This is a genomic window from Cobetia sp. 4B, assembly GCF_018831605.1.
Taxonomy (GTDB): Bacteria; Pseudomonadota; Gammaproteobacteria; order Pseudomonadales; family Halomonadaceae; genus Cobetia; species Cobetia amphilecti.
Genome location: NZ_CP059843.1, coordinates 1320502 through 1377176, shown reverse-complemented (window position 1 = coordinate 1377176; position 56675 = coordinate 1320502). Strand labels below are relative to the sequence as shown.

Sequence of the window (56675 nt, the reverse complement as noted above, 5' to 3'; positions counted from 1 at the left end):
TAGCAATCCCGAGACCACCTTGAGGAGAGACGGCGCGGGAAATGCGATTTCTCTGCGCACTGCCCGCCTGCCGTGCCTTTTCGCGACTCACCGAAATAGGCTATTTTCGTTCATTCGCACTCTCGCAAGCTCACGACACAAGCTCATGACACAAGCTCATCACAACAGTCACGAGCGTGCGACAGCCAGCAACGCTCAGCCCCATGCCGCGCTGACTGACATAACCATAACGATCGACGCTGAACACCAAGGACACGATAGCCATGCACGCCACATCCCCTGCACGCCATCCCTTCTCACGCAGAAAGCAATCTCGACAGCGCACTGGCGCCCTGCCCGCTGCCCTGCTGCTCAGCCTTGGCCTGCTGGCACCCTTGAGCGCCAACGCCGCCCAAGACGCTCAAAACAATAAGACCGACTTCGCCCCGCAGGGCAAGACGGAGTGCATCGCACCCGCCAAGCCCGGCGGTGGCTGGGATTTCACCTGTCGCAGCGTAGCCCGCCTGCTGGATGAGCAGAACTTGATTCCCGCCGGCATGCAGACCCTCAACGTGCCCGGCGCCAGCGGTGGCGTCGCCTTCGCGCATGTGAAGTCCAAGCGCCACGACGATGAGCAGGTCATCGTCGCCGCCTCGAGCGCGACCACCACCCGCCTGGGCCAGCATGCCTATCAGGACGGCAAGGTCGACGACGTACGCTGGCTGATGACTCTCGGCGCTGACTACGGTGTGATTGCCGTGGCCGAGGATTCGCCCTATCAATCGCTGAACGAGCTGCTGGCCGCCATGCAGGCAGACCCCAAGGCGGTGCGCTTCGCCGGTGGCGATGTCGCGGGCGGCTTCGATCACCTCAAGGTGCTGATGGCGGCGCGTGAGGCGGGCATCGACAATCTGCGCGCCCTGCCATATCTCGCCTACGACTCAGGCTCCGTCGCCATCACCCAGGTGATGGGCGGCCACCTGGAAGCCTTCACCGGCGACATGACCGAAGCCCGCGGCTTCGTCGAATCCGGCCACCTGCGCCTGCTGGCAGTGTTCAGTGAGGAGCGTCTGCCCGGTCAGTACAGCGACATCCCCACCGCGCGTGAGCAGGGGATCGATGTGGTCGCACCCAACTGGCGCGGCTTCTACCTGCCGGGTGGCGCGTCGGATGCCGCCTTCGACTGGTGGGAGCAGACCCTCAACCGCATGGCCGAAACGCCCGAGTGGCAGCAGGTGATGCAGGACAACGGCCTGATGCCGTTCCACAAGTCCGGCCAGGCGCTGGATCGCTTCATCACCCAGCAGGTCAGCGATGTCGAGCAGATGTCGCAGGAGCTGGGCCTGCAGTGATCAACTGAAGCCCTGAGGTACTGACTCCCTGAGGCCCTTGAGCCCTGAGCGCTGCGCTCGCCCGGCAAACGCTCGGGACTGGCAAACCTCAAGGCTGCCGAAAGCAAGACGCCACCCCGTTAGCCGGGGTGGCGTCTTTTGGCGACTGACTGGCTTGCCCCAGCGACCTCAGGGCATGGAGGGCCACGGCCCCTTGGGCGGCTGATGTTCGGAGTCAAACTGATAGGGCGATTGCGGGTCGCTCTCTTCGGGCGGCTCAGAATCTCTCTCTGACTCTGTCTGTGAGCGAGGCTCTGTTTCTGTTTCCTGCTCTGCTTCTGTCTCAGTTGTCAGCTCCGCTCCCGGCAACAGCTCGGACAACAGTTCGGTCTCGAACGCGATTTCCATGTCTGCATCAGCCTCGAGCAGCGGCTCTGCCACGTACTCGTGATCCGGCTCCACCAGCTCCGCCTCCTCCAGTGGCGCGACGTTGGCCTCGAACGCCTCATCCAGCGCCTCTTCCAATGCCTCCTCGAAGGCTTCTTCCAGTGCGACCTCAAAGGCCTCTTCCTGCGCCGCTGCCTCGGCTGCCTCGGCGGCCAGCTGCTCATCCTCGGCGTGTTCATGCGCCCACTCCACCGCCACCTCGACCGCCATCGGTGACGCCGTCGGCAGGATGTTGAGGTAACTGTCGGTCTCCTCGACCGGCACCATCTCGCGCTGGGTGATCTGATAGAGCGCATACAGCGAGATGGCCACGAAGGTGGTCGCCAGCACCAGCCAGAAGGCGTAGGGATCCATCACCTCCATCGCGCCACCTGCCGCCAGCGGCCCGACGATGGCGCCCAGCCCGAAGGCGAACACCAGCCCGCCGGAGGCGCCCGGCATCTCCTCGGCCGTCAGCGAATCATTGGTGAAGGCCAGCAGCAGCGCGTAAAGCGGTGTGGTCACGCCACCGGCAAAGAAGGCCGAGGCGATCAACGGCCACAGCGCATCGCCCGCCATCCAGCCGAACAGACATGAGCCGGCCCCGGCGGCGGACAGACCGCAGATGAGCACGCGGCGGTCCATGCGGTCCGACAGCCAGCCGATCGGGGTCTGCAACACCAGCGCACCGGTGAACAGCATGGCGATGAACAGAGCGATATGTGAGCCCGACAGGCCCACCTGGGTGCCAAAGACCGCGCCCATCCCCGACTGGGTCGCATAGACACTGCCGAGCAAAAAGATGCCGATGGCGCCCAGCGGTGACGCCTTGAACAGTTTCGCGAACGACATGGCGCGCGATACCTCGACCACCGGGGCCACGGCTGCCGACAGCAGAATCGGCCCGAAGGAGATCGACACCAGGATGGAGGCACAGATGAACAGCACCGAGGTCGCGGCGTCGCCCAGCGTCAATAGGCCCTGCGCGCCGATGATGCCCAGTGTCTGCGCCATCATGTAGGCCGACAGCACCTTGCCGCGCGTCTCGTTGCTGGCAGCCGCATTCAGCCAGCTTTCCGCCGTGACATAGATGCCCGACATGCAGAAGCCGATCAGCAGGCGCAGCAGCGTCCAGGCCCAGGGTTCGGTCAGCAGTGGCAAGGCGATCAAGGCCGCCGAGATGAAGCTGCCGAGCGCCGCGAACACCCGCACATGCCCGACCCGCTGGATCAGCACCGGCGTATAGCGCGCACCGGAGAGAAAGCCCACGAAGTAGCCCGAGGTAACGATCGCCAGCTCCGCCGAGGAGAAGCCCTCGATGCCGCCACGCAGACCGATCAGCGTGAAGTGCATGCCATTGCCGAGCATGATCAGCACGATACCCAGCAACAACGCCCACACACTGCCCAACACCTTGGCCATGAGTCTTCTCCCCTCCCCTGTCCCCTTGCACGATTGCCGATGGCACCCGGTCAGCACGCAGTCTGGCCACCGGCTACACGCTAGACCAAAGCCCAAGGACCACGCTTCTGCTGCAACGCCGCATAACGTTTCAAACACGACAAGCAAGCCATGACGCCCGTGAACGCACAGCTCACGCAGGCGACGCAAGCGCCCCGCTCAGGCGTGCTGGGCGAGGTGCGAGAGAGGCATGCAAGAGCAGCCAGAGAGCAGCGATAGAGAAGCGAGAGAGGAGTGAGAGAGGAACAAGAGAGAAGCAAGAGAGAAGCAAGAGAGAAGCAAGAGAAGAGCAAGAGAGCGCCAGATTCCGACACGACACTCAGCCGGATCATTCACAAAAATGCACCGCAAAGGTGCGCAAATACGCCTTTCGACCAAGGTCGGTGCGACGAATGGGTATCTTGCGAGCCATCGGGCGGCAGTCTAATTTCACCATACAGAATAAAGTTCCGCCTTACAGAATTGTAAGGTTGCTGTCAGGTTCGCGGCTGCAGGGCGAGTTTCTCGCTCGACCGCTGCCAGCGCCTGACTCACGACATGTGCCGCTACCACAATCCAATAACACCAGAGGTCGCCATGACACGTCATATGACACTCAAACTCCTGACAGCTGCGGTGGTCACCGCCATGTCCGCCCAGGCCTTCGCCTTCGAACCGAAAGGCAAGGTTGACTGCATCGCGCCGGCTGACCCGGGCGGCGGCTGGGACTTCACCTGCCGCAGCGTCGGCAAGATCCTGTCTGAGCTCGATTTCGTGCCGGGCAACGTGCAGACCATCAACATGGCCGGTGCCGGTGGCGGCGTCGCCTTCGCGCATACCGTCTCCAAGCGTGCCGGTGACGAGCAGCTGCTGGTGGCCGCCTCCACCGCGACCACCACCCGTCTGGCCCAGGGCCAGTTCCCGGGCATGAATCAGGACCAGGTCGAGTGGATCGGTGCACTGGGCGCGGACTACGGCGCCATCGCCGTCTCCAAGGATTCGCCGTACAACACCCTGAGTGAGGTGATGGACGCGCTGAAGAAAGACCCGAAATCCGTCAAGTTCGCCGGTGGCAGTGCCGCAGGTGGCTGGGATCACCTCAAGGTGCTGATCGCCGCCCAGGCTGCTGATGTCGAGAACCTGCCCAAGGTCTCCTACCTGTCCTACAACAACGGCGGCGAAGCCATCACCCAGGTCGTCGGCGGCCACGTGCAGGCCTTCACCGGTGATATCTCCGAGATTCAGGGCTTCATGGAATCCGGCGACCTGAAAGTGCTGGCCGTGCTCTCCGAAGAGCGCCTGCCGGGCAAGCTGGCTGAGGTGCCGACCGCTCGCGAACAGGGCATCGATGCCGTCGCCCCCAACTGGCGCGGTTTCTACATCCCGGCCGGTGTCAGCGACGATGCCGAGCAGTACTGGACCACCACGCTGGACAGCGTCTATGAAAGCGAAGAATGGAAAGACGTGATGACCAAGAGCGGCCTGATGCCGTTCCACAAATCGGGTGCCGAGTTTGATGCCTTCGTGAAGGCACAGATCCAGGACATCCAGACCCTTTCCAAGGACATTGGGCTGATTCGCTGATGAATGACCGCATCTTTGGTCTGCTGATGCTCACCCTGGCCGTCGCGTACGGCTGGGGTGCCCAGCAGTTCCCGGAACCCTTCGGCGGGGCCGAGTCCATCGGGCCCGAAACCTTCCCCACGGTGCTCTCGATCGTGCTGGCGCTGAGCAGCCTGTATCTGATCGTGCGCCCCGACCCGGACCAGCAATGGCCGTGGAGCCGCACCGGCGCCGAGATGGTGCTGGCCATCGTCATCCTGTGCCTGTACACCGCACTGCTTGAGCCGCTGGGCTTCATCGTCACGACCACCGCTGCGGTCGGCACCCTGTGCTGGCGCATGGGCTCCAAGCCGGTTCGCGCCTACGTGACAGGCCTGCTCGGCGGCATCGTCGTCTTCGCCCTGTTCAACTTCGTGCTTGAGCTACCACTGCCGCTGGGCATCCTGGAGGTGGCGTAATGGAAAGTCTTGGCTTCTTGATGCAGGGCTTCGGCATCGCCCTGCAGCCAGAGAATCTGATGTTCGCCGTGCTGGGGGCCTTCCTGGGCACCCTGATCGGCGCACTGCCGGGCCTGGGCCCGGCCAACGGCGTGGCCATCCTGATTCCGCTGGCCTTCACCCTGGGCCTGAGCCCGGAAACCTCGCTGATCCTGCTGACCTCGGTCTACGCCGGTGCCATGTACGGCGGGCGCATCTCCTCGATCCTGCTCAACATCCCGGGCGATGAGCCGGCGATGATGACCTGTCTCGATGGCTATCCGATGGCCCAGAAAGGCAAGGCCGCCGAAGCGATGGCCATCTCGGCGATCGCCTCCTTCATCGGCAGCCTGATCGCCACCATCGGCCTGATCGTGATGGCGCCGTGGCTGGCCAGCTTCGCGCTGACCTTCGGCCCGGCGGAATACTTCGCGCTGTTCGTGCTGGCCTTCGCCACCCTGGGCGGCATCACCGGCAAGAACCCGGTCAAGACGCTGATGGCCGCCGCCATCGGCCTGATGATCGCCACCGTCGGCATCGATGGCTCCACCGGCACCCAGCGCTACACCTTCGATGTGCTGGAGCTGTTCGAGGGCATCGACTTCATCATCGCCATCGTCGGTCTGTTCGCCATCTCGGAACTGCTGTTCTTCATCGAACAGCACGCCGGTGAAGGCAAGCCGATGATCGCCATGAACAAGATGACCCTGAAGCTGAAGGATATCGTCGCCATCCTGCCGACATCCTTCCGCGGCGGTGTGCTGGGCTTCATTTCCGGCGTGTTGCCGGGTGCCGGTGCGTCGCTGGGCAGCTTCATCAGCTACACGCTGGAGAAGAAGATCCTCGGCAAGAGAGGCAACTTCGGTGAAGGTGATCCGCGCGGCGTGGCCGCCCCGGAAGCCGGCAACAACGGTGCCGCCTCTGGTGCCCTGGTGCCGATGCTGACGCTGGGCGTGCCGGGCTCCGGCACCACCGCGGTGCTGCTGGCGATGCTGATCTCGCTCAACATCACCCCGGGGCCGCTGATGTTCACCCAGCACGGCGACATCGTGTGGGGCGTGATCGCGGCGCTGCTGATCGGTAACGTCATCCTGCTGCTGATGAACATCCCGATGGTCGGCATCTTCGTCAAGCTGCTGTCCGTGCCGCCCAAGTACCTGCTGCCGGTGGTGACCATGGTCGCCTTCGTGGGCATCTACTCCATCAGCCACTCGACCTTCGATCTGTACTTCATGGTCGCCTTCGGGGTCGCCGGCTACTTCCTGCGCAAGCTGGATATCCCGCTGGTGCCGGTCATTCTCGGCATGCTGCTGGGGCCAGAGATGGAAAAGAACCTGCGTCACGCCATGCAGCTGTCTGACGGCGACTGGACCATCCTGATCGGTAGCCCCTTGGCCGTGACCCTGTGGTGCATCGCCATCGCCGGTCTGCTGCTGCCGGTGATCGTCGGCCCCATCCTGCGTCGCCGCATGAGCGCCGCCAAGGCCGCCACCGACGCCTGATCCAGGCCAGGGTCCGCGCCTCTCATGAGGTGCCACGCCCTGAATGACAGCGCTCTGAAATGACATCGCCCCCGCCGGTCTTGCCGGCGGGGGCGATGTCATTTCAGCACTTCAAGACTCCTGTCACTGGTGAGCGCGCATCAGTCGCCCTGCTGCCACTGCGCGAGCAGGCGGTGGGCCTGGGCAGGCGTCAGGCGCGCCGTCGGGCCACTGAGCACGATGACTTCCGCCGGTGCCAGCCCCTCGTCGTGATGCTGGGCGACGCTGACCGCCAACGCCGCCACCGACAGGCCGGCGGCTTCACCGGTCTCGATCTCGCCACTGTCGACACACTGCTGCAGCAAGGCGGACAGCGCCTCATCGACCAGCTCGCCCTCCTCCAGCTGATGACGCAGCGGCCACTGGCTGACATGCGCGTACTGGCACATCGCCTGACGCGGGCGTGTCACGCCCTCCACCGGGCGCGCCTCGGCCAGCGGGCCATGCTCGACCAGCATCAGGCTGGCCGTCTCGCCACTGGCGTCATTCAGCGCCGCCAACCAGCCGCGCAGCTGAGCCTCGCGGGCCGGCAGCGCCGGTGCCAGCTGGGCAAAACGCCCCAGCGCCGCGCCGATGGAGTAGATGCCGTGGCTGTCACGCGCCACATAGCCGAAGTGCTCAAGCGAGCCCATCAGCCGCAGAATCGTGCTCTTGTAAAAACCACTGGCCTGCGCCAGCTCGTTGAGCGTCAGGCGAGGGGTCGCGGGGGTAAAGGCTTCCAGCAGCGTCAAGGCACGCTCGACCGCTTCCACACGTTGATTGGCCATGCGGCGGGACTCCCACGGCAGGTGAATAACGAGGCTGACAGGCAACGTGCGCCATGCCGTCTCAATGGACTTGAATCATGCCATAACGTTCTGACAGACAGAACATGACGCGCCTGTCGCACTGACGATACTGGCCGTGCAGCGTGGTAGAATGGTGAGCTACGACACTATTTCCGGTTACGTCCGCACAAGGTTCGCTCATGTCCATCTTCATCATCACCTTCGTGGTCTGCCTGATCGTCACCGTCGGCACCGTGGCCATGCTGATGATGTCGCGTACGCCGCGCTTTCGTACCGACTACAGCGATATCGCCCGCGTGCTGGACCAGGCGATCAGCGGCGAGATCAACGAGAACGAGTGGCACAGCGTGATCGGCTACCCGATTCGCCATGATGAGTATCTGGAGAGTCTGCGGCGCCGCTGCCAGGGCATCTTCGACAACCATGCCCGGCCGTGGCAGCTGGCCCAGGGCGGTGCGCTGTTCTCGCGCGCCGGTCGTGAAGAGCTCAACGTGCTGCTGGGCCATCTGCGTGCCCGCACCGGTGTCGCGGAGACTCGCGCCTGATGGCCGCCAGCGAGATGCGCCTGATCCCGCTCTCCAATTTGCGTGAGCACCACGATCACAGCTACCACCAGCTGGTGATCGGCCTCGATGGCCTGGCCGAGTTCGAGATCGAGGGCCAGGGCGGCGAGATTCGCCCGCTGACCGGCTGCATCGTGCCGGCCGATCATGTTCACTACTACGCGGGCATCGGCGAGAATCGCCAGCTGATTCTCGACCTGCCCGATGATGCGCCCTATCTGACCGGCCATCATCGCGAGCTCAAGCGTCTCTTCGAGCGCCCACGCTTCTTCACGCTGGACACCCGCCTGCGTGGCTATCTCGAATTCATGCTCGCGGAAGTCAACGACTACCAGCAGGCGCCGGGTGACCTGCTCGCCGCCACTTTCCTCGCCTGCCTGAACACGCGCATCGAAGAGCCGATGAGTGCGCTGAGCACCAGCGGTCGTCAACTGGATCTGGTCGCGCTCAACCGCTTCATCGACGCCAATCTCGGCCAGCGCCTCAGCGTGGCGGATCTCGCCCGCCAGTCGCATCTCTCCGAGCAGCATTTCAGCGAGCGCTTCCGCGTCCTGACCGGCCTCTCACCCTATCAGTATCTGCTGCGCCGTCGGCTGGAAGAGGCACGCCAGCTACTGGGCACCAGCGAGCTTTCCCTGTCCCAGATCGCGGATCGCTGCGGCTTTGCCAACCAGAGCGCCCTGTCCCACGCCTTCCGCAAGCATCTCGGTTTCCCGCCTTCGGCACTGCGCAAGTCCTGATCGAGTTAGCAGGAGCCGGTGAGGCGTGCGTGTCAGATCCGCCCGTGTGTCTGACACGCCGCTCTTAAATACGCCCCTCAAGCCTCTACCACCTTGGTATAACAAGATCGCGTCATTTCGCTGCACATCCTTCGACAAAGGTCGGAGAAGCGTGTCACTTTTCTGACATGCCCGTGAATTTGACATGCGCAGCCGAGAAATTGGAAAGACCCGCCCCCCTGCGCCACCCTACATTCTCAGTCATACATCCAGACGTGCCGCTGTCGCGCTTTCTGATGCGTTCTGCATCACTCCCGGCGCTGTGACTCGGCAATCCCATTCGGCGCTTCGACGCCCAGCAGCAAGGGGTTCGCACCATGACCACCTCCACTCCCTCCGATCAGTCCAGTGCAGTGAATGCCGCGATCGCCTCGGCCACGTCCACAGCCACGTCCCCGCAGTCCTCGACAAACGACAAGCAAGGGGTGCTCAAGGGCAATGTGCTCAAGGACAACATCCTGCACAGTGACCAGATGCTGGCCGCCAGCACCTGGCAGCAGTCTCCGGAGGCGCTGTTCGCGCGCGTCAGCGACCACTACCTGGTCGATGAAAGCGCCTACGTCAGCGAGCTGGTCGGGCTGCTGAACGCCGAAGACAAGGATGCCAAGCGCATCGGCGACAAGACGGCCGAGCTGGTTCGCGAGATCCGCACCATGGACACCGCCGTCGATTCCATCGACGAGCTGCTGCAGCAGTACAGCCTCGACACCCAGGAAGGCGTGCTGCTGATGTGCCTGGCCGAGGCGCTGCTGCGCATTCCGGACAAGGAAACCGCCGATGCGCTGATCGAGGACAAGCTCGGCGTGGCCGACTGGAAGTCCCACCTGGGCCAGAGCGAGTCCTGGTTCGTCAACGCCTCCACCTGGGGCCTTCTGATGACCGGCAACGTCATCAAGATGGATCTGCCCAAGGGTGACGGCAAGCCGGCCACCTTCATCAACCGCATGGTCAATCGTCTCGGCGAGCCGGTCATCCGCCGCGCCATGTACCAGGCGATGAAGGTGATGGGCAAGCAGTTCGTGCTGGGCCGCGACATCAAGGAAGCGCTCAAGCGCTCCCAGCCGCTGTTCGACAAGGGCTACACCTATTCCTACGACATGCTGGGTGAAGCGGCCTGTACCCGCGACGACGCCAAGGGCTACTTCGACGACTACGCGCGTGCCATCCGCACCGTCGGCGAAACCTCGCGCAAGCTGAAGGAAGGCACCCCGTCGCCGTCCGTGTCCATCAAGCTGTCCGCCCTGCATCCGCGCTATGAATTCGGCCGTCGTGAGCAGGTGCTGGAAGAGCTGGTGGCAAGCGTGCGTGAACTGGCCGGCATCGCCCGCGAGCTGAACGTCGCCATCACCATCGATGCCGAGGAAGTCGATCGCCTCGAGATCTCGCTGGAAGTGTTCCGCGCCGTCTACGAGAGCGACACCTGCCGCGGCTGGGGCAAGTTCGGCCTCGTCGTGCAGGCCTACTCGACGCGTGCCCTGCCGACCCTGCAGTACCTGAACCGCATCGCCGACCTGCAAGGCGACGAGATCCCGCTGCGTCTGGTCAAGGGCGCCTACTGGGACAGCGAGATCAAGGAATCCCAGGAGCTGGGTGTCGAAGGCTATCCGGTGTTCACCCGCAAGGCCTCCACCGACGTCAGCTACCTGGTCTGCGTGCGCTTCCTGCTGTCCGAGAACACTCGCGGACGCATCTACCCGCAGTTCGCCACCCACAATGCCCACACCATCAGCACCATTCTGGATGTGGCCAACGCCGGCGAGACACGTCAGTTCGAATTCCAGCGTCTGCACGGCATGGGCGAAGCCTTGTATGAAGCCGCGCTCAAGCGTGCCCCCAAGGGGACCTGGTGCCGTATCTATGCGCCGGTCGGCGCGCACAAGGACCTGCTCCCGTACCTGGTGCGTCGTCTGCTGGAGAACGGGGCCAACTCCTCGTTCGTTCACCAGCTGGTCGACCCGCGCGTGCCGGTCGAGAGCCTGTGCACCCACCCGGTGGTCACGCTCAATCAGTACAAGACCTACCACAACCCACGCATCGCGCTGCCGCCGAATATCTATGGCGCAGACCGCCTGAATTCACGGGGCATCAATCTGAACATCAATAGCCAGTACCAGCCGCTGATCGACGAGATGGCCACGCACATGGACACCACCTACGACGTGCGTCCGCAGCTGGCCTTCGATGTCGAGGTCAATGCCGAGCGTCGTCAGGCCGTCACCTGCCCGTTCGACCGTCGTGACACCCTGGGCCACGTGCAGTGGACCAGCGCCGAGGAAGCCTCCAAGGCCATCGACGCCGCCTGGGCTGCCTTCCCGCGCTGGGAGCAGACACCGGTCGAGGAACGCGCCGCGATTCTCGAGCGCTTCGGTGACCTGATGGAAACCCACACCGCCGAGCTGATGACCCTGTGCTCCCGCGAGGGTGGCAAGCTGCTCACCGACGGCATCGCCGAGATCCGTGAAGCGGTCGACTTCTGCCGCTACTACGCCAACCGTGCGCGTGCCGACTTCGCCGAGCCGACCGAGCTGCAGGGCCCGACCGGCGAGCACAACCAGATCATGCTCGGCGGCAAGGGCGTCTTCGCCTGCATCAGCCCGTGGAACTTCCCGGTCGCGATCTTCTGCGGCCAGATGGTCGCCGCCGCCGTCACCGGCAACACCGTGGTCGCCAAGCCCGCCGAGCAGACCTCGCTGGTCGCTCACCGCGTGGTCGAGCTGCTGCGCGAAGCCGGCATGCCGCACGATGTCGTCCAGCTGCTGCCGGGCGATGGCCCGACCGTGGGTAGCGTGCTGTCCAGCGACCCGCGCATCACTGGCGTGTGCTTCACCGGCTCCACCCAGACCGCGCAGATCATCAACCGCTCGCTGGCCGCGCGTGAGAACGCTCCGCTGCCGACGCTGATCGCCGAGACCGGTGGCCTCAACGCCATGATCGTCGACTCCACCGCCCTGCCGGAGCAGGTCGTCAATGACGTGGTGCAGTCCGCCTTCCAGAGTGCCGGTCAGCGCTGTTCCGCCCTGCGTGTGCTCTACGTGCAGGAAGACGTCGCCGAGCGCGTCATCGGCCTGCTCAAGGGCGCGATGGACGAGCTGAAGATCGGTGACCCGCGCGATCTGGGCACCGACGTCGGCCCGGTCATCGACGAGGAAGCGCGTGCCGGTCTGCTCAAGCACATCGAGGAATATCGCAGCCAGGACCGCGTGATCGCCGAAGCCGCCGTCGACAAGACCATCACCGAGCACGGCACCTTCGTTGCGCCGGTCGCCCTGCGCATCGATGGCATCGATAGCCTGGAAAGCGAGCAGTTCGGTCCGGTACTGCACATCGCGACCTGGAAAGGCGGCGAAGTGGACAAGGTCATCGATACCATCAATGGCCTCGGCTACGGCCTGACCTTCGGTGTGCATTCGCGAAACGAAAGTTTTGCTAATGCCGTTGCACAGAAAATTCGTGTTGGTAATGTCTACGTCAACAGGAATATCATCGGTGCTGTGGTAGGTGTACAGCCGTTTGGTGGTCAGGGCTTCTCTGGTACTGGCCCGAAAGCCGGCGGCCCGCACTACCTGCACCGCTTCGCTACCGAGAAGACCCGTACCGTCAACACCACGGCTCTCGGCGGCAACGCGTCTCTTCTCGCCATGGGCGACGAATGACCGACGCTGCCTGCTCTCGCGGCAGCAGCAGAGGTCATGCCTGGCGGAAGACTGCATGCTGGACGTGCATGAGGTAGCCAGGTGACAGGGCATCAGGACGATGCCCAGTGGATGACGGCGAGCACGCCAGGCCGTCATCTGCCCCGGACACCGACAGGGACGCCCACGGACATGAATCGCCAGCGACTGGCCCCTCATGCTCGTGCCCTGCGGTGTCCGTTGCCGTTTCCCCTTTTGACTCGACGGCAATATGCGGGGACGGACGAACGTCAGAAGATTCGTTTATGCGCTAGTCTGAACGTACAAGATTGGCAGGAACTTGCGAGAGCCGCCGCGACATGGCCCTCGAAGGACGTTCGATGCATGACGCAGGACTCCCGGCGACGGTCTGACAGGAACCGTCACTGGCAGTGAATCATCACGACGCTCGCCGTCCGACAACAATAAATGCAAAGGATTTACTCCACGATGGTCGATAACAGCCCCACCATACTCATCACGTTCGCTATCTATCTGGCGGTGATGCTCGGCATAGGCCTGCTGGCCTACAAGCGCACCTCCAACATGTCGGATTACATCCTGGGTGGCCGCTCATTGGGCCCCTGGACATCCGCCATTTCCGCCGGTGCGTCTGACATGTCCGGCTGGCTGCTGCTGGGCCTGCCCGGCGCTGCCTACCTCAGCGGCCTGTCCGCTGCCTGGATCGGCATCGGTCTGCTGGCCGGTACCTGGCTCAACTGGCTGATCGTCGCCAAGCGCCTGCGTATCTACAGCTTCGTCGCCAGCGACTCGCTGACCCTGCCGGATTACTTCGAGAAGCGCTTCCGCGACAACTCCAAGATGTTGCGCGTCATCTCGGCCGTCTTCATCCTGCTGTTCTTCCTCTTCTACACCAGCTCCGGTCTGGTGGCAGGTGGCAAGCTGTTCGAGACCGTCTTCGGCCTCGACTACACCATCGCCGTGACCGTCGGTACCATCGCCATCGTGTCCTACACCTTCTTCGGCGGCTTCCTCGCCGTGTCGTGGACTGACCTCATCCAGGGTCTGATGATGGCTGTTGCCCTGATCGTGGTGCCCATCGTGGCACTCACCGACATGGGTGGCGTGGCAGAAGCGACCTCGCGCATCACTGCCGAGAACCCGCTGCTGCTGGAATGGTTCCGTGACGCCTCCACCGGCGAAGCGCTGACCCTGGTCGGCATCGTCTCCTCACTGGCGTGGGGCCTGGGCTACTTTGGTCAGCCGCATATCCTGGCGCGTTTCGCGGCCATCCGCAGCGAGAAGGACATCGGCGCGGCCCGTACCATCGCCGTCGTCTGGTCTGCACTGGGTCTGTTCGCGGCCATCTGTATCGGCCTGCTGGGTCTCGTCTACGTGCCGAAGGACCTGGCCGACAGCGAGAAGATCTTCATGGTCATGGTCAACTTCATCTTCCACCCGGCGGTTGCCGGCGTGCTGCTGGCCGCCATCCTGGCTGCCGTGATGTCCACCGCTGACTCCCAGCTGCTGGTATCGTCCTCTGCTCTGGCCGATGACTTCTACAAGGCGCTGTTCAAGAAGGATGCGACCCAGTCCGAGCTGGTGTGGGTCGGTCGCTTCGCGGTGGTCGGTATCGCCATCATCGCCTGGATCCTGGCGCTGGACCCGAACTCCAGCGTGCTGGGTCTGGTGTCCTACGCCTGGGCCGGCTTCGGTGCCGCCTTCGGCCCGGCGCTGATCATGTCGCTGTACTGGCGCCGCATGAACCGCTTCGGCGCGCTGGCCGGCATCATCGTCGGTGGCGTGACCGTGGTGGTCTGGAAGCAGCTTTCCGGTGGCATCTTCGATCTCTACGAGATCGTGCCGGGCGTCATCTTCGCCTACATCGCCATCTACGTGGCCAGCATCATGAGCGCAGCACCGGCTGATGAGATCACCACGGAATTCGACAAGGTCGAGAACCACGCCTGATCGAGGTGTGACAACACATTGTTGAAGCCTGTACCTATTGCCGCTCATATCGGCAATACGACAACGCCGCCCCTCGGGGCGGCGTTGTCGTTCCTGGCAACTTGTCCTCACTGACTCTGGCTGTCATGGCTCTCTCATATGTCCTAATCACATTGGCGAGGCTTGCGGAAATCGATTACCCAGACTCCTTCTTGCAGTGACAGCGCTGGCGACGGCACTTGCGACAGAACTGATAAAGGAGCTGAGGGCTGGCTGGTGGGCTGATCGGAGGCCTGACTGACAGCATCGCCCGGCGCACAGGGCGATCGCGCTTGCAGGCGTGCCTTGAGCGCCTCATCGCGCAGCAAGGTCACCGCGCTGGCGCCCGCCAGGCGCAGCCGCACCACGGCCCAGTAGTTGTCAGGCGTGAAGGCGGCAACCAGATTCTGGCCCACGGCCGCCGCCTGCTGGCGAGCGACCCGCGCCAGCGGCGCCACTGGCGCCTCGCCCAGCACCAGTACCGGCAAGGCATCGCGCGGCTGGTAGCGCTCGGCGTCACGGGGCGAGTCCAGCGGCAGGCCCTGCTCCCGCGCCTGAGCCACCAGAGTGCGCGCCAGCTGTGTCTCATGGGCCTGTTGGGCGCCCAGCGCATTGCTCCAGGCGGCGAAGATCACCCCATGGCGCACCAGCAACAGGCCGGCGACGATCAACAGACACGGCTTCAAAGGGCACTGCGTCAGACCCCGCCAGCCAGGTGACTTGCGCTGCGTGTTGGCCGTTTCTGTCATGCTCGGCGTTGCGCTTGCCTCCGCGCTCGCGCCCTCTCTCACACTCACACTCACACTCAGTGCCAGCATCAGGGCACCGCCCAACAGCGGTCCCCAGGCGATCAGGGTGCGCGAATGAAATACCGGCTCGGCCAGCAACAGCATCGGCCCCCACAGGGCGGGAACCAGCAGCAGCGCCCACAGGGCCCAGCTCATGCGCTGCAGCGATAGCTGGCGCGCCGAGCGAGACCTGCCCTCGGGCGCGCCAGCGGCTTCTGCATGACATAAAGGCACGCTTCGAGGCAGGAGTCGCAACAGCGCTGCCCCGGCCAGCAGCGCCAGACTGAGCAACAACGTGACCTGCCCCAGCCCCTCACGCAGCGCGCCCAGCGCCACGCTCAGGTTGTGCTCGATCCCTGCCAGCAAGGCCTGAGGGTCGGCGAAGGGCAGCATCTGGCCATGCTGCTGACTGTACTCCCCCGCCACCAGCAGCCGCGTGATGGGCAGATAGAGCAGCAAGGCGACGGCGGCCAGCGCCCCACGCTGCAACAGCATCCGCCAGCGCGACCACAGTGACGTGCTGACGGCGCCCGCGAACAGGGCTTCGAGCAGGCTCAGCACCAGAAAGGCATTCAGGGCCGGTTGATAGCAGCACAGCGCCAGCAACAACAGCAGCAAGGCGCTCAGCGGTGGCTGCCAGACTTGCCATGGGCCTCGCCCTTCGCTTATCCCTCCGCCTTGCTCTCCCTCTGCCCCGCTTTTCCCGCCAGCACGCAGCACCAGACTGGCCAGTGTGGCACTGGCCAGCGCCACGCTCATCGGCAGGCTGTCGAAGGCGTAACTGAAATTCTGCAGGGTGAAGGGCGTCAGCCAGATCAGCGCATTGCCCACTACGCAGCCCGCCAGCGAGAGCCCCGGCAGCCATCGCCACCAGGCCAGCGCCATGCTCGCCGCCAACCCCCAGGCCGCCATTTGCGGCAAGGGCGCGACATTGACCAGCACATCGCCAAAGCCCAGCAGGCGCATGATGCCCTCGGCGGCCGGGCGCGCATTGAGCATCCAGCCGTAATAGCCATCCAGGGCACGGCTCATGTCATCCAGATACAGCGCGCGCGTGGCGATCAGTGGCACAAGCCCGAGCCCGATCACCACGAGACTGGCAAGCAGAATGCGCCATGCCTGACGCCGCCTGGCATCAGCGGCATCACACGCTTGGGACAACGGCTGCGAGCTTGTCATGCACTGGACTCCCGATCAGAACGATACCCAGGACGGATGACGTCGAGAGTACCTGACTCGGGGCGCGATGGAATGCCCCGACGAAAGCCCATCAAAAACGCCACCCGAGGGTGGCGTTGTCGACATGCCTACGTGATGCAAAAGTTACTCGGCCGGCGTGCTGGCCTGATGGAAGTGCACATCGCGCTGCGGATAGGGAATGCTGATGCCGCGCTCATCGAAGGTCAGCTTGATGCGTTCGGTCATGTCCCACTTCAGCGCCCAGTAATCGGAGGCCTGACACCACATGCGGAAGTTGAAGTTGACCGAGCTGTCGGCCAGCTCTGACACGGCGATCAGGTAGGACGGCTCCTTCATGATGCGCTCGTCACCGGCGACCAGCTCCTCGAGCACCGCCTTGACCTGACGGATGTCGTCGTCATAGCTGACACCGACCACCAGGTCCAGACGCCGCGTCGGCAGCGCCGAGTAGTTGGTGATGGTGTTGGACATGACGCTGGAGTTCGGCACGGTGACCTTGCGGTTGTCCGGCGTCACCAGGCGGGTCTGCAGCATGGTGATCTGATCGACGCTACCGGAGGTGCCGGCGGCTTCGACGTAATCGCCCTTCTTGAACGGACGCAGCGTGACCAGCAGGAAGCCGGAGGCCAGATTGGACAGCGAGCTCTGCAGCGCCAGACCGATCGCCAGACCCGCCGCACCCAGCGCGGCGATCATGGAGGTGGTATCGACACCGATCTGGTCCAGAGCGGTCAGCAGCACCATGACCACCAGGATGGCGTAGGCGATCTGGCCGACGAAACCGGCCGCCGCCTCGTCCATGCTCTTGCGGTGCAGCAGCGAGGTCGCCCACTGGGTCAGGCGCTTGGCGACCCACATGCCGAAGACCAGCACGGCCAGCGCCGACAGCAGGGTTCCGCCCCATTGCAGCCCTATCTCGAACAGCTGACTGGTATCCATGGGGATGGCATTCAAAAATTCCACGACAACTCCTTGAGCATCCCTTGCGTGGCGGTCAGCAGACCACCGGGTGCTTTATCGTTATAGGGCACGAGGCGCGCGCCGGGGACGCACTGACACTCGGCCGAACGGATCATTGGGTATTCACGCGCACACAATTTACCTGACTATCGGCGTCACGTCAGTGCTCTTGCGCTCGGGGCCGCGTGCCCTGCTCTGCGCTCATCACGCCATTCATCACGGTATCCATCACGCAATTCCTCAATTCAGGGCGCACTTCAATTCAAGGCACCCTTCAATCCAGGGCGTAGGTCAGGGCTGCGCCCGAGCGGGCGTCAGTCCCAGCGGTGAGCGCAGCGTCAGTGCGTCCAGACGCAGGCCCACGGGAAACTTGTTGGCATCCAGGCCCGCATCACGCGGCGCGATGGGCGGCGGCCCCTTGAGGGTCAGGCTGAAGCTGCCATCGCTCGCGATCAGCGCGGCGGGCACCTCGACCTCGAAGCGCTCATAATTACCGCCCACCGGCCAGCGCGTGACGGTCTGCTCTCCGATCATGACTTCCACCGGCAGCGCGGTGGCCGAATCCGGGAAACGTGACAGCTCAAGCGCCACGACCACGGCCTGCGAGCCTGCCGGCGAGACCTCGGGCGCGACCCGCAGGCGCAAGGTGACCTCCGCCAGCCGCGCACTGACCGGCACGTCTGGCTGGGGCGAGTAGAAACCGGCCCACAGCACGCCGCAATTGCCCAGCGGCTCGCCCTTGCGGACGGGGTAGCGCTCACCGGGCGTCAGTACCGGCACCTCGCCCATCGGTCGATAGCAGGTGGTGGCATGCTCGATGAAGTAGCGCCGATAGTGATCATCGACCCTGGGCGTGCGCGCCAGCCACAGCAGGGTGAGTTCGAAGGCCAGCACCACCACGGTGGCCAGCAGCCACCAGATCCGCTGGCTGCGCCGTGGCCGTGGCGCGCCATACAGGGCATCAGACGAGCCAGAAGACGGTGTCATACCAGTTCTCCACCAGCCAGAGATTAGCGAGCGCACCCAGCATGACCAGGCCCCAGGCCAGCGTGCGTGGCAGACGAGTGAGCAGGTCATGCAGGGCCAGCACGAACACCGGCATGCCGATCATGTAGCGCGGAATGGCGTCCAGCCCGGTCGCCAGCGGTACGAACAGCGTGAAGCCCGCCAGCCCCATCTCCAGCCAGCGCCGCTGCACGCCCAGCCAGCCGATCAGACCGACACCGACCAGCGCCATGCTCGCCTGCCACGCCGGGCGCAGCGTCTCCGGCGCGCTCTGCCAGTAGCTCAGCCCTTCAATGAGGTTGGTGAGGGGATTGCCCATCTCACGGCCCCAGGAAATCTGCACATGACTGAAGGCCAGCGCGTCACCCGTCCGGTGATAGAGCAGCGCCATGAACAGGAACAGCCCCAAGGGCCCCACCACGCCGATCAGCAGCCAATCGGGCCGCCGCCACAGCTCGGCGAAGGCGCGCAGGCGCAGGCGCGCCACAAGCTCGATTCCCATCGCGATGACCCAGAACACCCCGGTGGCGCGGGTCATCGACAACAGCAGTGTCCAGAGCATCACGCGGCCAGTGCGCTGACAGCGCCAGTCGATCAATGACGCCAGACACAGCAGCCAGAACAGTGACTCGGAATAGAGTGCGCTGAAATAGAAGCTGTACGGCATGCTGGCCGCCAGCCACACGAACAGCAGCAACGGCGCGCCGGGACGCGTGATGGCCAGATAGCGACAGCCCAGCCCCAGCGCCACGGCCAGCAAGGCATTGCTCAGGAGCACGCCCATCAGTTCGGGGTCCAGCTGGCCGCCCAGTGTCACCAGCCACAGCAGCGCCGGATAGAGCGGGAAGAAGGCCCAATTGGCGGCGTCACCATCGCTCATGCCGCGCGCCTCGACATCGTAGCCGCGCGTCATGATGCCCTTGAACCAGCTGCCGTCGAACTGCGCCATGGCGTGCAGATAGCTGTGATCGCCCCACAACGCGATGGCGAGCCAGACGGCGCGTGTCACCAACAATGCCAGCAGGATATGCCCCCAGGGAATGCGCACGGCCTGCGCCCGCGCGAGTGCCTCAAAGGGGGGCGGCGTCTCGGCTGCCAATGTCTTGAGGCGCTCCCCCAGCGTCGAGCGCGGCCCTGCGGTGACGCTGTCATTCATGCATGGTCTTCCTTGAAGGCCCACAGCCGTGAGGCCAGATAGGTCACGATCGGCACCGAGAGCGTGGCGATCGCGATGGCGACGAAGCCCGACAGATCCAGCCCCTGCATCAGCAGTGCCAACAGGCCATTGTTGAGCGCAAAGCCGCCCGCCGCGACCAGTCCGAAACGCCAGGCACTGCCCTGGCGCTTGAAGGTCAGCCGGCGATGGCCGACCAGCGAGACCTGAAAGGCGACGCAGAAGGCAATGATATTGGCGATGAATTCATTGAGCTGCGGCCACAGGAACAGCAGCAAGGCGGCGACGCCCAGGTGCACGCCCGTCGCGGCCAGCCCGACCAGCCCGAAGCGGGTCGCGGTGCCCGCCTCCTCCCTGGCGCGGGCAGTGACTGGCCTGTCGGACTCGCTGACGCCCTCACGATCAGCGCTCAAGTGATTCACCTCGCGCCGCACCGCGTACGACTCGCGCAGTGCTCAGGCCGCTGTCGAGGCCCCTGTCCGGTGACACGCTGCCCGGCGGGCTGTCGTGCAGGCTGTCATGGTCGATCAGGTAAAGCGGACGCTGCTTGGTTTCCATGAACAGACGACCGAGGTATTCGCCCAGCACGCCGATCGAGATCAGCTGCATGCCGCCGAAGAACAGGATCGCGACCATCAGTGAGGCATAGCCCGGCGCATCGGCGCCGAACAGCACCGTCTTGCTGATGATCACCAGGATATAGAGGAAGGACAGAGCGGCGACGACACTGCCGATATAGGTCCAGACCCGCAGCGGCCAGGTCGAGAAGCTCACCACGCCATCGAGGGCGAAATTCCACAGCTTCCAGTAGTTGAACTTGGTGGTACCGGCCGTGCGCGACGGGCGCTGATAGGTGACACCCACCGAGCGATAGCCGGGCCATGAGAACAGGCCCTTCATGAAGCGGTTGCGCTCGGGCAGGCGCCGCAGCGCCTCGACGACACGGCGGTCCAGCAGGCGGAAGTCACCCGCATCGCGCGGTATCTCGGTGAAGGTCAGGCGGTTGAAGACGCGGTAGAACCAGCCTGCCGTCTTGCGCTTGGTGGCGGTGTCTTCATTACGCGCGGCGCGCACGCCATAGACCATGTCGTAGCCGGCCTGCCATTGGCTGATGAACTCGAGGATCACCTCCGGCGGGTCCTGCAGATCGACATCCATCGGCACGATGGCATCGCCACGCGCCTGCTCGATGCCGGCGGACATGGCCGCTTCCTTGCCGAAGTTGCGTGTCAGACTCAGGTAGCGCACGCGGGCATCGCCGGCCGCCGCGGCCTCCAGACACGCCAGGGTGCCATCGGTTGAGCCATCATCGACGAACAGCACTTCAAGATGCGGCACCTGCGAGCCCAGGGTCTTCTCGATGGCCTCCAGAAAGAGACCGATGGTCTCCTCCTCGTTCATCACCGGTACCACCAATGACAAGACCCAATCACCGGAAAGGCGGCGCGACATGTCGCGGGGAATGTGCCCCGACGAGGACGAGGACTGCCGGCCAGACGTCTGGCCGCAGGATGCATCAGCTGAGGACCGCATGGTATTTCCTCCATCGAGAGCCCCGTCATTCATGCACGCCAGGGCATCATCATCTGACAAGGTGAGAGTGAAGAGGACACAGGTGCTGCACCAGCGGCTTACCAGACACTCTCCCGCTCTCGATCGGCGCCTCTCCTCCCTCCGCTCCATTACCTCTTGGGGCCGAGGGCGACGAATACAACGCAGCGTCAATGCGGATGGCGGACAATGCGAACCGGTCTGCCAGCTGCAAGAATCCGTGAAAAGCTCCGCACAGCGCCAGACATCGGCAAGGGCTTGCGAGGGTTTACGAGGGCTTGTGAGAGCGGTCTGCGCGGGTCAATGAGCGCGACGCCACCTCGCTGCGTTATAGAGCCTGCGGCCTCAACAAGTAAAGCCTGAATCACTCAAGGGCTCGCAAGCCATGCCCTTAGCCCTAAACAAACACGACCGCTCCAGGGAGCGGCCGTGTTTGTTGATGTAATGAATAGAGCCTGCGCAATCGCGTTACTGGCTGGACGCGAGGGTCACCAGCGTGATGAGCAAAAGACACCAGCTCAGCGGCGCCCCCAGCAGCCAGGCGCGGGTCGCATGGCGCGGTACCAGGCCGACGCCATGCGTGAAGCCGGCGCCCAGCCCCCACAGCGCGACCAGCAACATCAGATAGCGCGGCCCTGTCTGCATCGAGGCTATCGCATCCGGGCCCAGCAGCATCCAGATGGCCACCATGGCAGACAGCAGCAGCGAGGCCAGATGGGCAGGTCGAGTTCGGCACCAGGCCGGTGGTCGTGAGGCGTACCAGGGTCGTGACATCGAGCTCTCCTTGATCGGAACGGTCAGCGGCGCAGAAGTAACGTTGGGGGGCCGCCTTACTCAATCATCGTCAAAGGTGTGGGTCTGCTCAAGCCACAATGCATTGATGATGCCCGCGAAGCAGGCCAGCAACACACCGAGAATCCAGGCGAAATACCACATGGTGTTGTCTCCTGGCGAGGGCAGTGCCCTCGCCTGTTGATAGCAAATGGGAGCAATTGTCTCAGCTAGCTCAACTCAATTCAGGCCAGCTCAACTCAGGTCAGATCAGCCCAGCGCACCTCAATACAGGCTGTGGCCGTCCTGCTCGATATGCGCGACGGTGACGCGACGCCACATCTTCACGTAGCACCAGGTGGTGTAGAGGATGATGGTCGGCACCATCACCAGACCCGCCACGGTGACGATGGAGAGCGTCAGCTCGCTGGAAACGGAATCCCACAGCGTCAGGCTGGCCTCGCTCATGCGTGAGGACGGCACGATGAACGGGAACATGCTGATGCCCGCTGTGGCGACCACTCCCCCTACCCCGACGGAGCTTGCCGTGAAGGCCGCGCCGCCCTTGCGCCGGGCCGACAGCACCATCGCGGCCAGCACACCGACCACCGCGCTGAGCGGTGCCAGCAGCGTCAACGGCTCACGCGCGTAGACATCCAGCCAGCTGCCCGGCCCGACCTGCTTGTCGAGCAGCTTCAAGGCCGAGGCGGTATCGCCCATCTGATCGATGCTGTAGCCCATGCCGGACAGCCACACCCACAGGCCGCCCAGTGCGAACAGCCCCAGCGTCAAAAGGCCCAGCGGCTGCACCAGACGCGCGCTGCGTGCGGCGACGGCCTCATCGGCACGCGCCACCAGCCAGGTGCCGCCATGCAGCATCACCATCACCATGGACAGCGCGGCGCACAGCAAAGCGAAGGGGTTGAACAGGCCCAGGTAGCTGCCGGCGTAGCTGGCACGCATGAACTGATCGACTTCCAGCGGCACGCCCTGCAGCAGGTTGCCGAAGATCAGCCCGAAGAAGGCGGTGGGGATCAGGCTGCCGGCGACGATGCCGCGGTCCCACCAGCCACGCCACTGGGTGTTCTCGAGCTTGGAGCGATAGTCAAAGCCCAGCGGACGGAAGAACAGCGAGAACAGGATGGTCAGCATCGCGAAATAGAAGCTTGAGAACACGGCGCCGTAGACCACCGGCCACACCGCGAACACCGCACCGATGGCGGTGACCAGCCATACCTGATTGCCATCCCAGTGCGGGGCCAGGGTATTGATCACCACGCGGCGCTCGCTGTCATTGCGGCTGACCAGCGGCATCAGCATCGCCGCGCCCATGTCCATGCCATCGGTGATGACGAAGCCGATCAGCAGCAGCCCTACCGCCACCCACCAGAACAGCTTGAGGATCTCGTAATCCCACATGATCCGTTACTCCTTGAATGACAGCGAAGGATTGAGTGACATGCCGTCATCTTCGGACATGGCGCCATGGTGGATGCCGCCGCGCTCGAAGTGATAGCGACCGGTGTGCAGGGAAGACGGCCCCTTGCGCGCGAAGTGGAACATCAGCCACATCTCGATGACGAAGAACAGGCTGTAGAAGGCCAGGAAGCCACCGATGGACCACCACAGATCGGACTCATCCAGACTCGAGGCCGCCATGAAGGTCGGCAGAATCTCCCCCACCGCCCACGGCTGACGCCCGAATTCGGCCACGAACCAGCCGGTTTCCACGGCGATGAACGGCAGCGGGATCGACAGCAGGCAGACCCACAGGAAGGGCCGCACGTCGAAGCGCTGCTTGGCGGTCATCCACACCGCCGCGATGAAGATCACCAGCATCGCCATGCCGCAGGCGACCATGATGCGGAACGAGAAGAACATCGGCGCGACCGGCGGAATCGAGTCGGCGGCGGCCTTGTCGATCATCTCCGGCGTGGCATCGGAGGGCGTCTCGACGTAGCGCTTGAGCAGCATGCCGTAACCGAGATCATCCTTGACCGCATCGAAGGCCTTGCGGGTCGCGATGTCGTCCTGGCCATCACGCAGCTGCTGGAGCAGGTCATAGGCCTGCATGCCATTGAGGATGCGTCCGCGGTGCTCCTCGGTCAGTTCCTTGATGCCGGGAATCTCGGTATCCAGCGAGCGCGTGCCGATCAGGCCCATCACATAGGGAATATGGATGCCGTAATCGGTGTGCTGGGTCTCCTCGTTGGGCAGACCGATCAGCGTGAAGGACGCCGGCGCCGGCTCGGTTTCCCACATCGCCTCGATGGCGGCCATCTTGGCCTTCTGGACATCCCCGACCTCGTAGCCGGACTCATCGCCCAGCACGATCACCGAGGCCACCGAGAACAGACCGAAGGCGGCGGCGATGGCGAAGCTGCGCTTGGCAAAGCCCAGATCACGGCCCTTGAGCAGGTAGAAGGCGCTGATGCCGAGCACGAACATGGCGCCGGTCACATAGCCTGCCGACACGGTATGCACAAACTTGGCCTGGGCGACCGGGTTGAAGATGACATCCGCGAAGCTGGTCAGCTCCATGCGCATGGTCTCGAAATTGAAGGCCGCACCGACCGGATTCTGCATCCAGCCGTTGGCGATCAGGATCCACAGCGCCGAGAAGTTGGAGCCGAAGGCCACAAGCCAGGTCACCATCAGGTGCTGACGCTTGGTCAGGCGGTCCCAGCCGAAGAAGAACAGGCCGACGAAGGTGGATTCCAGGAAGAAGGCCACCAGGCCCTCGATGGCCAGCGGCGCACCGAAGATGTCGCCGACGTAATGCGAGTAGTAGGCCCAGTTGGTGCCGAACTGGAATTCCATCGTCAGGCCAGTGGCCACGCCGAGGGCGAAGTTGATGCCGAACAGCTTGCCCCAGAACTTGGTCATGTCCTGGTAGACCTGCTTGCCGGTCATGACATACAGGGATTCCATGATGGCCAGCAGGAAGGCCATGCCGATGGTCAATGGTACGAACAGGAAGTGGTAGAGCGCGGTCATGCCGAACTGGAACCGCGACAGCTCCACGACGGTATCGGAGATCATGTCTTAACCCCTTTGCGATAAGGCGGACGGTCAGGCTGCCGTCCCTGCATGCGCTTGCCACCGACGTCGGACGGACACATCAGGCCGACTCTCGCCGGCAAGCACACAGGCAATGGCACCGTGGCACCAAGACCTTGGTCGGCATTGTCTACCCTCCCGCGCCAGTCTCCAGATGTCAGGTTGTCGCACTCACCGGGCGGATGTCGCACCCGCCACCTCCGCCAAGTGCCTGTGGTCACTGGACAACTCCTCTGCAAGCCGCATGGATGCTGGAGCGGCGGGCATCGCTGGCCTGGCGCCATCTCAACGCTGACTCTGCGCACCCCTGCGCGCGCTGCGACCATCGACCACACTGCGACGTTGGACCACGCTGCGACCGACTGGCGCACCCAAGCGCCGCCAGCCGCCGCACAGAAAGCCATCACGGCCCCGCGCCATTGACGCGCTGGGAAGGAGAGTTTTGTGCCGCAGGCCTGTCACTTCCCCAGCAGGCTAACTATCATGGCCAGTCATCGCAGCGCTCACCGACAAGGATTGCCAGTGAACGCTTACCGCCTATCACCCGAGACCGTGATTCCTACCTGACATGACGCATCGCTCCCCCATTCATCCCTCTGCTGGTCACACCGCCACCACCAGCCCCAGCGCCACGGCGCCGCGCGGCCACGGCGATTACTGTGAAGCCGGGCTTGCCCGCCTGCTGGAGCAGCACGACCTCAATAGCTTCGATGCCCTGTGGCAAGTGGCAGCCCACGACGTCGACGCGCCGAATCGTGAACGCGGCGGCGTCTCGACGGTCTCGCTGCTGACGCTCGAGGATGAGGACGGCAACAGCCATCGCCTCTATCTCAAGCGCCAGACCAACCACCTGGGCCGCAGCCTGGCGCGCCCGCTGGGCGAACCGACCTTCTCTCGCGAATGGCGTGCCATCCGTCACTATCACGCGCTGGGAATACCGGCAGTGGACGCCGGCTGGTACGGCGAGCGGCGCGCAGGCCGGGAATGGCGCGCCATCCTGATCACCTTCGATCTCGCCGGGCGCGATGATCTGGACCACTGGCATGAACGCTGGGCGGAACTCGATGCCGCCATGCGCTCTCAGGTCATCACCGCCAGCGCCCGCCTCGTTCGCGAGATTCATCAGGCTGGCCTGATGCATGGCTGCCTGTTCCCCAAGCACATCTTCCTCAGTCGCCCGCCGAGTGAGCCGCCGGCCAGCACCTGGCGAATGGACGCCGTCATCATCGACCTCGAGAAGACGCGCCGCTTCTTGCTGCGCCGCCACGAGTGCCTGCGCGATCTCTACGTGCTGTGGCGCCGCCTGAAGGGCTGGCAGCACGATGAATGGCGACAATTTCTTGCCGTCTACCGCGATGCGGATGCGCAGAGCGCCGAGGTCAGTCAGTGGCTGGAACAGCTGGAAGCACGCGCCGCACGCAAGCGGCGCTGAGCCTGCAGAAGCCGGTGACGATCTTTGGCGTAGTGAGCAATAACCTCGCGCACGGCATGCGACCAAGGTCTTGGTCACCTTGCGCGAGGATGAATGAGGATGTCGCTCGAATGCGTCAGCACAAGTCTCACTCGTGAGACATTAAACTTCCCTGAAATAATCGGTAACATCCGCTAACAGGGCACCTAATAAGTTTTCAAACAACGTTCTAAAAAAATGCTTGCCAAACAGAACGCTGTTTTTTATAGTTTGCAGCGTCCCCTGATCGACGCAGCCACGCAGAGCACACGGCCCAAGCCGTAGGGTAGCGAGGCACTGCTGACAGGCAGCTTACGAAGCCAAGCTTCAAGGAGAATTACACATGAAAGCTATCAAGATCCTGACCGCTACTGTTATCGCCGGCACCATGGCTATGGGCGCACAATCCGCCATGGCATATGGCAAGGGTGATACCTTCCTGCGCGGTGGTGTTGCCAAGGTCGACGGCAAGAGCAACAACGGCAACGGTCTGATCGCCAAGGACGAGTCTGGCTTCGCCGGTTCCGTGGGCTACATGTTCCACGACAATCTGGCCATCGCCCTGCAGTCCACTGAAGAATTCAGCACTGACTGGGAAAACAGCGCCGGTGGCTTCGATCAGATGCCGATCAACCTGATGCTGCAGTACTACCCGCTGGGCGGTACTGAAGCCCGCGTCCAGCCGTACGCTGGTGTCGGCCTGAACTACACCCACTTCTCCGGTGAGTCTGCCGGTGGCCAGAGCATGGACATCGACGACAGCTACGGCGCCGCTGCCGAGCTGGGTGTGGACCTCAAGATCACCGAAGCCTGGGCCGTCAACGGCTTCGCTCGTTACGCCGACGTCAAGGCCGATACCAAGATCGCCGGTCAGGACGTGAACGACACCGAGCTGGACCCGGTCACTGTCGGTGCCGGTGTCACCTACCGCTTCTAAGTCCTTGCACGAGGCGTGAACATGCCTCCAGCGAGTACCTGGCAAGCCGTGTGATGCCGCGTCATGAAAACGTCAGCGATGGAGCTCGGCAACGTCGAGCCGTCCAGGCGCCAGATGGGCATCACACACAAACGCCGCAGACCTTCGGGTCTGCGGCGTTTTCGTTGTGGGCAGCCAACGGCTACACGGCGGATCTTGAACGACGTGGCGCAGAAATTGACCTGGATCAACCACGTCCCTGACCGAGCAAGAACGCCCGTAAACTCTTGCCCCAGATCAAATTTCTCGAAATTCGGCTACCTAGAATGAGGGCATTGTTTCCCGCCATCCTTCAGGAGCCATCATGTCCGACGTCGTCACTCGCTCAGCCTCCCTCCCCGCGCACCTGACTTCGCGTAGCCCGCGCTCTGCAGCACGCCCGTGGCAGCTTCTGGCACTGGCAGGCCTCACCAGCCTCGCGACTCTCGGCGCCGCACCGGCCATGGCCGTCGACTCGCTGAATGCCAGCTCTTATAGCTCTCTCAACTCTCTCAGCTCGCTCAACTCTCTCAACTACGGCGCCGGGCAGTTCTGGACGCGTGCGGGTGTCGCCAAGGTCTCGCCGAAGAGTGACAACGGTCGCATCGATGCCATCGGTGCCGACGTGGATGTCGATGATGACAGCGCCTTTGCCTTCACTCTCGGCTATCGCTTCACCGACACCTTCGGTATCGAGCTGCTGGCGGCGCAGGATTTCGACCACGACATCTCGCTCAATGGCCAGAAAGCCGGTTCCGTCGATCACCTGCCGCCGACCCTGACACTGCAGTACTACCCGCTTGGCGGACGTGAATCGCGCATCCAGCCGTACATCGGCGCGGGGGTCAATTACACCCACTTCTCCGATGAAACCCTCGACGATGGCACCAAACTCGAGATGGATGACAGCTGGGGCGCGGCCGCACAGATCGGCGTCGATCTGGTGATCAACGAGCACTGGGCGGCCAACGTCGCCGCCTGGTATCTGGATATCGATTCCGATGTCACCGTGGCGGGCAGCGTCAACGACAAGGTCGAGATCGACCCCATCGTGACCATGGCCGGGATCAGCTATCGCTTCTGATCAGCCACTTCCTGGCTAGCGCATCTGACTGGCCAGAAACGACAACGCCCCGCCAGCCCATCTCGGGCCGGCGGGGCGTTGTACTTGGTGAGTTGTGAGTTGTGCGCTCGGCACGCCTCAGCGCGGGGCGGCTTGCCCACTGTTCGTTACCGAGGCCTTGGAAGTTGCTGAAGCTGTTGAGGTTGAGGGCGTTGAGGGAGTTGAAGGCGAAGGCGGCGTGACGTCCTCCGCCGGCGCCTTGCTCACCTTGCCCGAACGCGGGCGGTCCAGCACCAGGCCCAGCACCACCAGTGCCGCGCCCGCCACCATCAGCGCGGTCCACTGCTCATCGAACAGCCACCATGCCATCAGCGCGGCACACGGCGGCACCAGGAAGAAGGTGCGCGCGACCTGATGGGCCTCGCCCCGCTCCAGCATCAGCATCAGCAGGCAGATGGCACCGACCGAGATGGCGATCACCAGCCAGGCCATGGTCATCAGCAGGCGCGGCGTGGGGTCAAAGGCAAAGCTGCCGACACTGGTCGCGGCGACGACGAATACCCCGCCCGCACCGAGATACTGGAACATCAGTCCCTCGACCAGCCCCATGCGCCCTGAGACCCGCTTCTGCCACAGCGTCGAGCTGGACACGCCGATCAGCGCCACCAGGCACCAGACGAGCCCGATCAGCGGCCACTCCAGGGTGCCCGCGCCATCCTTGGCAAGCCCTGCCCCCAGCACCAGACTGACGCCAATGGCACCACAGCCAAGCCCAGCCCACTGCTTGGCGCCCAGCCGCACGCCGAACAACGGCAGAGACAAGGCCGCCGTCACCAGCGGATGCAGACTGACCAGCAGCGCCGTCAGGCCCGCCGGCAGCCCCGCCTTGACCGCCGCGAACACGCCGCCCAGATAGGCGCCATGCAACAGCATGCCAATGCCCATCTGCGCCAGACGGTCGTTGCGCCGGCCCCACTGACGCGGCTTGCGGCGCAGCCACAGAATCACTCCCAGCACCGGCAGCACCAGCAGGCTGCGCACCAGCAGCAGGGTGAAGGGTTCAGCGTCCAGGGTACCGAAGCGCGCGGCGATGAAGCCGCTGGCGAACAGAAACACGAAGCAAAGTGGCATCCACATCACGCAGACTCCAGCGAGAGAAATGACAAGCGATCGGCCCATAGGCAGGTGCAGGACGTGCACCGACGGGACCACGACATGAGCCTTCAGCTTGCCGCGAACCCTCAAGGGGGCACAAGATACAGATAATCTCCAATTCAAGGGGTACAGACAGGCATGTCATCCGCCGAGCACGCTTCGTCCGCCAGCCGCCCTTCGCTTGCCGGCGATGCCATCAACTCAACCACCAGTTCAGGCGCCAGCTCAGGCGCCACAGCCGCGACGCTGCCGCGCTATCAGCAGCTGGTCGAGCGGCTCAAGGCCCAGATGGCGACGGGCAAACTGAGCGCAGGACAGCGCCTGCCTTCGCTAAGGCGGCAGGCGGCGCAGTCGGGGCTCGGCCTCAACAGCGTGATTCGTGCCTATGGCGAGCTGGAGGCGGCGGGCCTGATCATCGCCGAACCGCGCGCCGGCTATCGGGTCGCGCCATCGACGCAGGCTGCTCACGCCCCGGATGACCTGAATGGCGCCCTGAATGGCGGCTCACAGACCAGCCCGACTTCATCCCGTCATCCCGGCGTAGGGCAGCACGGACAGCACGGGCAGCGAGAGTCACATCACAGACCGCGCGCCATCACCACACTCACCATCAGTGACCCGGCATGGCAGGCGATGGCGAATGCCAGTGATCCGCGCCTGGCGCCGTTGGGTGCCGCTCACCCGGAGCTGGACGCCCCCGCCGTGCGTCGCCTGTATCGTCTGGCGCGCACTCAGCTCGGGGCGCATGCCCAGCATCCCAGCGCCTATGCTCTGCCGCCGGGCTCGAGCGCGCTGCGCACCGCCATCGCCCAGCACCTCAGCCACCACGGCCATCCCTGTGACAGCGAGGCCCTGTTGATCAGTCAGGGGGCGCAGCATGGCATGTCACTGCTGCTCGGCCAGCTGCGTGCCGCCAAGGGCCGCTGTCGGGTCGGCGTCGAAGCGCCGGGCTATTTCGGTATCGTGGCCGCCATCGAAGCCCAGGGCCATCAGGCGATCGCCATTCCGGCCCGCGCGCACCAGGGACTGGATGTCGAGGCGCTCGAGCGTCTGCTCGAACGTCATGATGACAAGACGCCCGCCCTGACGCTGGATGCCCTGATCGTGACCGCGGATGGCCACAATCCCCTGGGCGGGCAGCTGAGCACGCCAGATCGCCACCGCCTGCTGGCACTTGCGGCCCGCCACGCCATCCTGCTGGTCGAGAACACCACCTTTGCCGAGCTGAGCTTCGATACCCGCCATCCGTGGCTGGCCGACCTCGCCCATCGCCATGACGACAGGCCGATGCCTGCGCTGATCAGTCTCGGATCATTTTCCAAGACGCTGGACCCCCGCACCCGCTGCGGCTGGCTGTGGCTGTCACGGCCCGAGCAGGAGTCACCACTGGGGCTGCAGGCGATGATTCGGGCACGCTGGGCCAATGGCATGGGCGACATGCCGTGGATGCATGCTGCCCTGAGCGAACTGATCACCAGCGGGGATTACGGCCGCCATGTGCAGCGCATGCGACGCTGCTATGCGCGCCGCTTGGAACGTCTGCGCGCACACCTGAGCGCAGCGCTGGGTGACCGAGTCTGGCTGCCGCCGCCGAGCGGCGGCTATCTGCAATGGTGTGGCCTGCCCAGCCTTGAGGCGCGCCAGCTGGAGCAGTTGCATCAGGACCTGCTGAATGCAGGCATCGCCACCCTGCCCGGCAGCCTGTTCAATGCCGAACAGTCCGGCCTGCGTCTCAATGCGGCCCAGCTCGGCGAAGAAGCGATGCAGAACGCTGCGCGGCCCTCTGACGAGATTCCCCGCCAGCAGGAGATACTGGCGCGCCTCACCGCTCACCTGCAAAAAGCCCTCGCACAGGGCGAGGGCTGATTGAGGTGCGATGTCTGGATTTGCTTATGGCACAGACTTTCAGGCCATGCGTAGCGCCTGCTCGCGGCGACGTGCCCACACCTGATTGATCACCAGTGCCGCCACGATGACCGCTCCACCCAGCGCCAGACGCGCCAGGTCGGCGTCGCGGTTCCAGATCAGCAGATTGACCAGCAGGCCCGCCGGCACCAGCGCATTGTTCATGATCGCCAGCGTGCCGGCATCGACCCGCGTCGCGCCCTTGTTCCACAGGAAGTAGCCCAGCCCCGAGGCCACGATGCCCAGCCAGCCCAGCACCACGAAGTGCACCGGCTGCGACGGCAGCTTGTCAGTACTGCCGAACAGCAGGAACATCACGATCACCAGCGCCAGCGCGCCGAGATAGAACCAGCCGAACACATGGCGATGGGCGACATCCGCCGGCAGCTGCGGAGCAACCTGACGATAGGCCACCTGCCCGATGGCAAAGCACAGGTTGGCGCCCTGCACGACCGCAAAGCCGAGCCAGAAGCCGTCACTGACCCCGTTGTAGCGAATGATCGCCGCACCCAGCACCGCAATCGCGGCGGTCAGCAGGTAGAATGGCGATAGGCGCTTGTTCATCAGGTCATCGAGCAAGGTGATGTAGATAGGCGTGAAGATGGTGAACAGCAGCACTTCCGGCACGGGCAGCAGCAGAAAGGAGCGATAGAAGAAGATGTACATCAGGCCGAGCTGGATCGCGCCGATGGCCATCAACTGGAAGCGCAGACGACCGCTGATCGCCCGCGGGCGCATGAACGGCGCAAAGATCAGGCACGCCAGCACGATACGCGTCAGTACGGCCAGATAGCTATCGACCTGACCGGACAGATAGACGCCGATCAGGGAAAACGAGAAGGCCCAGAGGGCCGTGACACCAATCAGGTAGGACATGACGAGTAAACTCGGTAGCCAGAAGAAGTTGACACCAATTGTAACCCTCTATGCGCTGCTCGCGCAGATCCGCCAGCTGGATTTTTCGTCACGCTCCGGCCCGGCATCGCGCAATGCCTGGTCTGGCCAGGGAAGCGGCGAGGTGACGGTCTCTCGAGAAGCCGCTGCTTTCCCTCATGACGGGGCACGGCAGGCGGCTCAGCAAGAGGCGGAGAGCGTGGTATTTCTCGAGCAGGGCCAGTTCCAGCTCGAGGGCCAGTCATCCAGCGTCAACTTCCACAACCGCTATCGCTGGCAGCTGGCCGCGGATGGCGAGGCGCTGTCGCTCAGTCATGAACGTCGTGGACGCGATGCCGCCGTCTTCCTGTTCGATCTGGTGGCCGACAGCGCTCGAGGCGAAGACCACTTCGTCAGTCGTGAAGCGCATCTGTGCATCGATGACCTCTACGCCGCCACGCTGGTCATCGTGCGCGATGAGGCGGGCAATGCCCTGGGCTTTGATCTCGACTGGCGCATCACCGGCCCTCGCAAGGATGAACACCTCGCCTACCGCTATCGCTGCTGAGCGCGACCAGCATCTGACATGAGGGCTGTCGGCGCATGACGGGACCGCTGGCAGCACACGTAAACGCCGCTGACGAATCACTCCATCAGCGGCGTTTTTGCTCTGGCAGTCGATACTGACAGTCGATCAGGCCAGCAGACGCGCCTTGAACCACTCACCGATCGCCTCGATTTCCTCGAGACACACGGCGTGCGCCATCGGCCAGGTCTGCCATTCCAGCGGATGTCCCAGCGCACGCGCACTCTCGGCGCCCGCCTCACCCAGTGCCAGCGGCACGATATCGTCGTGGGTACCGTGATGGACACTGATGGCCAGGCCTTGATTGGCGGCGCTCGGCGCAATGGTCGCGCTGGTCGCGAAATAGGTCGAGAGCGCCAGCAAGCCGCCCAGCGGACGCTCGCAGCTCAACGCCGCCTCATAGACCACCGCGCCGCCCTGGGAGAAGCCGGCCAGAATGATGCGCTCACTGGCGATGCCCAGGGCGATCTGCTCCTCGATCAAGGCATGCACGTAGGCTGCGGATTCACGCAGCTGCACCTCATCGACGCGCCGCCCGAGATTCATTTCGAGAATGTCGTACCAGGCTGGCATGCGCATGCCGCCATTGACGGTCACGGCCAGCTCCTGTGCATGCGGGAAGACGAAACGCACGCCGTGATTCTCAGGCAGACCCAACGCAGGCACCACGGGCACGAAATCACTGCCGTCAGCACCCAGGCCGTGCAGCCAGATCACACAGGCATCCGCCTGGGCGCTCGGCTCGATGATCTGAGGGGCACGGTGGCCATGCTGCTGTGATGCGTCACTCATATTCAGCTCCGGTCGGTAAGAAGGGGAATGCCGCCCAGCCTACCATTGACGCCGTCATCTGCCATGCGATGAGGCTGGCAATCTCACCATGAACAGGCAAATTCCCCTGTCACTCGACGCCCGCCAGCCTCACCAATGCCACTAACGCCATGATGACAGAATATCTTCAGCACCCGTCAATCAAGGGTTCTGTCAATCAAGGGTTCTGGTGCTATTGCAGAATATCGGCCAGTTCGTTCACATCCTTCACGACATGATCCGGCTTCTTTGACAGCGGGAACAGGGCCTTGCCCGGGCGGGCGATGAACGTGGTCTGCAAGCCCGCCTCCTTGGCGCCCGCGACATCCCAGCCATGTGCCGCGACCATCATGGCTTCCTCGGGTTCGACATCAAGCTTGTCCAGCACCCATTCATAGGAACGCAGGTCCGGCTTGTAGATCTGGATATCTTCAATGCTGTAGCGCGCATCGAAATACGGCAGCAATCCCGCGTTTTCGAACTGCGCCTGGACGCCCTTGTTGGACGAGTTGGTCAGGCTGACGATCTTGTAGCCTTCCGCCTTCAGCCTGGCCAGACCTTCCTTGACATCAGGGTGAGGCGGGAGTGTCAGCAACGGGGTGATGATGGCCTTCTTCGCCTGCTCATCCGTCAGTTCGACACCGTTGTTCTGCGCGACCACCCGCAATGAAGCGACACCGATCTGCCCGAAATCGTGGTAATCCCGGGTCACGGTAGACACCAGAGAATAATGCAGCATGGTCGAGAACCACAGGGGCAGCAGGTCTTCTCTTCCCCCCAGTGCCTCGCCGACGGAACTGCGCATCGAGGCAAGATCCAGCAGCGTTTCATTGACATCGAAGATCAGCACCTTGGGCTTTTCGACGACATCACCCGCCATCACACACCCTGACATCAAACCAACGCCCAACACCAATGAACCTGCCACTTTCTTGAGTTTTGCGCGCACCATCATGGGCCTCCACTTGATTGATATCATGGCATCCTGCCTCGGGATATCCGACATGCAGGCCGGCAATCAACAACGTTTAATCACCGTGATGCATCATGACATCCATACAGTGAACTGCCGATGAATCCTTACGAATCATCTGGAAAACCCTCAGAATATTGCGGGCATCAAGCAAGGTGCCATACACAGAGTCGACCAGCCACTTGCTGTGCCCTTCTGGAATCCGGGCATAAAAAAACCCGCCATGATGGCGGGCAATGAATGTCGGGACAGCGACACCCAGGACAGGAAAGCGTTTGAGAAAGGGTTTTGCCACCAGGTCGTTCTAGAGGGGATGGTGGAGGGTCCCAAAGCCCTTGCTCAAGCGTTCTGCTCACTATCCAAGTGTCTCTACGTCTGGGATATTTCCTTTTGCTCTCCCTGAATTCCGGTAGTCACTGGCTTGCGCATCAGTGCCTACGCCTTCAATCGTCGCTGCGCGGTGATTCAAGCAGCGGCAATCAAATCACAGCGCTTCAATTGTTTCGCAATGACAACTTGCGGCATGAAGTCATGTGAAGCGTGTCATGTGAACCGAGTCGTGTGAACCGTCAGCATCGAAAGCTCAGCGATGGTCAGCGTCGATATCGACTGCACCATGCACATCACTATCGGCAAACACATTGCCACGGCTGGTGATCAGAATGTCAGGATTTGCGGCGTAGCGCTTTTCGCTCTTCTGATAATCACGCACTTCGCTGTGGATGCCGTGAGATTGAGCGCTATTGAAACGCGCGTTACTGCTGTCATCAGTGCTGATATCGGCACTGGCCAGACCGCTGGTGGCGAGGGCAAACGCTGCCAGGCCGTGAGTCATGAATGACTTGATCATCTTTCTATCCTCCGTTCATTTTCACTATCGAGTTACCATGAAGTGACACATCACTGATCACTTCATGTACTGCGTATATCCAGGCGGGATATCTATCAGAGTTGATACTTGATATTACCCACGTGAACAATTATCAAAGACTATCAACAAGCACTACCCACAAGGATGCGGCTTGCGATGGCGCGATATTCAGGCTTGCCCATGGCGGGACCCTTCTACGTCATCGTACGAGGCACGGCGCGTCGCTGCGTGGGATGACTCCCGACAGATACCGGCCATTTCAGGAAGGGTCAGACTGCCGTTTCACTTCGCGACGGGGGACACCTGGCGATCAGTGTCAGTGACACTGCTTTACGACTGGCTTGTTCACGCTTTTAGATCTTCGAGCTCTTATGTCTCCAAGCCTTTATGCCTCCAAGCCCTTATGTCTTCAAGCTCTAGCTGCTTAAAACTCTTGCTGCTGCTCATGACGACACTTGCTGCGTGGTCACGAATCAGAGCGGGGCTCAGACAACCTGAATCAGACAATCTGGCTCAGACGCTTTCGCTCAGAGCATGCTGGACGCGAGTCGCGGAAACGCTCTTGCCAGCATCGTTGGCGAATTGCTGGGAGTCGGACGCCAGTGTCTCGCGCTGACCTTCGATCGCAGCATCGTTCAAGGAGCTTTCGACACGGCCCGCGGCAACGCTCATGCCGGTATCGGCAAAGGTGGCTTGCTCGGCGGCGGCGGACTGGGCCTGGCCGTGGATGCTGGATTCGCTGAGCGCAGAGCGCACCTGAAGGTCAGCGACGCTGTCTGCAAAGGCAGCACCGGTGGCAGCAACGGAAAGCGCGGTGGCGGCGATGAGGGTATTGAGCATTTTCATGAAATATCTCCAGTGAAATCTTTGTTCGGGTCAACCGGGCCAGCTGGGCCAACCGGGTCAAAAAGGTCAGCCAGATCGCAAACAGAGTCCTTGTTCGCTGCCGTCAGCGTGACGGCGCGACGCATCAGGCGTTGTCGTTCAGGGCATGTTCGACACGTGACGCAGCAACGCTCTTGCCGGAATCATTGACGAACTGCTGGGTGTCGCGAGTGACCTGCGCCTGCTGGCCCTTGATGGTCTGGCTGTTCAGCGCCTGCTCGACACGGCTGGCCGCAACGCTCTTGCCTGCATCGGTGATGGCCTGCTGCTGCGTGGCTGCCTGCTGAGCCTGACCGTGGATCACGGACTCGCTGATGTTGGCGCGAACCTGCTGGTCGGCAACGCTATCGGCATTGGCGACGCCAGTGGCGGTCACGGACAGGGCAACGGCGGCGATAAGGGCATTGAGGGTTTTCATGAGGTGACTCCAGAAAAAGTGAATAGCGAATAGAAAAAAGGGAGATCAGTGCTGCTGTGGTCCCGGGCCTGGGGCCATGAATCAGGACCTTCAGACTCAGGCGTTGTCGTTCAGCGCATCTTCAAAGCGTGATGCCGCGACACTCTTGCCGTTGTCGTTGCTCAGGCTCTGGCCGCGGGAGACGGCGTGCGTCTGTTCACCCTTGATGGTGTCGGCGTTCAGGGACTGCTCGACACGGTTGGCAGCGGCACTCATGCCGGACTCGGTAGCATTCAGCTGCGTCGCGGCGGGCTGCGCCTGGCCGTGGATGACCTGTTCGCTCAGTGCGGCACGCACCTGGGCATCGGCAACACTTTCATCAGCGGTGGCAACGCCGGTGGCAGCAATGGAAATGGCAGCGGCGGCGATCAAGGAAGTCAGGGTTTTCATGATGATTCTCCAGAAATGGGCAAGGTCGAATGTCAGGTGAGGCGATGTTCGGGGGTCACCGAGTTGTCAGCGTGACCCACTCTGCTTCAGGCGTTGTCGCTGATGTGCTGCTGAACGCGGCTAGCGGCGACGCTCTTGCCCTGATCATTGACGGTGGCGTTGGCCTGGGACACGGCAGCGGTATCGACGCCGCGGATGTGGTCAGCATTGAGCGCCTGCTCAACGCGACCGGCAGCAACGCTCATGCCCGTTTCGGAGAAGCTCTGCTGGCTGGTGGCAGCCGGCTGAGTCTGGCCCATGATCTGCTGGCTGCTGATGGCGTTCTGGACGCGCACGGCGGCGGGGCTATCGTCGGCTGCGAACACGGAGGTGCTGGCAGTGGCGATGGCGACGGTAGCGATCAGAGTCTTGAGGGAAATGTTTTTCATGGTGTATCTCCTGGTCCTGGTGCGGATGCTTCCGCTTTGAGTCGTTGTCAGTCAGTGAAGGAGTGGTTTGCTGACCCCTGTCCGGGTCCTGGCCTTCACTGTCTGTAGTGCGTGCTGCGTTTCGATGATTATCAGACTAATGGTTATGCTGCGTTCAAACTAGCCGTGCAACTGGAAGCTCACTGTTTCTCTTTGAGCAACGCCACTGGAAACGAACGGCCTTCCCCAGCGCTTGCCCCTCCTGCCTCTCTCATCACCCATAAAGCTATTGCAGCGGTTCTGAAAAAGACTTGTACAACATGGAGAGTGCAAGAATTCCTTGTTTGCGTGCTGGCCCATCCCCTTGAGCGGCGCTTCGGCCTGGCAGATCACTATCGACTTTGGTTGAGGAAGACAGTGTCTCGCCCACCACCTTGGTCGAACATGCTGCACGCTGCAGGGTGTGTCTTGCTGTGCTGATGAGTTATACGTCGCCACAGCAGAACTGGATGCCACAAAAACAAGAAAATGCGTATTTTTCTTTTTGCTTTGGCTGAGACGCCTGAAAACAGCGTCCAACAGCAAGAAATTGTGCACATCAATCTTTACGAATATTCATTGACCGATTATTCAGGGTGTGTACCCTGCCCCTCACACTGTCAGTCGGTGACGCCTTGCCCACTGATGTCGAGAAGATTCATGTCACTCGACAACCAAGAGCTCGAGGTCAACTCCGCCTCATCAGCCCTGCATATTTGCTGCAACGTTGATGGAGTGCATTGTGAACCTCGCGAGCCGCGGGATATATCCCCGCGCCGGAACAGGATTGATTCCCCCAGCGAATCAATTCAGCGCTCTTCCAACCCTGACGGAAGCACCCTCACCCACCCATGCGAAGTAATCTCAACGTTTTCAATCGCTTAGGCGACCCATGCAACGATGTCAAAATGATGACAGCCTGGGGACGGCCGTCGCATTTCCGTCGGCGGACAGCAGAACGTGTTGGAAGAGCGTCAAGAAAGCGGCGAAAAAGTGTCGCGTGAGCAGCGCAAGACTGGCGTAAAGGGTCGGGTAAAGAGTGACGAGTGAGAAAAGGAGCACCAGCAGGACACCACGGCCGGCAAGCAGCACTCGGCTCGGTTCAACACAGGGCCAGGCCCGAGCGGTGCCACGCATTATCGACCGTCATCCGACGTGGGATACACTGGCGTCATGCCTATCGAGCCCGAAGCCCCGTCCCATGCATCGCCCGGTGCAGCCGAGTCATCGTCCCCTTTTGCCCAATGGGCCGACTCCCCCTGTGCGACCGGCTGCGACCTGCGCCGCGACTGCGCGCCCTACAGCCACCCGCGCGTCAGGGATATCGCCTGGCTTCTGAGTGCCCCGGATCTATTGCAGCTTGCGCGTTACCCACGCCCGTCCCTGGCGGCACTCGGGCTGGAGGATGACCGCGTCCGCCACCACTGGCTGATGACGCTGGAGCAGGCGCCCCACGCGCTCGAAGCTGCCGTGAATGAGCGCCGCCACTATCGCCTGGGCCACTACCATGAGCTGCTCTGGCAATTCGTGCTGGCACACGCGCCCGGCAGTCGCCTGCTGGTCAACAACCTCAGGATTTCCCAGGGCAAGATCACGCTGGGCGAGCTGGACATGCTCTATCTGGCGGCGCAGGACACGGCGCCCACGCACCTGGAGGTCGCGATCAAGTTCTATCTCGGCCTGCCCGAAGGCCCTGAAGCGGCCGACAGCCCGGCACGCTGGATAGGCCCCGGCGGCGCCGACAGCCTCGCCATCAAGTATCAGCGCAGCCTTGAGCATCAATTGCCCCTGGCCTATACCGAGCGCGGGCAGCAGACGATACGCCAGGAACTGACCAGACAAGCACTGGCCAGACAGGCAGGCGCGAGCGAGACGAACTCGCCGCTGGCAGAAAGTCCGTCTGCCCCGCTGCTCGCGGGGCAGCAACTGGCATTGCCCGGTTGCCTGTTTCGCCCCTGGCAGCCAGATATAGCTCCCGCCGACACGCTGCCCCCACCCCGCCATTGCCATCCCGAGAGTGCGCGCCAGGCCGGCTGGTGGATGAGCGTCAGTCAGTTTGCTGCCTTCTGTCAGACCCTCGAGGCCTCCCCGATGCATGGCGGCCCGCTGTTGGGCTGTGTCAGGGAAAAACCTGCCTGGCTGGCCGCCCCGCCCGTGGCGTCGCTACAACCATGGCATAAACTGGACCGCTGGCTGCGCGATCACTTCGTGCCACCGGCCGCTGACGACCTCAGGCCGGACGAACCAGTTCAGCAAGTCACGGCGGCTCAGCAAGACGCGGCGGCTCAGCAGCACAGTCGCCAGCGCACGCATCAACACCCCCGCCAGCTGTGGCTGGAGCGCAGCGTGGCAGCGCCTGACAGCGAGCCGTCCACCGCCAGCTCACCCCGCCAGCAATGGCGGATCTTCGTGGTGCCGGATGACTGGCCGAGCTTCATTCCACTACCGCCCCCGGCACCTGCCGCGCAGTGAGCCTGACGCGTGGCTTGCTGGTGGCTTTGTCTTGCTACGTGAAATCAACGATAATGCGCCGCGTCAGATCAGGGTGGCGACAATCCGTCAGCCTGATCTCGCCATTCGGCCCGCGCGCAACACTACCCCGCTGCTCCCGGGTCTGCTGGTGACCCACCCCTGTCGCTAGCCAACGGCTTCTCGGCACGTCTTCTTGCCTGACCGACCACCTCATCGGTCACCTGATGACGCCTGCTGCAACGCATCTGCTGAATCCGTAGGACGTCATAGTGAAAACACGACTTTCCAGCCTCGATATCGTGGCGCTGGGCTTCATGACCTTTGCCCTCTTTCTGGGCGCAGGCAATATCATCTTCCCGCCTCAGGTGGGTCAGGGCGCGGGTGCCGAATTCTGGCCGGCGGCACTAGGCTTTCTGGCCACCGGTGTCGGCATGCCGCTGGCCGGCATCGTCGCGGTGGCCGTGATCGGCGGCGGCCTCGACAAGATCACCTCGCCGTTGCCCAAGTGGGCGGCCGCAGCCTTCGGCGTCGCCATCTACCTGTCCATCGGGCCGATGTTCGCGATTCCGCGCACCGGCACCGTGGCCTTCGAGATGGGCATGCGCCCCTTCATCGACATGTCAGCACAGAGCGGCCTGGCCCTGCATTCGGTGCTGTTCTTCGGCATCGCCACGCTGATCGCGCTGAGCCCGGGCAAGTTGATGGATGTGGTCGGCAAGTGGCTGACGCCGCTGCTGATCGCGCTGCTGGCGCTGATCGCGCTGTTCACCATCATCGACCCACAGGGACCGCTGGGGCCGGTGAGTCCCGAATGGGCCGAGGCGCCGTTCATGACCGGCTTCCAGCAGGGCTACCTGACCATGGATGCGCTGGCCTCGATGGTGTTCGGCATCCTGATCGTCTCGGCGATCAAGGCACGCGGCATCACCGCGACCGCTGACGTGACCCGCTACACCCTGTGGGCCGGCGCCATCGCCGCCATCTGTCTGGCCGCCGTCTACCTGCCGCTGACCTACATGGGCGCCACCAGCCATGCACTGGTCAGCGAAGCCGCCAAGGGCGAGCTGATCCCGGTCTACGTCGAGGCACTGTTCGGCGATGCCGGCAAGCTGATCCTGGCGCTGGTCATCACCCTGGCGTGTCTGACCACCGCGGTGGGCCTGTTGACCTCCTGCGGCGAGTTCTTCCATCGCCTGCTGCCGAGCGTGCCCTACCGCCTGCTGGTGATCGTGATGGCCGTGGCCTCGGCGTTGATCGCCAACCTGGGCCTCTCGACCCTGATCAGCGTCTCGATCCCGGTACTGGTGACGCTCTATCCGCTGGTGCTGGTGCTGACGCTGCTGTCCTACCTGCGTCCGCGCCTGCACGATGCGCCGCGCGTGTTCGCCTGGACCCTGGGCCTGACGCTGCTGGTCAGCCTGCTGGATGGCTTCGAAGCCAGCGGCATCGACTCGCTGATGGCCATCTCGCACCGCATCGAGCCGCTGCTGCCGCTGGCCTCGATGAATCTGGGCTGGCTGGCGCCGGCGCTGGCGGGGCTGATCATCGGCATGCTGGCCAGCCGTCGTGACCAGACGAACCTGGACCCGGCACTGGCCGCGCAGGACTGAGGCTCACGCCAATCTGTCGCGCAGCGTGACCAGAAACACGAAAGCCCGCTTCTCCAACGAGAGGCGGGCTTTTTGTTGCGACATGACAGGTGACAGAAAACAGATGACAGGCACCCGTCCGCTAGCAGGCGACCGTCAGCGCGGCGTACTACGCGACAGGCCCAGCTGAGCCAGGGTGGCGTCATCCAGCGCATGCACGGCCTCGACGCCGCTCAGCGTCGTGAAGTAGTCCGGCGTCAGGAAGTCACGCCCGCTAAGCAGGTGCTCCAGATACTCGCGTGCCGGCTTGAGGCCCTCGGCGGTGCGCTCGGGCAGCGCCACATACACCCAGGCGTCGATCACGCCTTCGCGGGTGACGATGGGATGAAGGAAACGCTCATATTCATGCGGGCGGCCTTCGAAGGGGTCCATCAGTGTGATCTGCTCGGCCTCGAGCAGCTCATACAGCACGCCTTCGACGCGCTCGCCCGGAGCAGGCTGCACGTTGGCATGCGCGATACCATCGACCCGAGAGGCCTTGTCGAAACTCAGGCGATGCTCTTGCAGCCAACCATGCACGGCCCGTCGCGTCTCGCCGATGCGTGCCACGACACGCGCCGGATTCATGTTGCTGCCGTAGGCGAAGTAATAGGCCATGCAAGCTCCTGACAGTTGTCTCGAGGCGCAATGCGAGGGCATCACGCCTGCATAGGGGCAAAGTGGGAGGTGTCGGGTAGAGGAGGCTCGGTGCGTCGTGAGATGCCTGCCCGGCAATCAGTGCGTCGTGATCAGCGTGTCGATCTCGCGGATCACTTCCGTCATCGCCACGCGGCGCTCGGGGCGGGCATCCTTCAACCAGGCCTCGATGGCCGGCGCCACTTCACACTTGACGGGGAACGGCGCACGGGCATCGCACAGCGCTTGCAGACGAGCGATGAACACGAAGCGCAGCCACTGGCCCATGTCCATGCGATCGACACAGAATGGCTCCACACTCATGAAGGCCTGCGGGGATGGCGTGTCCATGCGCCACAGGTCTGCTGCCTTCATGGTCGCTTCCAGACGTGCCAGCAGCGCGCGCAGCTCGTCGTAGGGATTGCTGGCGATCTCGCCGTCCTGGGGTTGTTCAGTCGGGTTCATGCGACCTCCGTCAAATCATGCATGGTTCGTTCACGCTATTATCCCGATGATGCTCACGGAAGGCCAGGAGGCCGCATGGCAGACACGCTGTTCAATGATGTGATGATACTGCTGGGAGCCTCGGTAGTGGCCGCGGCGCTGTTCCGCCGCCTGCATCTGCCGCCGGTGCTGGCCTATCTGGCGGTCGGCTTTCTGGTCGGCCCTCATCTGGCGGGCTGGATCGGTCGCCCGGAAGAACTCGCCTTCCTGTCGGAATTCGGGCTGGTATTTCTGCTCTTCTCGCTCGGCCTCGAATTCTCGGTGCCGCGCATGCGCGCGCTCAAGACCACGGTGTTCGGGCTGGGCGCCTGTCAGGTGGCGGTATGCAGCGGCCTGTTCTGGGCGCTGGGCTCGGCGCTTGGCCTGTCGCCGGCGGCGGCGCTGGTCGCGGCCGGCGCGCTGGGGCTTTCCTCCACCGCCATCGTCACGCGGGAACTGGCGCGCTGGAATGAGCTGGACAGCCCCCACGGCCACGCCGCCGTGGGCGTGCTGCTGTTCCAGGATCTCGCCGCCCTGCTGTTCCTGATCCTGATTCCGGCCATGGCCGGTGATGGCAGCCAGCTGCTCAGTGACCTGGGCCTGATGCTCATCAAGGGGCTCGGGCTGGTGGCGGTGATGCTGATGATCGGCAAGTGGGTGCTGCCGTTCGTATTCCAGGAAATCTCGCGCGCGCGCTCGGAAGAGCTGTTCGTGCTCACCGTGCTGCTGGTGGCGCTGTTCTCCGCCTGGCTGACCCACAGCCTGCACCTGTCGATGGCGCTGGGCGCCTTCCTGGCCGGGATGATGCTCGGCGAGAGTCATTTCCGCCATCAGATCGAGGCCGACATCCGGCCCTTCCGCGACATCCTGCTGGGGCTGTTCTTCGTCTCGGTGGGCATGTTGCTGGACCCGCAGGTGTTGCTGGCCCAGTGGTATTGGGTCGTCATCGGCGTGGCCTGCCTACTGGCGACCAAGGCACTGCTGATCACCGGACTGGCGCGCCTCTCCGGCCGCCCGCTGGACAGCGCGCTGCGCACTGGCCTGGTGCTGTCCCAGGGCGGAGAATTCGGCTTCGCGCTGCTGGCCCTGGCCAGTCAGCAACGCCTGATGGACAACGAGACCGTGGGCCTGGTGGTGGCGATCATCATCGGCTCGCTGGTGGTCACGCCGAGCCTGATTCGCCACAACCAGCAACTGACGCGCCGCCTGTGCCGCTCCACCACGCCCACTCAGGAGAACCCGCACACCACCGCGGAGCTGAGCGCCGCCACCGCCCCGCTCAGTGGCCATGTCATCGTGTGCGGCTTCGGGCGTGTCGGCCAGACGGTGGGGAGATTTCTCACTCAGGAGAAACTTGAGTGGATCGCCATCGATGCCGACCCCATCCGCGTCCACGAGGCCGCCAGCGCCGGTGAGCCGGTGGTGTTCGGTGATGCGCAGCGCCTGGAAATCCTGCGCGCGCTCGGTATCGAGCGCGCCCGTCAGGTGGTGATCACCGTCAATCAGCTCTCGCATGCGCTGGCCATTCTGCGCGCCATCCAGCCGCTGGAACTCGAGAACCTCAAGGTGCTGGTGCGCACCCAGGATGACGCGGACCTCGAGACCTACAAGGCCGCCGGGGCCACCGAGGTGATTCCCGAGGTGCTCGAGGGCTCGCTGATGCTGGTCTCGCATGTGCTGGTCAATCTCGAGGTACCCTTCCGCCGCGTGGCGCGCTCGATCCAGAATGCGCGTGAGGCGCGCTACAGCATGCTGCATGGCTATTTCCATGGTCAGCAGTCCCAGCTGACCGACAAACGCGGCAACCCGCTGCTGCGGCGTCATCCGCTGACGCTGACCGCCGATGCCTGGGCCTGTGGCCGGCGACTGGACGACATCGCCCTGCCGGAGGTGTGCGGCATTCTCGTCTCACGCGTGGTGCGCGCCAGTGGCGAGAACCTGGAAGAACCCACCGGCGACCTGACGCTGGCGTGTGGCGATACACTGGTATTATCGGGATTGGCTGATCATATTGAAGAGGCGGAAACCCGCCTGCTGACCGGCTGAAAGGCCTTGAGCGGCAGGCGACACCCAAGACTCCGCCGCCTTCTGTCCTGCCGCCAGCAACCGCGCTGGCGTGCGGGAGGGAGAGCGTCACAGAGAGTCAGCTCGGATGAAGATACTGATGAGCACACTGAAGGGATCGACATGTCAGGGGGCACGGCCCTGCATGGGAGATAGCACCCATCACCAGGAGGCAATACACATGGAAAGCGCAGGCGTACACAACTACATGGAGCAGCTGGTGCTCGACCAGCTGCGCTTGCATCCCGATAGCCACGCCATGGATGTCGACAGCCGCGAAGACGTGGCCTGCATCGCGCTCAACCAGCTGGCGCCCCGCTATATCCGCCACGACGTCGACATGGCGTTCTATATGGCGCCCGCCGAACAGGAGCTGCTGGAAGAGCGCGTCTCGATGGCGCTTCAGGAAGCCTTCGACAAGGTGCGTTCGATGCCCCGCCATGGCTAGCCACGCGCTGCGGCCCCATGAAGCGTCGCCCTGAACGCGCCCTGCAACACCAGAAGCGGGTCAATGATCACCGCCAGAGAAACGACAACGGCCACCGCGATGGATATCGCGGTGGCCGTTGTGTCTGTCGCAGATGCTGCCCGAGGCGTTACCTCACGTGGCCTGAGGGGCATTCCCTCAACCGGGCAGCATCAGATTCCCTCGGCGCACTGCGGCGGCACTTCATCCAGCACCTTGCGCAGGAAGGCACGCGTGCGGTCATCCTTCGGCGCACTGAACAGCTGGCTCGGCGGCCCCTGCTCGACGATACGCCCGCCTTCCATGAAGATGACGCGGTCGGCGACTTCCCGCGCGAACTGCATCTCGTGGGTGACCACGATCATGGTCTGGCGCTCGACCGCCAGCTGCTTCATCAGCTCCAGCACCTCATCGACCCATTCCGGGTCCAGCGCCGAGGTCGGCTCATCGAACAGGATCACCTCGGCCTGGGCGGCCATGGCGCGCCCGATGCCGATACGCTGCTGCTGACCGCCTGACAGAGCCGCCGGGAAGGCATCTGCCTTCTCGCTCATGCCGATACGCTCGAGAATCTCGCGCGCTCGCTGGTGCGCCTTGGCCTTGGGCCAGCCGTTGACGACGATCAGGCCCTCGGCAATGTTCTCGAGCGCAGTCTTGTTGGCGAACAGCGCGTAGTTCTGGAACACGAAGGCACTGCTGCGACGCAGACCCAGAATGTCATGACGGCTGGCGCGTGTGGCCTCGACCTTGCGCTCGCCGATCTGGATCTCGCCACCATCGGGCTGCTCGAGGAAGTTGATGCAGCGCAGCAGCGTGGACTTGCCGGTGCCTGACGGGCCGATGACGACGATGATCTCACCCTGCTTCACTTCCAGAGTGATGCCATCGAGTACGGCCTGCCCGCCGAATTTCTTGACCAGGTTTCTGACTGCAATCATCGCTGATAGGCCTTGTTGAGACGTTTCTCCATCCAGCGCTGCACGAAGGACAGCCCTTCCACCATCACCCAGTAGACGATGGCCACCATGATGAAGGATTCAAAGTACAGGAAGCTGCTGGCCGCTTCCTTCTGGGTCGCGCCCATCAACTCGGTCACCCCCAGCGTGAAGGCCAGCGACGTGGACTTGATCATGTCCACGAAGTAGTTCATCAGCGTGGGGGCCGCCACGCGGGCCGCCTGGGGCAGCACGATGCGTCGCATCAGCTGGACATTGGTCATGCCGATGGAGAGCGCCGCCTCGGTCTGGCTGCGATCGACCCCGACGATGGCGGCGCGGATGGATTCGGCCATGTAGGCCGAGAAGTGCAGCGTCAGGCCGAGAATCGTCGCGGTGACGCCATCGATCTGGGTCAGGAACGCCATCACCTGCGGCAGGCCGTAGTAGAACAGGAACAACTGCACCAGCAGCGGCGTGCCGCGGAAGAAGGAGATGAACACGATGGTCAGCGCATTCAGCACCGGCACCTTGAGCACCCGCACTACCGCCAACAGCGAGGCCAGCACCAGCGCGGCCACCATGCCGATACAGGCCATCTTGAGTGTCAGTGGCAGGTATTTGAGCATGACCGGCAACAGGCCAAGCATGTAATCGATATTGAGAGTATCCATTCGTTATCCGGACAGGCTGGGGGCTTGGCTGAGGGTCTGGAAAGACACCCGTCGACATGACGACAACGGGGCGACGGTCAAGCCGTCACCCCGTTTGCACATGACATCCTGGCATGCGCCCTTGTAGCAGGGCGCAGCAAGCAATGTTCAAGGCGTGGTGATGTCGTTGCCGAACCACTTGTTGGAAATCTCGGCCAGGCGGCCATTTTCCTTGAGCTCGGTCAGCGCGGCATCCACCTCGTCACGCTTGGCCTCGCCTTCGGCGTCCTTGCGGAACGGCAGTGCGTTCTCCAGACGAGAGAACGGCTTGCCAGCCAGTTCCAGCGGCAGCGGCGTCTTCTGGATCACCTGGCTTGCACTGACGCGGTCCATCACGAAGGCATCGACACGGCCCAGAGCGGTGTCCTGCTCGATGTTGGACTCATAGGTCTTGATGTCGATCTGGTCGGCGTACGGCAGCTCTTTCATCAGCGCTTCGTAGTTGGAGCCGAGATTGACCGCCACGCTGTGGCCCTTGAGGGACTCGACGCCGGTGATCTCGTCATTGCCGCGACGCTTGACCACCTGAGCCCCGTCGTAGACGTAGGGCTGGGTGAAGGCGAACTTGGCCTGGCGTGCATCGGTGATGGTGATCTGGTTGGCCACGGTGTCGATGCGGCCGGCTTCCAGCGAGCCGATCAGGCCGGAGAAGCTCATGGTCACGAATTCGATGTCGTCGCCGGTGATCTCGCCGACGGCGTTGAGGACATCCACTTCAAAGCCCTGCAGCTTGTCCTGCTTGACGAAGGTGAACGGGAAGTAGCCGCCCGACATGCCGACCTTGAGGGTGTCAGCCTGTGCCGCCAGGCTGCCCAGGGTGGTCGCGCCCAGCGCGGCAGCCATCACGGCGCCCTTGAGAGCGGTAGAAGAGAAGACAGCTGCGAGCGAACGTGATTGGCGCATCGGGATTCCTCATGGATCGCAAGACTGGGCCATTGGCGCTGGACGGTCGCTGACATTCGGCTGATCGCGGATGTCGAGCCAACAGAACAGGTATAAGCACAGCCTTTTATATGTGATTTGGTTGTATAGGATAACGGGACTGCCCCGCATTCCCAATCATTTCATCCCTTAAGGTCATAACCAGAAGGAATAAGACAGCATTCCTGTCAATGAGCGCGATTCTAGCATGCCTGTCATGGCGGGCCAGTGACGCCGTATGGGCCACCTGCAGCGCTAGATGTCAGCCTGACGACAAGTGGATGGCAGTTATTCACGCCATCCGTGGACGATGCTGTGGATAACCCGTCTCGGTCACGCTGCAAGCCACGCCAGCCGTGGGATGACGAAAATTGATCAAAAAATCATCAACCTGCAAAACGCTCAGCGGGACTTGAGGTGCCGCGTCATCTGTCAAGCCGTCACGGGTCGAAAGAGCGGCCATAATAGGATCAGGTCGCCCTCTTCCCTCTGGCCGCCATCACACGCCAGCGGGTGGCATGACAGCCGGTGAATCGCTAAAGTCGCTGCCATTCCAGACATGCTCAGGCACATGTCACGCGCCGGCAGCTGTCACTCAACGACATATGCCACGCCTGGCAATGATGCTCGACAAGACTCTTTTCTCCCGTTCTTCCGCACGCCCAGCCAAGGCGTGGCGGAGACACAGCCGTGGTGAGCCTCATGACTCCTCTCTCCTCCTTGAGCAACTTCTTCACACGTACCGGCGCCGAGCTGCACCTTTATCACCTGGGCCGCACCCTGGCGCCGCTCAGTCTTGAGCAACTGGAAGCCTTCGAAACCGAACAGCAGCCGTGGGAGCAGCCCTTCAAGGGGCAGGCACGCCTGGCATGCGTGTTCCGTCCGGCCGGGCTCGACGATCCGCTGGTGTGGTTTCTGGCCTTGCCGCTGGATGAGGAAGGTCGTCTGTCCCCCGCGCAACGCGACGCCTTCCTCGAACGCCTGATCACGACGCTGGGTCAGACGGCGCTGACCGTCGGCCGGCCTGATCTCCAGCAGGCCGAGGCTGGCAAGATCGACAACCTGATGCAGGACAACCCGCTGGCCTTCACGCCGGATGACAGCCTGCGCGCCATGCTGCACGCCCGTGCCAGTCTCGATTGCGACCGCCCCGCCAGCCAGTACTACGAGCTCGCCGAGCAGTATCTCACCGCCCAGCTACCGCTGGATGACTGGCCGTCACTCGGTCTGCAGGGCATCGCCGACGTGCTGACACGGCGCGGCGAGCTGTCCGGCGAGCTTGCCGCCGCCTTCGTGCAGCGTCTGGCTGACCTGCCGGACACGCCGCTGCGCGCCATCGCGCTGTGTCTGGAGCAGGCACCACCCGCCCATGCCCAGCTGGCCGCCCCGCTGCCGGAAGAATACGAGACCGAGCTGCTCTCCGCCCTGATCGCGCGTGGCCAGGCCGCGCGTGACCTGGGAGACCTGGAGACGCTGTGCGCCTGCCTGCGGGCCGCCGGTGCCAGCCCACGGCCTGCGGCGGCGGAGTGGATCGATGCCCTGCTGGCCGACGACGAGGCCGTCAATGTCGACGTGCTGGTCGCGATCGCCGCGCGCGGCTACGCCCACCTGGAAGATGCCGAACGTCTGCCGGCCTTCCTGACCCGCCTGGCCAGCTGCCCGCAGGCCAACTTCGCTGCCCTGGCCCGCGACCTCGCCCTGATTCCGCGTCTGCGTCTGCCGGTACTGATGACGCTGCGCAACGCAAGCGCGGACAGCCCGCTGGGTCAGGCGCTTGCCGCTCTGACCCGCCAGGCCGAAACCGGCAATCCTGCCCCGCGTCATTGACGCCGGGCATGCCCGCAGGTGACAGTGCTTGAGATCATGCGCATAACCCACGACACTTGATCGGACACTTGCTCAAGGCATGGAATCGGGGCTGATCAGCACCGGTGAACAGGGCGCGCGGCAACGCGCCACCGGCACGACGTCACCCGCGCCTGTGGCCGTGGGTGACTTGCCCAGCGCCCGCAAGCGAGGCGTCCGGCGGCGATGAAAGCGCGCCATCACCGCGTGCCATGACCGCGTGCCCGGGGCGGTTTTGCCGGGCGTTGTCACTGCCACCGTCATCCCCCGCTTCGTGACGCGAAAAAAGAGGCTTCAGCAAGGATTGCTGTCAGTACGTTAAGTGACTATGCTGCGCGCCCGCCTGGCCATTACCCCGCCATGCCGGCAACGCACATTACGCTGTGCCGCGCCTGCCCGGTGTCTTCATGCCGTGAGCCGCTGCCCGCTTCGCTCACGCCCTCTGATTCAGGATGAAACATGTCGCATCACAAGAACACTTCGCGTCATCACATCGACAAGGCACCGCCCCTCGATCTCAAGACACTGAATCATGACCTGCTGGGCTTTCGCCCGCGCGGCGTGGTGGGTCGGCGTGAGCTGATCGAGCTGCCGGAGCTCAAGCTGCACCTCAATGCCAAGATCGACACCGGTGCGCATTCCAGTGCGCTGCATGCCGAGAGCATCGAGGTCTTCGAACACAACGATGATCTGTGGGTTCGCTTCATCACCCGGACCGGCGGTAGTGATTCCCCGCCGCATACGGTCGAGACGCCGGTGCATGATCGCCGCCGCGTGCGCTCATCCAATGGTCAGGCCGAATGGCGCTACGCGATCCGCTCGCGCATGAAGCTGGCCGGTCTCGACTACGATATCGACATGACGCTGGTGGACCGCTCCCAGATGCGTCACCCCATTCTGCTGGGGCGCCGTGCCCTGCGTCGTCTGCTGGTCGCACCGGGCGCCGCCTATCTGCACGGTGAACCCTGACGGCACCAGCCAGGCGCGCGGCGGCATGCCTCGGCATCTCGCCTCAAGACGCTGGCCCCGCTGCCATCTGCATCGCGTGACGCCTCGAGACGACAAAGGCTTCACCGGCGAACACCACGCCTCCTGACGGGCATCACGTCAGTCTTCTTCTGATTCATTCCTATCTCTGTCTGGCCCATTCGGCTCCGGAGGATTTCATGCATATCGGTATCCTGTCGCGTAACTCACGCCTCTACTCCACCCGTCGCCTGATCGAGGCCGCCGAGGCACGTGGCCACACCGCGCGCGTGGTGGACACGCTGCGTTGCTACATGAACATCGCCTCGCACCGCCCGTCCATCCATTACAAGGGCGCCGAGATCGAGCACTTCGATGCCGTCGTGCCGCGCATCGGTGCCTCCGTCACCTTCTATGGCTGCGCCGTGCTGCGCCAGTTCGAGATGATGGGCACCTACGTGGTCAATGATTCCGTGGCCATCTCCCGCTCACGCGACAAGCTGCGCTCCCTGCAGCTGCTGTCGCGCAAGGGGCTGGGCCTGCCGGTCACCGGCTTCGCGCATTCGCCGGATGACATCCCCGACCTGATCACCATGGTCAAGGGCGCGCCGCTGGTCATCAAGCTGCTGGAAGGCACCCAGGGCATCGGCGTGGTGCTCGCCGAGACCAACCAGGCCGCCGAGAGCGTGATCCAGGCCTTCATGGGCATGAAAGCCAACATCATGGTGCAGGAATACATCAAGGAAGCACGTGGCGCCGACATCCGCTGCCTGGTGGTGGGTGACAAGGTGGTGGCGTCCATGAAGCGTCAGGCGGCCGATGGCGAGTTCCGCTCCAACCTGCACCGTGGCGGCACCGCGAGCGAGATCCGCATCACGCCGGAAGAGCGCTCCACCGCCATCCGCGCCGCCAAGGCCATGGGCCTGTCCGTCGCCGGTGTCGACCTGCTGCGCGCCAATCATGGCCCGGTGATCATGGAAGTGAACTCCTCGCCGGGCCTGCAGGGCATCGAGACGGCCACCGGCAAGGACATCGCCGGCTTGATCATCGATCACATCGCCAAGTCCGCCGCGCCGGCCAAGAAGATTCCGCCCAAGCCCAAGGGCTGAGGGCTGAGGGCTGAGGGCTGAGGGCTTGAGTCTTAGGGCTGAAGCCTGAGGGCATTGCGCGCAACGTTTCCCAAGGGTGCAGGTCGTCATGACTGCACCCTTGGCGTTTCTGGGTCAGATGGCCGCGCATGTACGAGCGTGAGCGACGAAAACAGGGCAAGGCCAGCGCCTGAAAGGCAACGATGATCGTCACCAGAACGTCATTGTATTGTCGTAAACTGCAGGGATTGACAGTGCGGGAATAAATATCCTGACTTTCTGCCCTTCAGGGGTAGAAAAACACTGTTTTCACCCGCACAATCTCTTCTGACGGAGGAGGTGACCGCCCATGTTTCTCGACAATCGCCAGGTGGCGATGGATAGCGTCCAGGAAGCCCTGGCAGACAGTCTTGATTATTTCGAGGATAACGCCGAACGGCTGCGTCCCGCGCTCCTGAAGGCCTTCGAGCCCTTCTATGCGAGCCGTGTCGAGCTCAAACAGGCCCTGGAAGTCGAGACACGCAAGCATCTGAGCCTGATGCCGCGCGACGCCGATGTCGAGCGCGATGACTACATGTGGCTGTGGAGTCGCCTGAAGAGCATCGTCGGCAATGACAATCAGGTGCTGATCAACGAGCTGCTCGAACAGGAACGCGTCCTGATGCAGGCTTGCTCGACCGCCTTTACGCATCCGCTGCCTGACAGCATGGAAAAGGTACTGGAAGGCATCTTCCACAACTGCCGCCATCTGATTCGCGAGCTGTACCGGCACCAGACAGGTCAGGCCGCCCGCCGCCGCGCCGGCTAGCCACCTGCCCGCCGCCAGGCCGTGAACGCAAGACGCCCCGCCTTCCAAAGGAAGTGCGGGGCGTCTTCGTATTGACCCTGTGCATCTGGCGAGACCAGTGCGCGGCTAGTTCGTATCAGACCTGACAGGCAGCCACTGGAGCAATGCCTGCTTCACTCCGGGCAGACTGGCCAGCAGGCTTGCCTGCGCCTGACGCGCGAGGGCATGCGGGTCCGGCGTGTCGGCAACGTTCTCTTCATCCGTCACATCCACTCCATCCGCCACATCCACTCCATCCGCCACATCACGACTGACAGCGGCCTGCTGCCCTGCTCCGGCTGTCACGGAGTCCTCCCGCGGCGACATCACGTGCTTGTCTGAGGAGTGAGATGACGAGGGATGCGAAGATGAGGGCTGCGAAGATGAGTGCGATGACAACACCGGCGTCGGCAGCGACTCCTGCGGCCCGAGGAAGCGCGGCTTGCGCCCCCACAGGTAGAGATCACCCACTGTCGCCGCACGGGCCAGCCACTCGCGCAGCATCAGCTTGAGCCCCGGCGGCTGACGCTCGGAGATGGCCGGACAGCCCACAGCCTCCAGGCCCAGTGCATCGGCGATGAACAGCGCACGCGGCAAATGCCACGGCTGAGTGACCAGCACCGCCTCGTCGACACCGAAGACCTTGTGCGCTCGCACGAGGGTATCGAAGGTGGAGAAGCCCGCGTAATCGAGCGTCATGAACTCCTGCGGCACGTTGCGTGCTCGCAGGTCACGCCACATGGTCATTGGCTCATTGTAGTAACGCGTGCGGTTGTCTCCCGAGAGCAGCAGGTTGGAGACGCGGCGCAGGCGGTAGAGCTGGGCGGCGGTATCGAGGCGCGCCTGATAGTGCGGATTGCTGCCCCCGCCCACCAGGCCGTGGGAGGTGCCGAACACGATCCCCACCTCACGGCTCTGACAGGTCAGCGGTGACGTGGCAATGCGATCGTGCGTTGCCATCACGACCCAGAGGTTGAGCCCGACCACCGTCATTGCACCGGCGGCCAGCAGACCGACGATGGTCCAGCCAGCCCGCATGATCACTCGCTGCATCTCTTCCTCACGCCCATCCCTGCCTGTCTTTCCTGCCGTTACCGTCACATCGTGCAGGCATGAGCGCCCAGCCTACCCAAGCGGCCGAGGCTCTGCCAGCACTGACTGTTCCCCGGCCACGCATGCGGGTGACTCCGCTCAGTCTTCCTGCACCATCACGGCCTTGACGTTGACCGGCACCTGGGTCGCGATGTTGCCAAGCCCGGCCAGGTCACGCAGGGTGCGAATGCCATCAACCAGCGCGAACTGCTCAGCGTCGACCATCACAGGCGTGAGGGTCTGCACCAGCCAGCGATCGCCGCGCAGGCGCGTCACCTGCAGGCTCATCGGCAGGTTCTGGGTGTTGTCGTGCAGCGTCAGCTGGCCTTCGACATCCACCTTCTGAGTGTCGCCCGGCTCCATCACCTTGAGGGTCGGCATGTCGAGACTGGCGGTCATCACGGCCAACGGATAGGTGCCGGACTCGAACAGCTTCTCGCTGACGCGCTGGTCACGAATGTCGATGCCGGTACTGGCGGAGTCGAGGTCGATCTCCACTGACAGCTGACCGGCGTCATTGACGCGCGCACGCCAGGAGGTGAAAGCATCCGTCTCGACGGTGCTGGCGCCCGACTTGGCCATCTTGGTGGTCTGGAAGCTCAGCTGTGACACATCGCCATCCAGCTTCCAGGCGGCCTGCGCGCTGGCAGCGGTGCTCAGGATCAGGGTGGCGGTCAGGGTGCGCAGCGCAGTCTGGAATCGCATTGGGGAGTCTTCCTTGAGGCAGGTGATACGGGAAACCGTCAAACGGACGTGCCGACGCGGCCCGAGGCAGCAACTTGCCCGGACGCTCAGCAACGTGAATTGGATAGCCGGATGGACGAGAGGTTCCCGCCCATCCGGTTGCGTTTGCTGCATCTCACCCGAGTGATACTGCGACTGACGGCCATGAAAGGCCTCCAGGGAGCCGCAGTCAGTAAAGGGCGACAACAGCAGACGACAAAGGCGCGCTGATGATGTTCAGAACATGCCCAGTTCCAGGCGGGCATCCTCACTCATCATCTCGCGCGACCAGGCAGGCGAGAACACGATCTCGACGTGGACCTTGGAGACATCCTCGGCGCCGAGAATCTTGCGCTTGGCGTCCTCGGCGATGACGTTGCCCATGCCGCAGCCCGGCGCGGTCAACGTCATCTTGAGATTGACCATCTTCTCGCCGCTGATCAGGGTGTCGATACGACAGCCATAGACCAGCCCCAGCTCGACGATGTCGACCGGGATCTCGGGGTCGAAGCAGGTGCGCAGCTGGGCCCAGACGAAGGCCTCGATGTCGGCATCGCTCTGGCCGGCCGGCAGATGCGGACGCGGCACGGCGTCCAGCCCCAGCGCATCGAGGCTGAAGCTCTCGATCAGGTACATGCGACCCTCGAAGGCGACGCTGACGGTGCCGCCCTTGGCCTGCATGACTTCGACCACCGAGTCCTCGTGCAGGGTCACCGACTTGCCGAACGGTACCGAGATGCCCTCCACGTCCCGCTGCAACGGCATCTTCTGGCCCTTGCCGAGGCTGGCCAGCTGGTCTTCAGTGTGGCTCATGCCCTCTCCTTGCCGAGCCGCATGACAGGCATGCGGATCGTGAATTCTGTTGGTTCACTCAAGACGTGCGGGTGACAACATCCCCTGGCGAGTGCCGATACCAATGAGGCCCGCCATGCGCGAGCCTCATTGATCAGCGCCCATCAGGGCCACCGCGGGGTGGTGCTCAGCGCACCATGGTCAGCACACGCTGCAGGGCATCGACGAACATGTCGATCTCTTCCGGCGTGTTGTAGGCCGCGAAGGAAGCCCGACAGGTGGCGTCGACACCGAAGCGACGCAGCACCGGCTGCGCGCAGTGGTGGCCAGTACGGATGGCGACCCCCAGCTGGTCGATCAGCAGACCGATATCCTGGGCGTGGGCACCATCGACCACGAAGGAGATCGCGCCCGCCTTGTCGGGCGAGTTGCCGATGATGCGCAGGCCGTCCACTTCGCGCATGCGCTCGCTGGCATGACGCATCAGCTGCTGTTCCCAGCGCGTGATCAGCGCCATGTGGGTGCAGTCCAGCCAGTCGATGGCCTTGCCCAGCCCGATGACCTCGGCGATGGGCGGCGTGCCGGCCTCGAACTTGTGCGGCAGGTCCGCGAACAGGGTGCCATTCTCGAACGACACCGTGCGGATCATCTCACCACCACCCTGCCACGGCGGCATCGCCTCCAGCAGCGCTTCCTTGCCGTAGAGCACACCGATGCCGGTCGGGCCGTACATCTTGTGGCCCGAGAAGACATAGAAGTCAGCATCGATCTCGCGCACATCGACCTGCTGATGCGGTACCGCCTGGGCACCATCGACCAGAATCAGCGCGTCGTGAGCGTGTGCCAGCGTCGCCATCTCGGCCACCGGGTTGATGCTGCCCAGGGCGTTGGAGACCTGATTGACGCAGACCAGGCGCGTCTTCTCGCCCAGCAGGTCGCGGTAGGCCGCCATGTCGAGCACGCCATCGTCGTCACACGGGATGACCTTGATGACGATATCGAGACGCTCGGCCAGAAGCTGCCACGGCACGATGTTGGCGTGATGCTCCATCACCGAGATCAGCACTTCATCGCCGGCATTCAGCCAGTTGGCCCCCCAGCTGTTGGCGACCAGATTGATCGCCTCGGTGGTGCCACGCGTGAAGATAACTTCCCGCGTCAGACGCGCATTGATGAAGCTGCGCACCTTC

General features: G+C 63.4%; 52 protein-coding genes (1 of these 52 running past the window's edge). 21 read left to right on the top strand and 31 right to left on the bottom strand.

Annotation, left to right across the window (positions count from 1 at the left end; all coding sequences use genetic code 11):
* Positions 1-263 precede the first annotated feature (263 nt).
* Positions 264-1331 (top strand): tripartite tricarboxylate transporter substrate-binding protein, encoded by a 1068-nt coding sequence (locus H2O77_RS05900; protein ID WP_215824148.1) that lies wholly within the window; start codon positions 264-266, stop codon positions 1329-1331.
* A 168-nt stretch (positions 1332-1499) separates the two neighbouring features.
* On the opposite strand, the gene H2O77_RS05895 is transcribed toward H2O77_RS05900, so the two are convergent.
* Positions 1500-3158 (bottom strand): MFS transporter, encoded by a 1659-nt coding sequence (locus H2O77_RS05895; protein WP_215824147.1) that lies wholly within the window; start codon positions 3156-3158, stop codon positions 1500-1502.
* A 627-nt stretch (positions 3159-3785) separates the two neighbouring features.
* On the opposite strand from H2O77_RS05895, the gene H2O77_RS05890 reads away from it, so the two are divergent.
* Genes H2O77_RS05890 through H2O77_RS05880 form a run of 3 tightly spaced genes read left to right on the top strand, consistent with a single transcriptional unit; the run spans position 3786 to position 6717 of the window.
* Complete coding sequence (locus tag H2O77_RS05890) at positions 3786-4760, top strand: tripartite tricarboxylate transporter substrate-binding protein (RefSeq protein ID WP_240548726.1); 975 nt, start codon at positions 3786-3788, stop codon at positions 4758-4760.
* Entirely contained in the window at positions 4760-5197 is a 438-nt protein-coding gene (locus tag H2O77_RS05885; protein ID WP_043335453.1) for a tripartite tricarboxylate transporter TctB family protein, read from the top strand. The genes H2O77_RS05890 and H2O77_RS05885 overlap by 1 nt, the downstream gene beginning before the upstream one ends.
* Entirely contained in the window at positions 5197-6717 is a 1521-nt protein-coding gene (locus tag H2O77_RS05880; RefSeq protein WP_215824146.1) for a tripartite tricarboxylate transporter permease, read from the top strand. The genes H2O77_RS05885 and H2O77_RS05880 overlap by 1 nt, the downstream gene beginning before the upstream one ends.
* A gap of 140 nt (positions 6718-6857) precedes the next feature.
* On the opposite strand, the gene H2O77_RS05875 is transcribed toward H2O77_RS05880, so the two are convergent.
* Positions 6858-7523, bottom strand: a complete 666-nt coding sequence (locus H2O77_RS05875) for a helix-turn-helix domain-containing protein (RefSeq protein ID WP_215824145.1) — start codon at positions 7521-7523, stop codon at positions 6858-6860.
* A 200-nt stretch (positions 7524-7723) separates the two neighbouring features.
* On the opposite strand from H2O77_RS05875, the gene H2O77_RS05870 reads away from it, so the two are divergent.
* The 4 genes from H2O77_RS05870 to putP all read left to right on the top strand — a co-directional run bounded on the left by H2O77_RS05870 (position 7724) and on the right by putP (position 14489).
* A complete protein-coding gene (locus H2O77_RS05870; protein WP_043335450.1) occupies positions 7724-8089 on the top strand; it encodes a hypothetical protein in 366 nt (121 codons plus the stop codon).
* The gene (locus H2O77_RS05865) at positions 8089-8847 is read left to right on the top strand and encodes an AraC family transcriptional regulator (protein ID WP_054556785.1); all 759 of its coding nucleotides are present in this window, start codon (positions 8089-8091) and stop codon (positions 8845-8847) included. Before H2O77_RS05870 ends, H2O77_RS05865 begins: the two co-directional genes overlap by 1 nt.
* A 494-nt stretch (positions 8848-9341) precedes the next feature.
* Positions 9342-12539, top strand: coding sequence for a bifunctional proline dehydrogenase/L-glutamate gamma-semialdehyde dehydrogenase PutA (gene putA / locus H2O77_RS05860; protein WP_215824501.1), 3198 nt, complete (start codon positions 9342-9344; stop codon positions 12537-12539).
* Positions 12540-13007: 468 nt separating this feature from the next.
* Positions 13008-14489 carry a sodium/proline symporter PutP gene (gene putP / locus H2O77_RS05855; protein ID WP_153635387.1) on the top strand — a complete coding sequence of 494 codons (1482 nt, stop codon included), beginning with the start codon at positions 13008-13010 and terminating at the stop codon, positions 14487-14489.
* 143 nt (positions 14490-14632) lie between these two features.
* Here putP and H2O77_RS05850 read toward each other — a convergent pair whose 3' ends face one another.
* The 10 genes from H2O77_RS05850 to H2O77_RS05805 all read right to left on the bottom strand — a co-directional run bounded on the left by H2O77_RS05850 (position 14633) and on the right by H2O77_RS05805 (position 24998).
* Positions 14633-16474 (bottom strand): glucosyltransferase domain-containing protein, encoded by a 1842-nt coding sequence (locus H2O77_RS05850; RefSeq protein WP_153635386.1) that lies wholly within the window; start codon positions 16472-16474, stop codon positions 14633-14635.
* Between the two features lie 144 nt (positions 16475-16618).
* On the bottom strand, positions 16619-17458 hold the full coding sequence (locus H2O77_RS05845) for a mechanosensitive ion channel domain-containing protein (RefSeq protein WP_225347778.1): 840 nt from the start codon (positions 17456-17458) through the stop codon (positions 16619-16621).
* Positions 17459-17746: 288 nt separating this feature from the next.
* The gene (locus H2O77_RS05840; RefSeq protein ID WP_215824144.1) at positions 17747-18442 is read right to left on the bottom strand and encodes a hypothetical protein; all 696 of its coding nucleotides are present in this window, start codon (positions 18440-18442) and stop codon (positions 17747-17749) included.
* Complete coding sequence (locus H2O77_RS05835) at positions 18417-19616, bottom strand: hypothetical protein (RefSeq protein WP_215824143.1); 1200 nt, start codon at positions 19614-19616, stop codon at positions 18417-18419. Before H2O77_RS05835 ends, H2O77_RS05840 begins: the two co-directional genes overlap by 26 nt.
* On the bottom strand, positions 19613-20047 hold the full coding sequence (locus tag H2O77_RS05830; RefSeq protein ID WP_159055771.1) for a GtrA family protein: 435 nt from the start codon (positions 20045-20047) through the stop codon (positions 19613-19615). The genes H2O77_RS05835 and H2O77_RS05830 overlap by 4 nt, the downstream gene beginning before the upstream one ends.
* Positions 20037-21167, bottom strand: coding sequence for a glycosyltransferase family 2 protein (locus H2O77_RS05825; protein ID WP_240548725.1), 1131 nt, complete (start codon positions 21165-21167; stop codon positions 20037-20039). The genes H2O77_RS05830 and H2O77_RS05825 overlap by 11 nt, the downstream gene beginning before the upstream one ends.
* 486 nt (positions 21168-21653) lie before the next feature.
* Positions 21654-21959 carry a cyd operon YbgE family protein gene (locus H2O77_RS05820; protein ID WP_082388798.1) on the bottom strand — a complete coding sequence of 102 codons (306 nt, stop codon included), beginning with the start codon at positions 21957-21959 and terminating at the stop codon, positions 21654-21656.
* 60 nt (positions 21960-22019) lie between these two features.
* Entirely contained in the window at positions 22020-22121 is a 102-nt protein-coding gene (gene cydX / locus H2O77_RS05815; RefSeq protein ID WP_024951692.1) for a cytochrome bd-I oxidase subunit CydX, read from the bottom strand.
* A gap of 120 nt (positions 22122-22241) precedes the next feature.
* Positions 22242-23375: a cytochrome d ubiquinol oxidase subunit II gene (gene cydB, locus H2O77_RS05810; protein ID WP_215824142.1), complete on the bottom strand. Its 1134-nt coding sequence runs from the start codon at positions 23373-23375 to the stop codon at positions 22242-22244.
* 6 nt (positions 23376-23381) lie between these two features.
* Positions 23382-24998 carry a cytochrome ubiquinol oxidase subunit I gene (locus H2O77_RS05805; RefSeq protein WP_215824141.1) on the bottom strand — a complete coding sequence of 539 codons (1617 nt, stop codon included), beginning with the start codon at positions 24996-24998 and terminating at the stop codon, positions 23382-23384.
* A 586-nt stretch (positions 24999-25584) separates the two neighbouring features.
* Here H2O77_RS05805 and H2O77_RS05800 point away from each other — a divergent pair.
* The 3 genes from H2O77_RS05800 (at position 25585) to H2O77_RS05790 (ending at position 28505) form a co-directional block, all read left to right on the top strand.
* On the top strand, positions 25585-26448 hold the full coding sequence (locus H2O77_RS05800; protein ID WP_215824140.1) for a lipopolysaccharide kinase InaA family protein: 864 nt from the start codon (positions 25585-25587) through the stop codon (positions 26446-26448).
* Between the two features lie 361 nt (positions 26449-26809).
* Positions 26810-27403 (top strand): OmpW family outer membrane protein, encoded by a 594-nt coding sequence (locus H2O77_RS05795; protein ID WP_043335424.1) that lies wholly within the window; start codon positions 26810-26812, stop codon positions 27401-27403.
* 481 nt (positions 27404-27884) lie between these two features.
* Complete coding sequence (locus tag H2O77_RS05790) at positions 27885-28505, top strand: OmpW family outer membrane protein (RefSeq protein ID WP_215824499.1); 621 nt, start codon at positions 27885-27887, stop codon at positions 28503-28505.
* A 117-nt stretch (positions 28506-28622) separates the two neighbouring features.
* On the opposite strand, the gene H2O77_RS05785 is transcribed toward H2O77_RS05790, so the two are convergent.
* Positions 28623-29621, bottom strand: a complete 999-nt coding sequence (locus H2O77_RS05785; RefSeq protein WP_215824139.1) for a DMT family transporter — start codon at positions 29619-29621, stop codon at positions 28623-28625.
* Between the two features lie 156 nt (positions 29622-29777).
* Between H2O77_RS05785 and H2O77_RS05780 the strand changes: the two genes are divergently transcribed.
* Positions 29778-31505: a PLP-dependent aminotransferase family protein gene (locus tag H2O77_RS05780; protein WP_215824138.1), complete on the top strand. Its 1728-nt coding sequence runs from the start codon at positions 29778-29780 to the stop codon at positions 31503-31505.
* Between the two features lie 39 nt (positions 31506-31544).
* Here the strand turns inward: H2O77_RS05780 and H2O77_RS05775 are convergent, their stop codons facing one another.
* The gene (locus H2O77_RS05775; RefSeq protein WP_153635377.1) at positions 31545-32420 is read right to left on the bottom strand and encodes a DMT family transporter; all 876 of its coding nucleotides are present in this window, start codon (positions 32418-32420) and stop codon (positions 31545-31547) included.
* On the opposite strand from H2O77_RS05775, the gene H2O77_RS05770 reads away from it, so the two are divergent.
* Complete coding sequence (locus H2O77_RS05770; RefSeq protein ID WP_215824137.1) at positions 32419-32985, top strand: DUF6314 family protein; 567 nt, start codon at positions 32419-32421, stop codon at positions 32983-32985. The genes H2O77_RS05775 and H2O77_RS05770 overlap by 2 nt on opposite strands.
* A gap of 126 nt (positions 32986-33111) precedes the next feature.
* On the opposite strand, the gene H2O77_RS05765 is transcribed toward H2O77_RS05770, so the two are convergent.
* The 8 genes from H2O77_RS05765 to H2O77_RS05730 all read right to left on the bottom strand — a co-directional run bounded on the left by H2O77_RS05765 (position 33112) and on the right by H2O77_RS05730 (position 37817).
* A complete protein-coding gene (locus H2O77_RS05765; RefSeq protein WP_215824136.1) occupies positions 33112-33795 on the bottom strand; it encodes a carboxylesterase in 684 nt (227 codons plus the stop codon).
* 211 nt (positions 33796-34006) lie between these two features.
* Positions 34007-34768 carry a haloacid dehalogenase type II gene (locus H2O77_RS05760; protein WP_215824135.1) on the bottom strand — a complete coding sequence of 254 codons (762 nt, stop codon included), beginning with the start codon at positions 34766-34768 and terminating at the stop codon, positions 34007-34009.
* Positions 34769-34841: 73 nt separating this feature from the next.
* A complete protein-coding gene (locus tag H2O77_RS05755; protein WP_215824134.1) occupies positions 34842-35081 on the bottom strand; it encodes a hypothetical protein in 240 nt (79 codons plus the stop codon).
* 288 nt (positions 35082-35369) lie between these two features.
* Positions 35370-35636, bottom strand: coding sequence for a hypothetical protein (locus H2O77_RS05750; protein ID WP_192837887.1), 267 nt, complete (start codon positions 35634-35636; stop codon positions 35370-35372).
* A gap of 534 nt (positions 35637-36170) precedes the next feature.
* Positions 36171-36503, bottom strand: a complete 333-nt coding sequence (locus H2O77_RS05745) for a hypothetical protein (protein WP_215824133.1) — start codon at positions 36501-36503, stop codon at positions 36171-36173.
* Positions 36504-36627: 124 nt separating this feature from the next.
* Positions 36628-36960 carry a hypothetical protein gene (locus H2O77_RS05740; RefSeq protein ID WP_043335408.1) on the bottom strand — a complete coding sequence of 111 codons (333 nt, stop codon included), beginning with the start codon at positions 36958-36960 and terminating at the stop codon, positions 36628-36630.
* A gap of 96 nt (positions 36961-37056) precedes the next feature.
* Entirely contained in the window at positions 37057-37389 is a 333-nt protein-coding gene (locus H2O77_RS05735) for a hypothetical protein (protein ID WP_215824132.1), read from the bottom strand.
* An 86-nt stretch (positions 37390-37475) separates the two neighbouring features.
* Positions 37476-37817, bottom strand: a complete 342-nt coding sequence (locus tag H2O77_RS05730) for a hypothetical protein (protein ID WP_107335218.1) — start codon at positions 37815-37817, stop codon at positions 37476-37478.
* A gap of 1191 nt (positions 37818-39008) precedes the next feature.
* On the opposite strand from H2O77_RS05730, the gene H2O77_RS05725 reads away from it, so the two are divergent.
* A complete protein-coding gene (locus tag H2O77_RS05725) occupies positions 39009-40307 on the top strand; it encodes a DUF1853 family protein (protein WP_215824131.1) in 1299 nt (432 codons plus the stop codon).
* A 269-nt stretch (positions 40308-40576) separates the two neighbouring features.
* Positions 40577-41917 (top strand): branched-chain amino acid transport system II carrier protein, encoded by a 1341-nt coding sequence (brnQ, locus tag H2O77_RS05720; RefSeq protein ID WP_197738709.1) that lies wholly within the window; start codon positions 40577-40579, stop codon positions 41915-41917.
* Between the two features lie 135 nt (positions 41918-42052).
* On the opposite strand, the gene H2O77_RS05715 is transcribed toward brnQ, so the two are convergent.
* Positions 42053-42553 carry a gamma-glutamylcyclotransferase family protein gene (locus H2O77_RS05715; RefSeq protein WP_215824130.1) on the bottom strand — a complete coding sequence of 167 codons (501 nt, stop codon included), beginning with the start codon at positions 42551-42553 and terminating at the stop codon, positions 42053-42055.
* Positions 42554-42670: 117 nt separating this feature from the next.
* Positions 42671-43036, bottom strand: coding sequence for a YqcC family protein (locus H2O77_RS05710; protein WP_215824129.1), 366 nt, complete (start codon positions 43034-43036; stop codon positions 42671-42673).
* 75 nt (positions 43037-43111) lie between these two features.
* Here H2O77_RS05710 and H2O77_RS05705 point away from each other — a divergent pair, with 75 nt between their 5' ends.
* Together H2O77_RS05705 and H2O77_RS05700 are read left to right on the top strand one after the other, a co-directional pair.
* Positions 43112-45100, top strand: coding sequence for a cation:proton antiporter (locus H2O77_RS05705; protein ID WP_082388800.1), 1989 nt, complete (start codon positions 43112-43114; stop codon positions 45098-45100).
* A gap of 199 nt (positions 45101-45299) precedes the next feature.
* Entirely contained in the window at positions 45300-45566 is a 267-nt protein-coding gene (locus tag H2O77_RS05700) for a late competence development ComFB family protein (RefSeq protein WP_054556810.1), read from the top strand.
* Between the two features lie 191 nt (positions 45567-45757).
* Here H2O77_RS05700 and H2O77_RS05695 read toward each other — a convergent pair whose 3' ends face one another.
* From H2O77_RS05695 to H2O77_RS05685, 3 genes are all read right to left on the bottom strand, one after another.
* Positions 45758-46522 carry an amino acid ABC transporter ATP-binding protein gene (locus H2O77_RS05695; protein ID WP_131431600.1) on the bottom strand — a complete coding sequence of 255 codons (765 nt, stop codon included), beginning with the start codon at positions 46520-46522 and terminating at the stop codon, positions 45758-45760.
* Positions 46519-47193: an amino acid ABC transporter permease gene (locus H2O77_RS05690; protein WP_043335389.1), complete on the bottom strand. Its 675-nt coding sequence runs from the start codon at positions 47191-47193 to the stop codon at positions 46519-46521. The genes H2O77_RS05695 and H2O77_RS05690 overlap by 4 nt, the downstream gene beginning before the upstream one ends.
* 147 nt (positions 47194-47340) lie before the next feature.
* Positions 47341-48075 (bottom strand): amino acid ABC transporter substrate-binding protein, encoded by a 735-nt coding sequence (locus H2O77_RS05685; protein ID WP_197738747.1) that lies wholly within the window; start codon positions 48073-48075, stop codon positions 47341-47343.
* A 780-nt stretch (positions 48076-48855) separates the two neighbouring features.
* Between H2O77_RS05685 and H2O77_RS05680 the strand changes: the two genes are divergently transcribed.
* The 4 genes from H2O77_RS05680 to H2O77_RS05665 all read left to right on the top strand — a co-directional run bounded on the left by H2O77_RS05680 (position 48856) and on the right by H2O77_RS05665 (position 52860).
* Positions 48856-49980 carry a DUF3549 family protein gene (locus tag H2O77_RS05680; RefSeq protein WP_215824128.1) on the top strand — a complete coding sequence of 375 codons (1125 nt, stop codon included), beginning with the start codon at positions 48856-48858 and terminating at the stop codon, positions 49978-49980.
* Between the two features lie 477 nt (positions 49981-50457).
* Positions 50458-50967: a RimK/LysX family protein gene (locus tag H2O77_RS05675; protein ID WP_082388802.1), complete on the top strand. Its 510-nt coding sequence runs from the start codon at positions 50458-50460 to the stop codon at positions 50965-50967.
* A gap of 197 nt (positions 50968-51164) precedes the next feature.
* Entirely contained in the window at positions 51165-52073 is a 909-nt protein-coding gene (gene rimK, locus H2O77_RS05670) for a 30S ribosomal protein S6--L-glutamate ligase (RefSeq protein ID WP_043335225.1), read from the top strand.
* A gap of 328 nt (positions 52074-52401) precedes the next feature.
* On the top strand, positions 52402-52860 hold the full coding sequence (locus tag H2O77_RS05665) for a hypothetical protein (RefSeq protein ID WP_043335223.1): 459 nt from the start codon (positions 52402-52404) through the stop codon (positions 52858-52860).
* Positions 52861-52965: 105 nt separating this feature from the next.
* Here the strand turns inward: H2O77_RS05665 and H2O77_RS05660 are convergent, their stop codons facing one another.
* The 4 genes from H2O77_RS05660 to H2O77_RS05645 form a co-directional block, all read right to left on the bottom strand.
* On the bottom strand, positions 52966-53931 hold the full coding sequence (locus tag H2O77_RS05660; RefSeq protein ID WP_215824127.1) for an ElyC/SanA/YdcF family protein: 966 nt from the start codon (positions 53929-53931) through the stop codon (positions 52966-52968).
* A gap of 138 nt (positions 53932-54069) precedes the next feature.
* Complete coding sequence (locus H2O77_RS05655; RefSeq protein ID WP_153635363.1) at positions 54070-54675, bottom strand: YceI family protein; 606 nt, start codon at positions 54673-54675, stop codon at positions 54070-54072.
* Positions 54676-54930: 255 nt separating this feature from the next.
* The gene (sufT, locus tag H2O77_RS05650) at positions 54931-55506 is read right to left on the bottom strand and encodes a putative Fe-S cluster assembly protein SufT (RefSeq protein WP_043335218.1); all 576 of its coding nucleotides are present in this window, start codon (positions 55504-55506) and stop codon (positions 54931-54933) included.
* A 166-nt stretch (positions 55507-55672) separates the two neighbouring features.
* Positions 55673-56675, bottom strand: the 3' portion of a protein-coding gene (locus H2O77_RS05645; protein ID WP_153635361.1) for a cysteine desulfurase. It continues 242 nt past the right edge of the window; 1003 of the gene's 1245 nt are visible here — the last part of the coding sequence; the start codon falls outside the window, past its right edge; the stop codon is at positions 55673-55675.

What these genes read in the sequence shown, in the direction of transcription:
- H2O77_RS05900 (WP_215824148.1), top strand. Translation starts at nt 264, where the DNA reads ATGCACGCCACATCCCCTGCACGCCATCCCTTCTCACGCAGAAAGCAA.
- H2O77_RS05895 (WP_215824147.1), bottom strand. Translation starts at nt 3,158, where the DNA reads ATGGCCAAGGTGTTGGGCAGTGTGTGGGCGTTGTTGCTGGGTATCGTG.
- H2O77_RS05890 (WP_240548726.1), top strand. Translation starts at nt 3,786, where the DNA reads ATGACACTCAAACTCCTGACAGCTGCGGTGGTCACCGCCATGTCCGCC.
- H2O77_RS05885 (WP_043335453.1), top strand. Translation starts at nt 4,760, where the DNA reads ATGAATGACCGCATCTTTGGTCTGCTGATGCTCACCCTGGCCGTCGCG.
- H2O77_RS05880 (WP_215824146.1), top strand. Translation starts at nt 5,197, where the DNA reads ATGGAAAGTCTTGGCTTCTTGATGCAGGGCTTCGGCATCGCCCTGCAG.
- H2O77_RS05875 (WP_215824145.1), bottom strand. Translation starts at nt 7,523, where the DNA reads ATGGCCAATCAACGTGTGGAAGCGGTCGAGCGTGCCTTGACGCTGCTG.
- H2O77_RS05870 (WP_043335450.1), top strand. Translation starts at nt 7,724, where the DNA reads ATGTCCATCTTCATCATCACCTTCGTGGTCTGCCTGATCGTCACCGTC.
- H2O77_RS05865 (WP_054556785.1), top strand. Translation starts at nt 8,089, where the DNA reads ATGGCCGCCAGCGAGATGCGCCTGATCCCGCTCTCCAATTTGCGTGAG.
- putP (WP_153635387.1), top strand. Translation starts at nt 13,008, where the DNA reads ATGGTCGATAACAGCCCCACCATACTCATCACGTTCGCTATCTATCTG.
- H2O77_RS05850 (WP_153635386.1), bottom strand. Translation starts at nt 16,474, where the DNA reads ATGACAAGCTCGCAGCCGTTGTCCCAAGCGTGTGATGCCGCTGATGCC.
- H2O77_RS05840 (WP_215824144.1), bottom strand. Translation starts at nt 18,442, where the DNA reads ATGACACCGTCTTCTGGCTCGTCTGATGCCCTGTATGGCGCGCCACGG.
- H2O77_RS05835 (WP_215824143.1), bottom strand. Translation starts at nt 19,616, where the DNA reads ATGAATGACAGCGTCACCGCAGGGCCGCGCTCGACGCTGGGGGAGCGC.
- H2O77_RS05825 (WP_240548725.1), bottom strand. Translation starts at nt 21,167, where the DNA reads ATGCGGTCCTCAGCTGATGCATCCTGCGGCCAGACGTCTGGCCGGCAG.
- H2O77_RS05820 (WP_082388798.1), bottom strand. Translation starts at nt 21,959, where the DNA reads ATGTCACGACCCTGGTACGCCTCACGACCACCGGCCTGGTGCCGAACT.
- cydX (WP_024951692.1), bottom strand. Translation starts at nt 22,121, where the DNA reads ATGTGGTATTTCGCCTGGATTCTCGGTGTGTTGCTGGCCTGCTTCGCG.
- cydB (WP_215824142.1), bottom strand. Translation starts at nt 23,375, where the DNA reads ATGTGGGATTACGAGATCCTCAAGCTGTTCTGGTGGGTGGCGGTAGGG.
- H2O77_RS05805 (WP_215824141.1), bottom strand. Translation starts at nt 24,998, where the DNA reads ATGATCTCCGATACCGTCGTGGAGCTGTCGCGGTTCCAGTTCGGCATG.
- H2O77_RS05800 (WP_215824140.1), top strand. Translation starts at nt 25,585, where the DNA reads ATGACGCATCGCTCCCCCATTCATCCCTCTGCTGGTCACACCGCCACC.
- H2O77_RS05795 (WP_043335424.1), top strand. Translation starts at nt 26,810, where the DNA reads ATGAAAGCTATCAAGATCCTGACCGCTACTGTTATCGCCGGCACCATG.
- H2O77_RS05790 (WP_215824499.1), top strand. Translation starts at nt 27,885, where the DNA reads ATGGCCGTCGACTCGCTGAATGCCAGCTCTTATAGCTCTCTCAACTCT.
- H2O77_RS05785 (WP_215824139.1), bottom strand. Translation starts at nt 29,621, where the DNA reads ATGTGGATGCCACTTTGCTTCGTGTTTCTGTTCGCCAGCGGCTTCATC.
- H2O77_RS05780 (WP_215824138.1), top strand. Translation starts at nt 29,778, where the DNA reads ATGTCATCCGCCGAGCACGCTTCGTCCGCCAGCCGCCCTTCGCTTGCC.
- H2O77_RS05770 (WP_215824137.1), top strand. Translation starts at nt 32,419, where the DNA reads ATGACGAGTAAACTCGGTAGCCAGAAGAAGTTGACACCAATTGTAACC.
- H2O77_RS05775 (WP_153635377.1), bottom strand. Translation starts at nt 32,420, where the DNA reads ATGTCCTACCTGATTGGTGTCACGGCCCTCTGGGCCTTCTCGTTTTCC.
- H2O77_RS05765 (WP_215824136.1), bottom strand. Translation starts at nt 33,795, where the DNA reads ATGAGTGACGCATCACAGCAGCATGGCCACCGTGCCCCTCAGATCATC.
- H2O77_RS05760 (WP_215824135.1), bottom strand. Translation starts at nt 34,768, where the DNA reads ATGATGGTGCGCGCAAAACTCAAGAAAGTGGCAGGTTCATTGGTGTTG.
- H2O77_RS05750 (WP_192837887.1), bottom strand. Translation starts at nt 35,636, where the DNA reads ATGATCAAGTCATTCATGACTCACGGCCTGGCAGCGTTTGCCCTCGCC.
- H2O77_RS05745 (WP_215824133.1), bottom strand. Translation starts at nt 36,503, where the DNA reads ATGAAAATGCTCAATACCCTCATCGCCGCCACCGCGCTTTCCGTTGCT.
- H2O77_RS05740 (WP_043335408.1), bottom strand. Translation starts at nt 36,960, where the DNA reads ATGAAAACCCTCAATGCCCTTATCGCCGCCGTTGCCCTGTCCGTGACC.
- H2O77_RS05735 (WP_215824132.1), bottom strand. Translation starts at nt 37,389, where the DNA reads ATGAAAACCCTGACTTCCTTGATCGCCGCCGCTGCCATTTCCATTGCT.
- H2O77_RS05730 (WP_107335218.1), bottom strand. Translation starts at nt 37,817, where the DNA reads ATGAAAAACATTTCCCTCAAGACTCTGATCGCTACCGTCGCCATCGCC.
- H2O77_RS05725 (WP_215824131.1), top strand. Translation starts at nt 39,009, where the DNA reads ATGCCTATCGAGCCCGAAGCCCCGTCCCATGCATCGCCCGGTGCAGCC.
- H2O77_RS05715 (WP_215824130.1), bottom strand. Translation starts at nt 42,553, where the DNA reads ATGGCCTATTACTTCGCCTACGGCAGCAACATGAATCCGGCGCGTGTC.
- H2O77_RS05710 (WP_215824129.1), bottom strand. Translation starts at nt 43,036, where the DNA reads ATGAACCCGACTGAACAACCCCAGGACGGCGAGATCGCCAGCAATCCC.
- H2O77_RS05705 (WP_082388800.1), top strand. Translation starts at nt 43,112, where the DNA reads ATGGCAGACACGCTGTTCAATGATGTGATGATACTGCTGGGAGCCTCG.
- H2O77_RS05700 (WP_054556810.1), top strand. Translation starts at nt 45,300, where the DNA reads ATGGAAAGCGCAGGCGTACACAACTACATGGAGCAGCTGGTGCTCGAC.
- H2O77_RS05695 (WP_131431600.1), bottom strand. Translation starts at nt 46,522, where the DNA reads ATGATTGCAGTCAGAAACCTGGTCAAGAAATTCGGCGGGCAGGCCGTA.
- H2O77_RS05690 (WP_043335389.1), bottom strand. Translation starts at nt 47,193, where the DNA reads ATGGATACTCTCAATATCGATTACATGCTTGGCCTGTTGCCGGTCATG.
- H2O77_RS05685 (WP_197738747.1), bottom strand. Translation starts at nt 48,075, where the DNA reads ATGGCTGCCGCGCTGGGCGCGACCACCCTGGGCAGCCTGGCGGCACAG.
- H2O77_RS05680 (WP_215824128.1), top strand. Translation starts at nt 48,856, where the DNA reads ATGACTCCTCTCTCCTCCTTGAGCAACTTCTTCACACGTACCGGCGCC.
- H2O77_RS05675 (WP_082388802.1), top strand. Translation starts at nt 50,458, where the DNA reads ATGTCGCATCACAAGAACACTTCGCGTCATCACATCGACAAGGCACCG.
- rimK (WP_043335225.1), top strand. Translation starts at nt 51,165, where the DNA reads ATGCATATCGGTATCCTGTCGCGTAACTCACGCCTCTACTCCACCCGT.
- H2O77_RS05665 (WP_043335223.1), top strand. Translation starts at nt 52,402, where the DNA reads ATGTTTCTCGACAATCGCCAGGTGGCGATGGATAGCGTCCAGGAAGCC.
- H2O77_RS05660 (WP_215824127.1), bottom strand. Translation starts at nt 53,931, where the DNA reads ATGCAGCGAGTGATCATGCGGGCTGGCTGGACCATCGTCGGTCTGCTG.
- H2O77_RS05655 (WP_153635363.1), bottom strand. Translation starts at nt 54,675, where the DNA reads ATGCGATTCCAGACTGCGCTGCGCACCCTGACCGCCACCCTGATCCTG.
- sufT (WP_043335218.1), bottom strand. Translation starts at nt 55,506, where the DNA reads ATGAGCCACACTGAAGACCAGCTGGCCAGCCTCGGCAAGGGCCAGAAG.